This is a genomic window from Phenylobacterium sp., from assembly GCF_030651185.1.
Classification (GTDB): domain Bacteria; phylum Pseudomonadota; class Alphaproteobacteria; order Caulobacterales; family Caulobacteraceae; genus Phenylobacterium.
On the sequence record NZ_JAUSCJ010000005.1, the window covers coordinates 1 to 54,268 of the forward strand.

Consider the following 54,268-nt stretch of genomic DNA (forward strand, 5'->3'; position numbering starts at 1 on the left):
CGACGCTGGCGTGCTTCGCTCCCTGGAGCAACTCCGCTTCTTCCTGGTGGGCTACGGCTGCACCACCTGCATCGGCAACAGCGGGCCCCTTCCGGCCAGCGTCTCGAAGGCGATCGAGGACCACGAGCTGGTCGTTGCAGCGGTCCTCAGCGGGAACCGCAATTTCGAAGGCCGCATCCACGCCGAGGTGCGCGCCAACTACCTGGCCTCGCCGCCCCTCGTCGTCGCCTACGCCCTGGCCGGCTCCATGAACATCGACCTGGCCACCGAGCCCCTGGGCGAAGGCAAGGACGGCAAGCCCGTCTATCTGAAGGACATCTGGCCGACCTCGGAAGAGATCGCCACGCTTCAGCGCAAGCACGTCACCCAGAAGATGTTCGCCACCCGCTATTCGGACGTCTTCAAGGGCGACAAGAACTGGCAGGGCATCAAGGTGGCCGGCGGCCAGACCTACGCCTGGGACATGGGCTCCACCTATGTGCAGAACCCGCCCTACTTCCAGGACATGAAGATGGAGCCGACCCCGGTCACCGACATCGTCGAGGCCCGGGTCCTGTCGGTGTTCGGCGACTCGATCACCACCGACCACATCTCGCCGGCCGGCTCCATCAAGGCGACCTCGCCCGCCGGGGTCTATCTGCGTGAACGCCAGGTTCCGACCACGGAGTTCAACCAGTACGGCGCGCGGCGCGGCAACCACGAGATCATGATGCGCGGCACCTTCGCCAACATCCGGATCCGCAACAAGATCACCCCGGACATCGAAGGCGGGGTCACCAAGCACTTCCCCTCCGGCGACGTCATGGCGATCTACGACGCCGCCATGCGCTACCAGGGCGAAGGTCGTCCGCTGGTGGTGTTCGCCGGCAAGGAATACGGCACCGGCTCGTCGCGCGACTGGGCGGCCAAGGGCACCAAACTCCTGGGCGTCCGCGCGGTGATCGCCGAGAGCTTCGAGCGCATCCACCGCTCGAACCTGGTGGGCATGGGCGTCCTGCCGCTGCAGTTCCTGCAGGAAGGCTGGCAGAAGCTGAACCTGACGGGCGAAGAGATCGTCACCATCCGTGGCCTGACCGAACTCTCGCCGCGCCGCCAGCTGACCATCGAGATGTACCGTCCGTCGGACGGCCGCATCGCGCGCTTCCCGGTCCGCTGCCGGATCGATACGCCCACCGAGCTTGAGTACTTCAAGAACGGCGGCGTGCTGAACTACGTGCTGCGCAACCTCGCGCGCACGGCGGCCTAGGTGTTCTCGACCAGGCGGCGGGCGCAGTCCCGCCGCCTGGTCACACCTTGTTGAAACCCAACCTCCAACGAAGTCCGGTTAAGTGCGCGCCCATGCGTAATGTCGCGCTTTTCAGTCTGCTGGTCGCCGCCCTGCCGCTCTGCGCGCAGGCCAGATCGCCCGTGGTCGTCGAACTCTACACCGCCCAGGGGTGCGCCTCCTGCGGCGAGGCCAACGCCCATGTCGGCCAGCTGGCCGAGAAGCCGGGCGTGCTCGCCCTCACCTTCGCAGTGGACTACTGGGACTATCTGGGCTGGGAAGACACCTTCGCCAAGCCGGCCTTCGCCGAGCGCCAGAAGGCCTATGTGGCCCGCCTGGGCCTGCGCGAACCCTATACGCCGCAAGTCGTCATCGACGGCCGTGCCCAGGTGGGCGGCCTGCAGGACGAAAAGATCGACAAGCTGATCTCTGACGCCGCGCACGCCGGCAAACGCGGGCCCGACACGGCCTTCATCGGCAGGCGCCGGGTGGATGTCGGCTCCGGGACTGTGCCCCGCGGCGGGGCCGAGGTCTGGCTGGTGCGCTATGATCCCCGTCAGCAGGACATCACTGTCCGCACCGGCGACAACCGAGGCCAGACCGTGCCGCATCGCAATGTGGTGGTGGAGATCAAGCGCCTGGGCGCCTGGCGCGGCCGGCCCACAGCCTACCGAATGCCGCAGCCCTCGGCCGAGGGCCTAGCCACCGCGGTCATCGTCCAGGGCCCCCATGGCGGCCGGGTCATCGCCGCGGCCCGGAAGGACTAGCTCCTAACCGGACCTCCAGACATGACGAAGCCCGCACGGTGGAGGGGGAAACCGTGCGGGCTCGTCTTGGGCTCGTTCTTTGGAGAGAGAGCTAAGGTGTCGGCTGGCCGAAGCCCGCGATCCAGGGGGGCTGGGGGGGCTGTTCAGGATCCGGGACCAGCAAGGTTCCGACCAACCGACAGTGACTTTATCGGGGGGGCATCAGGCGGGGACTGGGCCGGATTAAGGTCTTTTCACGGCGCAAGGTTACGGTTGTTTTAGTTTGCCGCCCGGCGTTGCGGCGACGACACGGGCCGCGCCCTCACGCCGCATTTGTCGAACCACGGCGATTGGGTCTAACCTCGTGCCTGCATGGCGTTGGATCCGTCCCACCAAACCCCCTCGACCGCGAGCGTGTTCTTCGAGCGCCGCGAGTTTCAGCGCATCCTCAACCTCTATGGCCGCATGGTCTCCGCCGGTGAATGGCGCGACTACGCCATCGACGCCCAGGCCGAGGCCTGCTCCTTCTCGGTGTTCCGCAAGGCCACCGAGGCGCCGCTCTACCGCATCGAGAAGCGCCCGGCCCTGGCCCAGCGCCAGGGGGCCTGGTCGGTGATCGGCCAGGGCGGGGTGATCCTCAAGCGCGGCCACGACCTGGAACAGGTGCTGAGGGTCTTCGACAAGGGCCGCTTCAAGGTGGTGGACTAAGGCTGTCCATCCCTCACCGTTCCTCCCGGCGAAGGCCGGGATGAGCGGAATTGCAGGCAAACAAAAACCCCGGCGGTTTCCCGCCGGGGCTTCGTGGATCAGGTCTGCGTCGCGCTTAGCGGCGGTTGCCGAGCAGGGCGAGCAGAAACTGGAACATGTTGATGAAGTCCAGGTACAGGCTGAGCGCGCCGAAGTTGGTGGCCACGCTCATGGCCGACTGGTTCCCGCCCAGTTCGTGATAGGTCATCTTCAGGCGCTGGGTGTCATACGCCGTGAGGCCGGCGAAGATCAGCAGGCCGATCACGTTGATCAGCAGGCTCATCATCGAGTTCTGCAGGAACATGTTGATGAGCATGGCGCCCAGCAGGCCCCAGACGCCCATGATCAGGAAGCTGCCCATTCCGGTCAGGTTCTTCTTGGTGGTGTAACCCACCAGGGACAGGGCGCCGAAGGCCGTGGCGGTCAGCAGGAAGGTCGAGGCGATGGAGGCGCCGGTGTAGCGCAGCACCAGCACACCCATGGAGGCGCCGATCAGGCTGACGATCGCCCAGTAGGTGATGCCGGCCATCTTCGGCGTGACGTTCTTGGTGAAGGAGCTGAACAGGATCACCGCCAGCGGGGCGAAGGCCACCACCATGCCCAGGATCGAGTAGCCCACGCGGCCATTGGCGACCGTGAACATCAGATCGCGGACCGGTGCGAAGGACCCCGTCAGGAAGGCCAGGCCGGCGGACACCACGAGGCCCAAGGCCACCTTGTTGTAGACGCCGAGCATGAAACTGCGAAGTCCCGCGTCCACCGACATGTCGGCGCGATCCGCGGGGATCGTGCGAGCAGCGCCGCGGTTGAAGTCGCTCATCTGAGCATAGCCCTTTGTTTGCAACGCCCCAGATGGGCGCACCTCTGAATATCGTGTTCCAAGGCCTTAAACGCAAGAAGGCGCCCGATTACGATTGCGTCAGGGCGATCTTGCCTCCCGGCAAAGGCGTTCTAGGTTGCGGTCATGATCCGCCTGTTCGCCGCCGTCGCCGTCTCGCCCGAGCTGGGAGAGGGACTGCAAGCCCGCCAGAACGGCCTGGCCGGCGCCAACTGGCGGCCGCTGGAGGCTTTCCACATCACCCTGCGGTTCTTCGGCGAGGTGCGCGAGGACGTGGCCGACGACCTGCACCTGGAGTTGGAGCACATCGCGGCGTCGCCCATGAACCTGGAACTGGAGGGCGTGGGGTCCTTCGGCGAGGGGCCCGACCTCCACGCGGTCTGGGCCGGAGTGAAGGAAAGCCCGGCCCTGCGCCGCTTGGCCAAGGCCTGCGAGACCGCAGCCCGGCGCGCGGGCCTCAAGGCTGAGGCCCGCGCCTACCGGCCTCACGTGACCCTGGCCTATCTGAGGCGCCCCGATCCGCTGGAGGTCGCGGCCTGGCTCAGCGCCAACGCCCTGCTGAAGTCTCCGCCCTTCGAGGTGAAGAGCTTCGGCCTCTATTCGAGCCTCCTGCTCAGCGGTGGCTCGCGCTACCAGCTGGAGCAGATCTACAAGCTGCGGTGATCTTTTCCTCCCCCGCGCAGCGGGGGAGGGGGACCGACGAAGCCGGTGGAGGGGGCAAGACTGGGCTCAGAGCCTGAGGCCGCCCCTTCCACCACCCTTCGGGCGGTCCCCTTCCCCGTAAACGGGGCAGGAAAGGCTCGCGTCAGGCCTTCACCGCGTAGTCCTTGAGGATGCCCAGGGGCACGATGGCCAGCGTTTCCTCGTGGGTGGCCTCCAGCACCAGGTGCGGGGCGGCGCCGGCGTCCAGCGCCTCTTTCCAGCGCGGCGCGCAGAGGCACCAGCGGTCTCCGGGCTTCAGGCCGGCGAAGCCATAGTCGGGGACCGGGGTCGAGAGGTCGTTGCCCATGGATTTGGAGTAGGCCAGGAAATCCGCCGTCATCACCGCGCAGACGGTGTGGATGCCGGTGTCGGCCGGTCCCGTCTCGCAGCAGCCGTTGCGGAAGAAGCCGGTGACCGGATCGAGCGAGCAGGGGATCAACTCCCCACCCAGCACGTTTTTTGCATCCTCGTCATATCGAATGGTCATGGCACCACCCTAGCGCCTAAGAGAAGCCGTCGCCCATGCAAAACGGAGCCCGCCCGTGATCGCCGCCCGGCCGCGCCGCAGCGCCCTCTACATGCCCGCCGCCAATGCCCGGGCCATCGAGAAGGCCCGCGACCTGGCCTGTGACGTGGTGATCCTGGACCTGGAGGACGCCGTCGCCCCGGACGCCAAGGCGTTGGCCCGCCAGCAGGCAGTCGACGCCGTCAAGGCGGGGGGATTCGGTCGCCGCGAGGTGGTGATCCGGGTGAACGGCCTCGACACCCCATGGGGCGCTGAGGATTTGGCCGCTGCGTCCGCCGCCAATCCCGCCGCCATCCTGGCGCCCAAGGTCTCCAGCGCCGCCGATGTCGCCGCCTATGACGCCGCGCTCAGCGGCGACACCCGCCTGTGGGTGATGATCGAGACCTGCGCCTCGCTGTTCGCCCTGGACGCCATCGCCGCCTGCGCCGGATCGAGCCGCCTCGAGGCGCTGGTCATCGGAACCAACGACCTGGCCAAGGAGATGCGCTGCCGGCTCACCGTCGACCGCGCCCCCCTGGCCGGCCCGCTCTCCCTCAGCGTCGCCGCCGCCCGGGCGCATGGCCTGACCATCCTGGACGGGGTCTATAACGGCATCGAGGACGAGGACGGTCTGGCCCGCCAGTGCGCGCAAGGCGCGGAGTTCGGCTTCGATGGCAAGACCCTGATTCATCCAAAACAGATCGAGGCCGCAAACCAGGCCTTTTCTCCGGCCCCGGACGAGGTGCATTGGGCGCGCACAATTGTCGACGCCTTCGATTTGCCGGAAAACGCCTCTAGGGGCGTGCTTCGAGTCGAGGGACGCATGGTGGAGCGGTTGCATCTGGCCGAGGCGCAGCGTCTGATCGCTGTGGCCGAGGCGATCGCCGCGGCGTGAGGCAGGATTTGGAAACCCGGGTGTCGAGAGTCTGGCGCGTCGCTGCGGCCTCCATGGTCCTGAGCCTGAGCGCGTCCATTGCCGCGGCCCAGGAGGTCGACCCGATCGGCGCCCTGCTGGAGCAAAGCCAGACGCCCCCGACCCCGGCCGCCGAGGCCATCCCGATCTCGCCGCCGCCCCAGGCGCCCGCCGCGCCTGTCAGCACGTCACCGCCGCCCTATACCCCGCCGCCGGTCTACAATCCTCCGGCCGCCGTCCAGGCGCCATTGCCCTACACCCCGCCGGCCTACAGCCCGCCGGTCTACACGCCGCCGCCCTATGCGCCGCCCGCCTATGTCCCGCCCCGCCCGCGCCGGCCGCAGCTCACCGCGCCGGTCCATATCGACGAGATCGGCAAGACCCCAGAGGCGCCGCCCACCGCCACCGACCTCAGCTATGAGGCGCGCATGCGCTCGTCCTTCAATTCCGCCCAGGGGATGCAGGGGCCGCTGGACGGCGCCTGGAGCCTGAAGGCCGGGGGTTCGGAACTCTATGATCTGCAGCTGGTGGACAGCGGCTCGGGCAATCTGGAGGGCGCCTGGCGCGACCCCCGCCGCCGCGGCGCCACCGACGCCTCGGGCTTCATCGACACCATCAGCCGGATCGGCGGCCAGCTCATCATCCGCCTCACCCCGCGCCCCGGCGCAGAGCCCACGGTGATTACCCTGAACCCGGATTCCAGCGGCGGCTGGTCCGGAGACCTCACCGAACGCGGCGATCGCCGGTCCGTGACGATGCGGCGGAACTAGAGACCCAGGGCGCGGCGGGTGACGTCGATCGCGTAGTCCAGTTCGTCTGCCAGGTAGGGTTCGGCCGAGCTGTGCCCCCAGACCGGGCCCGGCCAGGCCGGATCATCGCGCCTGCGCCCCACCACGTGGACGTGGAACTGCGGGGTGACGTTGCCCAAGGCCCCGACATTCAGCTTCTCCGGCGGCGCCCCCAGGGCTTCGCCCAGCACCCGCAGGGCGCGGCCAGCGTGGACGATCTCGTCCATCAGCTGCGCCCGCTCCATCGCCATCAGGTCCTCGATTTCCCGCAGGGCTTGGCCCTTGGGAATCAGCACCAGCCAGGGATAGCGGGCGTCGTCCTGCAGCCGCACATGGCACAGCGTCAGGTCCCCCAGGGCGTGGGACGTGGCGATAAAGGCGGGATCGATCTGGAGCATGGCGGGCAGGATGACCACGCGGCCGCGCCGCCGCAAAGGGTCTAAACTCCGCGTGCGGCATTGCAGCAAGGCGGTGGTTTGAGCTACGGGGACCCCCGACCTGGCGCACCTGCCGTCCCGCAACAGCTATCGGAGCAGTCCATGACCACCAAGACCCCCATCCGCGTGGCGGTCACCGGCGCGGCCGGCAACATCGGCTACGCCCTCCTCTTCCGCATCGCCTCGGGCGAAATGTTCGGCAAGGACCAGCCGCTGATCCTGCAGCTGCTGGAAATCCCGGTGGAAGGGCCGCAGAAGGCCCTGAAGGGCGTGGCCATGGAACTCGAGGACTGCGCCTTCCCGCTGCTGAAGGACATGGTCCTGACCGGCGAGGCCGACGTGGCGTTCAAGGACGTGAACTGGGCGCTGCTGGTAGGCTCCAAGCCCCGTGGCCCGGGCATGGAACGCGCCGACCTGCTGAAGGACAATGGCAAGATATTCATCGCCCAGGGCCAGTCCATCGACAAGGTGGCCGCTGACGACGCCCGGGTGGCCGTGGTGGGCAACCCCTGCAACACCAACGTGATGATCGCCGCCAGCCAGGCCAAGCGCCTGCCGAAGGATCGCTTCACCGCCATGGTGCGCCTGGACGAGAACCGTGGCCGCGCTCAGCTCGCCAAGAAGGCCGGCGTCGACATCGGCCAGGTCTCCGACCTATTCATCTACGGCAACCACAGCCCGACCATGTTCGCCGACTTCACCCACGCCAAGATCGGCGGCAAGGACGCGGCCTCCGTGATCGGCGACGAAGCCTGGCTGAAGAACGACTTCCTGCCGGCGGTGGGCAAGCGCGGCGCGGCGATCATCGAAGCCCGCGGCGTCTCCTCGGCGGCCTCGGCCGCCAACGCCCTGGTCGACCACGTCCACGACCTGGTGACGCCAGGCAAGATCCACTCTGTGGCTGTCGAGAGCCAGGGCCGCTACGGCTTCGCCGACGGGGTCTGGGCCGGCATGCCGGTGAAGACCACCGCCACCGGCTACGACGTCATCACCTCCTACGAGATGGACGACTTCGCCAAGAGCAAGATCGCCCTGACCAACGAAGAGCTGGTGGGTGAACGCGACACCGTGAAAGACATGATCGGCTAAGCCGGATCAGGAGACCGGCTGGGCCCCCGCGCCGGCCGTTTCGAGATGAGCTTCATGAACCCCGCTCGGCGCAGGCCGGGCGGGGTTTTCGTTGGCCGCCAGTTCAAGGGTGCGCTGCTCGTAGAGGCTTGCCAGGGCCTCCGGCGAGGTCTTGGCGGCGGCCTCGCGGGCGGCCAGCCAGCGGGCCTGGCTCCGAGCCAGCAGGGGATAGGCGGCGCCCGAACTCAGGGCGGCCTTGTAGGCCCGGGCCATGCGGCGGTCGGCCTCGGCCAGGGCCGGGTCCACGCAGACCATCTGGTCGGCGAGGGTGCGGGCGCTGGCGCACTCGAAGCTGGGGACCTCCACATGGGCCGCGTCGATAACGTCGCCGGTCGGTGCGGCGGGCGCCGGGACGCCGACGTCCATCAGGCTGGCGGCCGGGGCGATGACCTCGTTGGACCGGGTCAGCACGATGCGCATCTGTTGCGGAGCCGTGGCCGCGGCCACCGCGCGGGGCGTGGCCTGGCGCAGGGCCGAGGCGGCCGCGCGGCGGTCGACATCGGCCCGCAGCCAGAGACCCAGCCCCATGCCCATCACGCAGGCCAGGCTGACGGCGGCCGAGATGTGGACCGGATTGATCAGCAGGTGGGGGTGGGGGGCTTCGGCCTGGAGCGGGCGGAAGATGATGGGGCCGTTGTGGAGCTCGACGTCGCGGTGGGGAAGGAAGCTGCGGGGGAAAAACATGGTGAACGTCCTGGCGTATTCTTGGTCCGCCGCGGTCGCCTCGGATTGCCTCCGATGTGCGCCCGCCCTCTCGGACCGACGCTATTACCCATATTGGGGACTCGATGAATTGTGGCTGAACGGCGCCGTCTATTTCGCGTCTGGATAGAATATTCGATCAACCCAGGCGCGATGCCTCATCGGCCGTAGCCAGCGACCTCCTCCAGTTCCTGGATCCGCTGGTCGTACAGGTCGGCGACCTCCTCGGGCGCATGGCGGGCGGCGTCCTCGCGGGCGTCCAGCCAGCGCTGCTGCTGGCGGCGCAGACGGTGCAGGGGAATTCCGGCGTCGAGGGCGCGGCGCCAGGCGCCGGACAGCCGGCGGTCCTGAGCGGCCAGGGCGGCGTCGCCGCAGACTAGCTCCTCGGCGGCGCTGGCGCTGTCGGCGCAGTCGAAGCTCGGCCCCTGCACCCCAGGCTGGACAGGCGGCGCGATCTCCCTGGGGGGAGAGATCTCGGTCTCTAGCGCGGGGATCGACGGGCGGGGAGCCTTCAGGCCGGGCGGCAGCAGCTCAAGCTTGCCGCCCTTGACGGCGGGCAGGGGCTCGTCGCGATCGATCTCGATCTGCATCTGCTCCACCGGCTTCATGGAGCCCGGCTCGCGGGTGTCCGGCGCCAATTGCGGCCGCGCCAGCAGGCCGACCGCCAGGCCCAGGACGCAGGCGCCGCCGACCCCGGCCAGCACCATGGGACGGGTCAACAGCGACCTCGCGGGCGGAGCGGCGGCGACAGGAGAGTCGGGCGGCGAGCCGCCGGGGGTTTCGATGTTCATGGCGCGTGTCCTTGGTCGTAGCCTCCGCAATCCCCGAGGCGGCGCTATCGTTGCGGGCGGCCCCTGAACCGCGACTGAACCAGCATTGCGAAGCTCGCCTGCCGACCGCTATGTCGGCCTCACAAAGGAGGCGTCCATGACCGCCATCGGCCCGACCCTGGAAACCGAACGCCTGATCCTGCGTCCGCCCTGCGCAGAGGACTTCGCGCCCTGGTGCGCCTTCATGGCCGACGAGGATGCCGCGCGGCACATCGGCGGGCTGCAGACGCCTTCGGTGGTGTGGCGGGCCCTGTGCTCGGTGGCCGGCGCCTGGACCATCAGCGGGTTCTCGATGTTCAGCGTCGTCGAGAAGGCCACCGGCGACTGGGTCGGCCGGCTGGGTCCCTGGTATCCCGAGGGCTGGCCGGGGACCGAGGTCGGCTGGGGCATCGTGCGCGACCGCTGGGGCAAGGGCTATGCGACCGAGGGGGCCATCGCTGCCACCGACTGGGCCTTCGACCACTTCGACTGGCATGAGGTGGTCCACACGATCGACCCGGCCAACACCGCGTCGGCCGCGGTGGCGAAACGGCTGGGGTCGACGATCCTGCGTCAGGCCGCGATGCCCGCGCCCTATGAGCATCTCACCGTCGATGTCTGGGGCCAGAGCCGCGACCAGTGGATGGCGGCGCGCGCGGCCCGCTAGATCCAGCCGGCGTCGCGGATCAGCTTGGCGTAGGTCCGGCTGACCGGGACCTCCGAGCCGTCCTTCAGCGTCAGGGTCGCGCGCCCATCGCCCCTGCGGGCGTCGGCCACGGCGTCACGCGCCACCCACCAGGACCGGTGCACCTGGGCGCCCTCGATCCCCTCCAGCTCGGCCACGGCGTCGGCCAGCCGCATCAGGATCAGGTCCTGGCCCTTGGAGGTGTGCAGGCGAAGATAGTGGTCCTCGGCTTCCACCGCCCAGACCTCGGCGCCCCGCAGCTTCAGCGGCAGGCGCTCCAGGAACTTCACCGGCGCGGGGGCGGCGGCGGCGGCTGGCGCGGCCCGCCGGTGGGACATGAACACCGCCAGCGCCGTCATCAGCAGGGACATGATTGCGGTTATCAGCGCGTATTGCGGCAATTCGCGCAGCTGCGCGGCGTCATGCGCGCCGAGGTTGGTCACACTCCAGGCCACCAAGGTCATCGGCGGGGTCATCATCGCGGCGCCCATCACCACCTGATAGGGCGGGCCGCGCCGGGCCAGCGGGATCCGCCCCGCCAGCTGGAAGCTCAGCATGCCCAGGGTGGCGCCGGCCAGGGCGATGGTCACCATGAAGGCGGTGCGTGGCAGAAAGCCGATGTGTTCGCTGCCGAAGGCTCCGACGAAGCTCATGAAGGCGCCGACGATGGCGGCGATGACCAGGGTGCGCCGCGCACCCGTCCAGGTCAGGGGCTCCATCGGCGATGCGCGAACGGCGCCGGGCGGCGACTGGCGCAGGCGATCTGTCATTCGACGCATCGTCCTTTGCGCATGGGCCGTCCGGGTCTCCAAACCACAGCAGCGGGCCACGAGGGCCCTGAAGCGGAGATAACGGATGTCGCTGGTTTCTCAAACGTCGGCTCATGAAGGGCCCGGCCGGATTCAACGACTCCGCAGGCTCGCCCTGCCGATCGCCGGCATCGGGCTGGCGGTGGTGCTCGTTCCCCTCGCCGGCGGCCTCCTGCGCGCCGCGAGCCTCGGCCGGCTTCATGGCCCGGACTGGGCCCTGCTGGCCGCCCAGCCCCGGGTGATCCAGCTGCATCTGGGGGCCGCGGTGGTGGCCCTGGTGATCGGCGCCATGCTGATGCTGATGCGCAAGGGGGTCACCTTCCACCGGACCGCGGGCTGGCTTTGGGTCGGCGCCATGTCCATCGTGGCCGGATCGTCGATCTTCATCACCGGCGTGAATGGCGACCGCTGGTCGTTCATCCACCTGATCACCGGCTGGACCCTCATCGCCCTGCCGCTGGCGGTCATCGCCGCCCGCCGTCACGACGTGCAGCGGCACCGCCGCGCCATGATGGGCATGTTCTACGGCGGCCTGATCATCGCCGGCGCCTTGACCTTCATTCCCGGCCGAACCTTGTGGAACGTCTTCTTCGCTTGACGCTCCGGCGCCCCGCGGAGCGTGTTCCGCAACAGGGAACACGCCCGTCGGACAATTGGACGCGAACGTTATTTTTCTGACCGTGGCGCGGTTGCAACGGTCCGGAACGGCGCTTATACCCCGGCTTCTCGCCGCACTGGGCGAGCCCAAACAGCGCGTCTCGCGACCTCATGAATATACACGAGCATCAAGCCAAAGCCGTCCTCTCCGAGTTCGGCGTGGCGGTCCCGCGTGGCTATCCGGCCTTCACCGTTGAGGAGGCCGTCAAGGCGGCCGAAACCCTCGGGGGACCGGTCTTCGTGGTGAAGTCCCAGATCCATGCCGGCGGCCGCGGCAAGGGCAAGTTCGAGGGCCTCGGCCCCGACGCCAAGGGCGGGGTCCGGGTGGTCAAGAGCGTCGAGGAGGTCCGCGCCAACGCGACCGAGATGCTCGGCCGGGTGCTGGTGACCCATCAGACGGGTCCCAAGGGCAAGCAGGTCAACCGTCTCTACATCGAAGAGGGCGCTGCGATCGCCAAGGAATTCTACCTGTCCCTGCTGGTGGACCGCGACACGAGCCGGATTTCGGTCGTCGCCTCCACCGAAGGCGGCATGGACATCGAGGACGTGGCCCACTCGACGCCTGAAAAGATTGTGAGCTTCTCCATCGACCCGGCCACCGGGGTCTGGAACCACCATGGCCTGAAGCTCTCCAAGGCGCTCGGCCTGAAGGGCGACCTCTCCAAGCAAGCCTCCAAGCTGCTGCGCCAGCTCTATGCGGCGTTCGTGGCCAAGGACATGGCCATGCTGGAGATCAACCCGCTGATCGTCACCGCCGACGACCAGCTGCGCGTGCTCGACGCCAAGGTCTCCTTCGACAGCAACGCCCTCTACCGCCATCCCGATGTCGTCGCCCTGCGCGACGAGAGCGAAGAGGACCCCAAGGAAATCGAGGCCTCCAAGTTCGACCTCAGCTACATCGCCCTCGACGGCGAGATCGGCTGCATGGTCAACGGCGCGGGCCTGGCCATGGCCACCATGGACATCATCAAGCTCTATGGCGCAGAGCCCGCCAACTTCCTGGACGTCGGCGGCGGCGCCGACGAAGCCAAGGTGACGGCGGCCTTCAAGATCATCATGGCCGACCCGAACGTGAAGGGCATCCTGGTGAACATCTTCGGCGGCATCGCCCGTTGCGACGTCCTGGCCCAGGGCGTGGTGGCGGCGGTCAAGCAGGTGGGCCTGTCGGTTCCCCTGGTGGTCCGCCTGGAAGGCACCAACGCCGAGCTCGGCAAGAAGATCATCAACGAGAGCGGCCTGAACGTCATCGCCGCCAACGACCTTTCGGATGGCGCCGAGAAGATCGTCGCCGCCGTGCGTGGAGCCGCCTGATGTCCATCCTCATCGGCAAAGAGACGCGCGTTATCTGCCAGGGCATCACCGGCGCCCAGGGCACCTTCCACTCCGAGCAGGCCATCGCTTTCGGCACCAAGATGGTCGGCGGCGTCACCCCCGGTAAGGGTGGCTCCACCCACATCGGCCTGCCGGTCTTCGACACCGTCGATGAAGCCGTCCGCGCCACCGGCGCCGACGCCAGCGTGATCTACGTGCCCCCGGCCTTCGCCGCGGATTCCATCCTGGAAGCCATCGAGGCCGAAGTCCCCCTGGTGATCTGCATCACCGAGGGCATCCCGGTGCTGGACATGGTGCAGGTCAAGCGCGCCCTGATCGGCTCAAAAACCAGGCTGATCGGGCCCAACTGCCCCGGCGTCCTGACCCCGGAAGCCTGCAAGATTGGCATCATGCCGGCCAATATCTTCAAGAAGGGCTCGGTGGGTGTTGTCTCGCGCTCGGGCACGCTTACTTACGAAGCCGTGTTCCAGACCACCCAGGTGGGCCTGGGCCAATCCACGGCGGTGGGTATCGGCGGCGACCCGGTGAAGGGCACCGAGTTCATCGACATGCTCGACATGTTCCTGAAGGATCCGGAGACGGAATCGATCATCATGATCGGCGAAATCGGCGGCTCCGCGGAAGAAGACGCGGCTGAGTTCATTAAGAATTCAGCAATCAAGAAGCCTATGGTCGGCTTCATCGCGGGACGCACCGCGCCGCCCGGGCGGCGCATGGGTCACGCGGGCGCGATCATCTCCGGCGGCAAGGGCGGCGCCGAGGATAAGATCGCCGCGATGGAGGCTGCGGGCATCCGCGTGTCACCGTCGCCGGCGAAACTGGGCGAAACCCTCCTTGAGGTTCTCAAGGGCAGATAGCCATTCCTGCCGAAGTGGGGGCCGGTTCGGCGTCCGGAATGGTCTCGACGAAGGTCTTGGGCGAACCCAGAATTCGCTCAAGACGCGAAAATCAAGCGTAGGGCGGACCGCGCTCGGCTCCTTTCATGAAGCTCCGCGGCCCCCCGGGAAAGCGGACGAAATGGCGGACGACGCAGGTCTGATCAACGAGGTGCTCGCCGAGACCTCCTTCCTGTATGGCGGCAACACCGCCTTCGTGGAGGACCTCTACGCGCGATGGGCCGTTGACCCGAATTCCGTCGAGCCCTCGTGGCGCGCCTTCTTCGCCTCTCTCCAGGACCGCGCCGACGAGGTGAAGGCCGCGGCGGTCAAGCCCGGCTGGACCCACCGCGCCGCGCCCGCCGCCCGTCCTGAATGGCTCTCGGCCATCGACGGCCTCTGGCCGGCGGTGGAGGCCAAAGTCGGCGCCAAGGTCGCCGAGCGCGCCGCGCCGGCCGCCAGCCCTGAATCGGTCCGCGCCGCGACGCTGGATTCCCTGCGCGCCATCATGATGATCCGCGCCTACCGGATGCGCGGCCATCTGCGGGCCAATCTCGACCCGCTGGGCATCGCCATTCCCGAGGGCGACGCCACCGAACTCGACCCCGCCTCCTACGGCTTCACCGAGGCCGACTACGACCGCTCGATCTTCCTGGACTTCGTGCTGGGCCTGGAGACCGGGACCATCCGCGAGATCCTGGCGATCCTGCGCCGCACCTACTGCAACGACATCGGCGTGCAGTACATGCACATCTCCGACCCGGCCCAGAAGGCCTGGCTGCAGGAGCGCATCGAGGGCCGGGATAAGGAAATAAGCTTCACCAAGGAGGGCAAGGTCGCCATCCTGAAGAAGCTGATTGAGGCCGAGGGCTTCGAGAAGTTCCTGCACAAGCGCTTCCCCGGCACCAAGCGGTTCGGCCTGGACGGCGGCGAGGCCATGGTCCCGGCGCTGGAGCAGATCATCAAGCGCGGCGGCGCGCTCGGCGTGAAGGACATCGTCATCGGCATGCCCCACCGGGGCCGGCTGAACGTGCTCGCCGCGGTGATGGCAAAGCCCTACCAGGTGATCTTCCACGAGTTCCAGGGCGGCTCCAGCCTGCCCTCGGACGTGGAAGGCTCCGGCGATGTGAAGTACCACATGGGCGCCTCCTCGGACCGCGCCTTCGACGGCAATTCCGTCCACCTGTCGCTGACCGCCAACCCCTCCCACCTGGAGATCGTCAACCCGGTGGTGCTGGGCAAGGCCCGCGCCAAGCAGGCCAGCCTGCTGCGTGAGAACCCCGATTCCGGCCGCACCCACGTCCTGCCCCTGCTGCTGCACGGGGATGCGGCCTTCGCCGGCCAGGGCGTGATCGCCGAATGCTTCACCATCTCGGGCGTGAAGGGCTACCGCACCGGCGGAACGATCCACTTCATCGTCAACAACCAGATCGGTTTCACCACGGCCCCGGCCTTCAGCCGCTCCTCGCCGTATCCGTCCGACGTCGCCCTGATGGTGGAGGCGCCGATCTTCCACGTGAACGGGGATGACCCCGAGGCCGTGACCTATGTCGCCAAGGTGGCCACCGAGTTCCGCCAGCAGTTCGGCAAGGACGTGGTCATCGACATGTTCTGCTACCGCCGGTTCGGTCACAACGAGGGTGACGACCCGACGATGACCTCGCCCTTGATGTACGCCAAGATCAAGGACCACCCCTCGACCCGCGAACTCTATTCCCGCCAGCTGATCGGCGAGGGTGTGATCACCGAGGACGACGTCACGGGTTGGATGAAGGCGTTCGACGACTTCCTCGACCAGGAGATGGAGTCGGGCAAGACCTACAAGGCCAACAAGGCCGACTGGCTGGACGGCAAGTGGGCGGGCCTGGCCCTGCCCGAGGGCGACGACCGCCGCGGCGACACCAGCGTGCCGCTGCAGAAGCTGCTCGACCTGGGCGGCCGGATGACCGCCATCCCGGCCGACCTGGACATCCACAAGACCGTCAAGCGCGCCATCGACAACCGCCGCGCCGCCATCGAGACCGGTGAAGGCCTCGACTGGGGCAATGCCGAGCATCTGGCCCTGGCCACCTTGCTGGATGACGGCTTCCCCGTCCGCCTGGCCGGCCAGGACAGCGTGCGCGGCACCTTCGTGCAGCGCCACTGCGACCTGATCGACCAGACTACCGAGGCCCACTACCAGCCGCTCTCCAACCTGCGCCCCGGCCAGGCCCACTTCGAGGTTATCGACAGCGCCCTGTCCGAAGAGGCGGTGCTGGGCTTCGAGTACGGCTTCTCCCTGGCCGACCCCAAGACGCTGGTCCTGTGGGAGGCTCAGTTCGGCGACTTCGCCAACGGCGCCCAGGTGGTGATCGACCAGTTCATCTCGTCGGGCGAACGGAAATGGCTCCGTATGAGTGGGCTGGTCCTGCTCCTGCCCCACGGCTACGAGGGCCAGGGCCCGGAACACTCCTCGGCCCGTCTCGAGCGTTTCCTGCAGCTCTGCGCCGAGGACAACCTCCAGGTCGTCAACTGCTCGACGCCGGCCAACTACTTCCACGTGCTGCGACGCCAGATGCGCCGGGAGTTCCGCAAGCCCCTGGTGGTGATGACGCCCAAGTCGCTGCTGCGCCACAAGAAGGCGACCTCGCGCCTGGTGGACATGGCCGAGGGCTCGTCCTTCCACCGGGTGCTGCACGACGACGCCGAGCGCGGGATCAACACCGCCACCAAGCTGGTGGAGCCCGACAAGATCCGCCGCGTCGTGCTGTGCTCGGGCAAGGTCTATTACGACCTGCTGGACGCGCGTGAGGAGAAGGGCGTCGACGACGTCTACCTGATGCGCCTGGAGCAGTTCTATCCCTGGCCGGTGAAGTCGCTGTCCACCGAACTGTCGCGGTTCCCCAACGCCGAACTGGTCTGGTGTCAGGAAGAGCCGAAGAACATGGGCGGCTGGACCTTTGTCGATCCGTGGCTGGAACTGACCCTCGACCGCCTGAAGATCAAGGCCAAGCGCGCCCGCTATGTCGGCCGCCCCGCCTCGGCCTCCACCGCCGCCGGCCAGATGAGCCGGCACATGAAGGAGCTTCAGACGTTCCTTGCTGAAGCCTTCGCCTAAACCGCCCGCCCGAAAGAACAGGAAGAACCTCCCCCATGGCCGACATCATGACGCCCACGCTTGGCGAATCCGTCACCGAGGCGACAGTGGCGCGCTGGGCCAAGAAGCCCGGGGACGCAGTCCGCAAGGATGAGATCCTCGTCGAACTGGAAACCGACAAGGTCAGCCTGGAAGTCGCCGCCCCCGCCGACGGGGTCCTTGCCTCCATCAGCGCCGAGGAAGGCGCCACGGTCGAACCCGGCGCGGTCCTGGGTCACGTGACCGAGGGCGCGGTCGCCGCCGCCCCGGCCAAGGCGGCCGCCCCCAAGGCTGAAGCTCCCAAGGCTGCTGCTGCGCCCGCTCCCGTCCCCGCGCCCAAGCCGGCTCCCTCCGCCGCCGCTGCGGCGCCCCTCGCCCCCTCCGCCCAACGCATCGTGGCGGAGAACAACCTCGACGCCGGCGCGATCGCCGGCTCCGGCAAGGATGGCCGGGTGACCAAGGGCGACGCTCTGGCCGCCCTCGAGGCCCGCGCCAATGCCCCGGCCCCGGTGGCCGTCGCCGCCGCGCCGCGCGAGATCCACGCGCGTGAGGAGCGGGTCCGCATGACCCGCCTGCGCCAGACCATCGCGCGCCGGCTGAAGGAAGCCCAGAACGCCGCGGCCATGCTGACGACCTTCAACGAGGTCGACATGACCAACGTCATGGCGCTGCGCACCAAGTACAAGGACGTCTTCGAGAAGACCCACGCGGTGAAGCTCGGCTTCATGAGCTTCTTCGTGGCCGCCGTGGTCCACGGCCTGAAGCAGGTCCCGGAGGTCAATGCCGAGATCGAAGGCCAGGATATCATCTACAAGAACCACTACGACATCGGCGTCGCCGTCGGCACCGAGCGCGGCCTGGTGGTGCCCGTGGTCCGCGACGCTGACGCGCTGTCGCTGGCCGGCGTAGAAAAGGCCATTGGCGCCCTCGGCAAGAAGGCCCGCGACGGGGCCCTGGCCATGGACGACCTGCAGGGCGGCACCTTCACTATCTCCAACGGCGGGGTCTATGGCTCGCTGATGTCGACGCCGATCCTGAATGCGCCGCAGTCGGGGATTCTCGGCATGCACAAGATTCAGGACCGTCCCATGGCCATCGGCGGCCAGGTGGTGATCCGGCCGATGATGTACCTGGCGCTCAGCTACGACCACCGCGTGGTGGACGGCCAGGGCGCGGTGACCTTCCTGGTCCACGTCAAGGACGCCATCGAAAACCCGGAACGCCTGCTGCTGGATATCTAAGGGCGCGCGCCTCCATATCCGTCCCGGCACCCCTCAATTCGGAAGACCAGGCTCATGGCCCAATACGACGTCGTCATCATCGGGGGCGGTCCCGCCGGCTACAATGGCGCCATCCGCGCGGGCCAGCTTGGCCTGTCGGTGGCCGTGGTGGAGAAGCGCGAGACCCTGGGCGGCACCTGCCTGAACGTTGGCTGCATGCCGTCCAAGGCCCTGCTGCACGCCTCGGAGATGTTCGAGTTGGCCAACAAGGACTTCGCCACCCTCGGCATCGAGGTGACGCCGACTCTTAACCTGCCTCAGATGATGAAGCAGAAGGCCGAGAGCGTGACGGCCCTGACCAAGGGCATCGAGTTCCTGTTCAAGAAGAACAAGGCCGACTGGATCAAGGGCATGGGTCGGATCGCCGGCCCCGGCAAGGTCGAGGTCACCGGCCCCGACGGCTCGGTCACCGTGCTGGAGACCAAGAACATCGTGATCGCCACCGGCTCGGAGCCCTCGGGCCTGCCCGGCGTCGTGGTGGACAACAAGCGCATCGTGGATTCCACCGGCGCCCTGTCGCTGCCCGAAGTGCCGGGGAGCCTGATCGTCATCGGCGCCGGCATCATCGGCCTGGAGCTGGGCTCTGTCTGGCGCCGCCTGGGCGCCCAGGTCACCGTCGTCGAGTTCCTCGACCGCATCACGCCGGGCATGGACGCCGAGACCGCCAAGACCTTCCAGCGCTCGCTGACCAAGCAGGGCATGGCCTTCAAGCTCGGCGCCAAGGTCACCGGCGCCAAGGCGTCAAAGACCGGCGTCACCCTGACCGTCGAGCCGGTGGCCGGTGGCGAGATCGAGACCCTGACCGCCGACTACGTGCTACTGGCCATCGGCCGGCGTCCCTATACCGACGGCCTGGGCCTGGAGACCGTCGGCATCGTCCCCGACAAGCGCGGCTTCATCGAGACCGACCACTTCAAGACCTCGGCGCCCGGTGTCTGGGCGATCGGCGACGCCATCCATGGCCCGATGCTGGCCCACAAGGCCGAGGAGGACTCCGTGGCGGTGATTGAGCTCATCGCCGGCAAGTACGCCCACGTGGACTACAATCTGGTTCCCAGCGTGGTTTACACCTACCCGGAGGTCGCCTGGGTCGGGAAGACCGAGGAGCAGCTGAAGGAGGCCGGGGTCGCCTACAAGGCCGGCAAGTTCCCCTTCACCGCCAACAGCCGCGCCAAGATCAACCATGAGACCGAGGGCTTCGCCAAGGTGCTGGCCGACGCCACGACCGACGAGATTCTCGGCGTCCACATCATCGGCCCCCAGGCCGGCGAGCTGATCGGCGAATACTGCGTGGCCATGGCCTTCCGCGCCGCCAGCGAGGACATCGCCCGCACCGTCCACCCCCACCCGACCCGCTCCGAGGCCGGCCGTCAGGCCGCCATGGGCGTCGAGGGCTGGACGATGCAGGCCTAGATCACGATGGATTGGGATCTCTCGATCCCAAATCCATGAACGTGATCGACCTTCTTAAATTCGAGCGGGATACGGACGGAAAACCGGTGTCCACTTTTCCTGATCCCGCTCGAGTGCAGGTCCGCCGGGTCCGCCCGGAGGAGCTGCCCATCGCCGCGGCCATCTACCAGAAGGTCCTGCGCGGGACCTTCACCTGGCTGCCGGCCGGCCGCCACAACGCCCAGGTCTTCCTGCGCGACGCGGTCGACGAGGATGTCTACGTGGCGGTCCTGGACCACCGCATCGAGGGCGTCGCGGCCCTCTACCGCCCCGACAGCTTCCTGCACTCGCTCTATGTCGCGCGGCGCGGCGCCGGGATCGGCAAGGCCCTGCTGGACCACGCGGCGGGCGAGGCGCCAGGACCCCTGTCTCTGAAGTGCCAGACCGCCAACACCCGCGCCCAGGCCTTCTACCGCCGCGAGGGCTTCGGGATCACCGACCAGGGCGACGACGGCGTGCCCTGGGTGCGGATGGCGCGCTATTAACTTAAGGCTGCACCGGCGCCGTGGTAGCCTCCCGGGCCTGAGGGAGTAACGCCCATGTCCGTCCTGCTGCTCGCCGCCGTTCTCGCCGCCCAGCCCGCGCCCGGAAGCGCCAACGCCTGTCCCAACTATTTCCGGCCCACGCCGGCCAAGGTCGAGACCCTGAAGCCGACGAAGCTCGCCGACCTGCCCAAGGCCGCCCTGATCGCGCCGGTGATGCGCATGGTGCAGGGCTGCCCGGTCCCCACCGTGGTCCGCGACGTGGCCGAGGGTGATGGGCGCTTCGCCAAGCCCTGAGCCCTTGCGGCGCGGCTGAAAACCCGGTCCCCTGAGCAACGAAGCTTAGGGACAGGAAACCGATGGAACTCGTGCTCATCCGCCATGGCCTGCCGGTGCGCAGCGCCGAGAGCGCCGACCCGCCGCTGCACGACGAGGGCCACGACCAGTCCCGTAAGGTGGCGCAGTGGCTGGCGGGCGAGACCTTAGACGCCGTCTATTCCAGCCCCATGCTGCGCGCCATCGAGACCGCAGGCCCCCTGCTCGCCCACAGCGGCCACGCGCTGCGCCACCACGACGGCATCGCCGAGTTCGACCGTGACTCAGGCGCCTACGTCCCCATGGAGGAGCTGAAACGCGAGGACTACGCCGCCTGGAAGGCCATGGCCGACGGCGACCATGGCGTGGACATCGGCGTCTTCCAGCAGGCCGTCGTCGGCGCCCTGGAGGAGATCATCGAGGGCCATCCCGGCCAGCGGGTGGCGGTCTTCTGCCACGGCGGGGTGATCAATGTCTGGACCGCCCACGTGCTGGGCATGGCCCCGCGCCTGTTCTTCGAGCCCCGCTACACCAGCATCCACCGCTACATGTGCGCCCGCAGCGGCCAGCGGAACATCCTCAGCCTGAATGAGACGGCGCACCTTCGCTAAGCGTGCGGGTGGGCCGAGTTGTAGGCGCTCAGCAACGCCGCGGCGTCCACGTCGGTATAGCGCTGGGTCGTCGACAGCGAGGCGTGGCCCAGCAGTTCCTGGATGGAGCGCAGATCGGCGCCGGCTCCCAGCAGGTGGGTGGCGAAGGAGTGGCGGAGCGCATGTGGCGTGGCGCTGGCGGGCAGCCCGAGGCGGCCCCGCAGCCCCTGCACCGTGGCCTGGACGTGGCGCGGACTGAGCGCCCCGCCCCGCTTGGCGCGGAACAGCGGTTCGCCCGGCGGCAGGACGAAGGGCACGGCCGCCAGATAGGCGTCCACAGCCTCGCGCACGGCGGGCAGCACCGGCACGATCCGGGTCTTCGAGCCCTTGCCGACGATGCGGAGCGAGTCCCCCAGCGGGGCGTCCGACCGCTTCAGCGACAGCCCCTCGGAGATCCGCAGGCCGCAGCCATAGAGCAGGGTCAGCACCGCCTCGTCGCGGGCCACTTCCCAGTCCTCGCGGTCGGGATCCATGGAGGGTTCTGCGATTAGGCCCCGGGCCTGGTCCTCGGTGACCGGACGCGGCGCCGACGGCTTGACCCGTGGCCCGCGCACCAGGGCCAGGTTCGGGTTGGGGGTGTCATGGCGGCGGTCGAGATAGCGGTGGAAGGTGCGGATCGCCGACAGGGATTGCGACAGCGACCGGGGCGACAGCGGATGGTCGCCGGACCGCAGGTGCGCCAGCCAGGCGCGGATCTCGCCGGCGGTCAGCTCACCGCAGGCCGCAAGCGTCAGGGTCTCGCCCCGATAGCCCTCTTGAAAGCTGATGTAGCGCCCGGCGGCGAAGCCATAGGCCTCCACCGTGCGCGGCGAGGCGCGGCGTTCCTGGGCCAGGTGGATCAGCCACTCCGCCAGGACCGCGCGGGCTGTGGTCACAGGACCGGCCATCGCTCCGCCGTGCGTTCGACCACCCGGGCCAGGAAGGCCACCAGCTCGGCCCCCATGTCCTCGGTGAAGCCGTGCGCATCGGACGAGCCGAAGGCCAGCAGGCCGGTGCGGGCCGGCTCCCAGATCGCCATGCGGACCATGGCCATGGACTTGATCTGCGGCGCCCGCTCGCCGAACAGGCCCAGAGCCGTGGGCTGGAAGCCCATCAGGGCCACGCGCTGGTGGCCGATCACCAGGTCGATCTGACCCTCCGCCATCACCCGCCAGCCGGCCGGGGTTCGGTCGGGACCTTCCAGGGCGACGACGCCCGCCGCCAGGCCGAAGCGCAGCTGCGCCAGCTCGTCCACCCGGCGGGCCAGGTCGGCATGGTTACGGGAGTCCAGGAGGTCGACGACCGCGCCATGGGTCTGGGCCTGGGCCGCGAAATTGGCGCGCGCCGTGGCCTCCAGGTGCTTGCGGGCCTTGGACTCTTTCTTGTGCGCCTCATGCACGCGGGCGAGCGCGGCGGGGCCAAAGTCCACCACATTGGCGGCGTCGGGCTTGAGGCCCAGCTCCGCCATCAGGGCGGTGTCGGACAGCAGGAAGTCGCGATTGCCCGAGAGGAAGCGGCGTACCTCATCGGGGCCCAGCGTCTGATCCTTCAGCCCGACCCCGAGATCCATGCATCCGCCCCTGTGGTTCTACAGAATGGACTGACCCGTTTTGGCCCAGTCGCTCATGAACTGTTCAAGACCCTTCTCGGTTAACGGGTGCTTGAAGAGGTCCAAGAAAACCCCAGGCGGTATCGTCGCGCAGTCGGCGCCGGACAGGGCCGCGGCGGTGACGTGGGCCGGATTGCGGATCGAGGCGGCCAGGATCTCGGTGTCGAAATCATAGTTGTCGTAGATGGCGCGGATCTCGCGGATCAGGTCCATCCCGTCCATGCCGTAGTCGTCCAGCCGTCCGATGAAGGGCGAGATGTAGGTGGCGCCGGCCTTGGCGGCCAGCATGGCCTGGGCGGCGGAGAAGCACAGCGTCACATTGGTGGCGATGCCCTGCACGGCGAACTCGGCCGTGGCGATCAGGCCCTCGCGGGTCAGGGGCAGCTTGACCACCACATTGGTGGCGATGGCGGCCAGCTTGGCGCCTTCCTTCAGCATGCCGGCCACGTCGGTGGCGGCCACCTCGGCGCTGACGGGGCCCTCGACGAGATCGCAAATCTCGGCGATGACCTCCAGCATGGGCCGGCCGGACTTGGCGATCAGGGTCGGATTGGTGGTGACGCCGTCCACCAGGCCCGTGGCGGCCAGGTCCTTCAGGACGGCGGTGTCCGTGGTGTCGAGAAAGAGCTGCATGACGGGCCTCTGCGCGGGAAAGATCGGGGCCTCCTTAGCCGTTGTGCTCCGGCGCGGCCAGCCTATGTGCGTCTGGGCATGACCCGCCGCATCGCCTCCATCCTCCTGCCCATGCCCCTGCCCGAGGCCTTCGACTACGAGGAGCCGGAGGGCATGGACCTTGCGGTGGGCGACCAGGTGGCCGCCCCGCTGGGGCCCCGCCTGCTGCGCGGCGTGGTGACCGCCCTGCGCGACGGGACCGGCGGCAACCGTCCGCTGAAGGTGGTGGAGAGCAGGCTCGACGATCCGCCCCTGCCGGCCCGCGCGCTGGAATTCATCCAGTGGGCCGCCCGCTACTCCGTGGATTCCCCCGGCTCCCCCCTGGCCATCACCCTGCGGGGCGCGCGCGCCCAGAAGGCCCGGCCTGAGAAGATCGTGGAGGCCACCGGTGTTGCGCCCGCCCGCGCCACCCCGGCCCGGACCAAGGTGCTGCAGACGGTCGCGGCCCAGCGCCTGTCGCCGCCCGACCTCGCCCGCGCCACCGGTGTCTCCTCCGGTGTCATCAAGGGGCTGCTGGACGAGGGCGTGCTCGCCGTACGCCTGATCGAGGCCCCGGTCGCCTTCGACCCGCCGGACCTGTCGCGCGAGGGTCATCCCCTCAACCCCAGCCAGGACGCCGCCGCCAAGGCGCTGGTCTCGATGATCGGGGAAGGCGGCTTCAAGGTCGCCCTGCTGGACGGGATCACCGGCTCGGGCAAGACCGAGGTCTATCTGGAGGCCGTCGCCGCCGCCCTGGCCGCCGACCCGGACGCCCAGGTGCTGATCCTGCTGCCGGAGATCGCGCTGACCCAGGCGGTAATCGCCCGGGTCGCCGCCCGCTTCGGCGCCGCGCCGGCCGAATGGCACTCCGACATCACCCCGCCCGCCCGGCGACGGGTCTGGGAAGCCGTCGCCACCCGCCAGTGCCGCATCGTCATCGGCGCCCGCTCGGCCCTGTTCCTGCCCTTCGCCAAGCTGGCCCTCATCGTGGTCGATGAGGAGCACGACGCCTCCTACAAGCAGGAGGAGGGCTTCATCTACCAGGCCCGCGACATGGCCGTCGCCCGTGGCAAGATCGAGGAGGCCGCCGTCATCCTGGCCTCGGCCACACCGTCCCTGGAATCGCTTCGCAACGCCGAGACCGGCCGCTATCGCTGGCTGCGGCTGACCTCCCGCCACGGGGTCGCCGTCCTCCCCGACATCACCCTCGTCGACATGCGCCAGACCCCGCCCGACTCCGGCCGCTGGCTGTCACCGCCCCTGGTGGCGGCCATGGGCGAGACCTGGGCGCGCGGCGAGCAGACGCTCTTGTTCCTCAACCGCCGGGGCTACGCGCCGCTGGTGCTCTGCAAGGCCTGCGGCGAGCGGATGACCTCGCCGGACACCGACAGCTGGCTGGTGGAGCACCGCTATTCCGGCCGCCTGGTCTGCCACCTGACCGGCTTCTCCATGCCCAAGCCCCTGGCCTGCCCCCACTGCGGCGCCAAGGACAGCCTGGTCTCCATCGGGCCGGGGGTGGAGCGGGTTGAGGAGGAGGCCAAGGCCCTCTTCCCCGACGCCCGGGTGGCCATCTTCTCCTCCGACACCGTCTGGGACGCCCGCGAAGCCAAGCGGCTGATCCAGGCCATGGAGGAGGGGCAGATCGACATCCTGGTGGCCACCCAGGCCGCCGCCAAGGGCCACAACTTCCCGGGTCTGACCCTGGTGGGGGTGGTGGACGCCGACCTTGGTTTGCGCGGCGGGGATTTGCGGGCGGCCGAGCGCACCTACCAGCTGCTGGCCCAGGCCACCGGGCGCGCCGGCCGCAAGGACCGCCCCGGCCGCGCCATTTTGCAGACCTATGCCCCCGAGCACCCGGTCATGCAGGCCCTGAAGGCCCAGGACCGCGACGCCTTCACCACCGCCGAGCTGGAGGAGCGCGAGATCGCCGGCCTGCCGCCCTATGGCCGGCTGGCGGCCCTGATCGTCTCAGGCCCGGACGCCGTGCAACTGGAGGCCTTCGTGGAAAAGATGGCCCAGACGGCCCCAAATGCCGAGGGCGTCGCCGTCTACGGCCCCGCCGACGCCCCGCTGGGCCTGATCCGCGGCCGCCGCCGCAAACGCTTCCTGATCCGCGCCGACCGCACCGTGGACCTGTCGGCCTACCTCGCCGCCTGGCGCGCCAGGTTCCGCCCCCCCGGCATGATCCGGGTGGCGATCGACGTGGACCCGTACAGTTTCCTATGAGGCGAGGGTCAGGACCACGAGATTAGGCTACCGATCCCCAGATTGAACATCATGTGGAGCAGCGTGAGCGCTAGAGGCAGGACGAGTTCCTGATTTCTCGGCGGCTCAGGTGATTTGGCGACCAGCCACATCAGGACGAGGGCAGACGATATGTGCAGAGCCGTCGCGGGCACACGGAAAATGATACCCTTTATGAGCGGGAGCTGCTTCTCAATCACCCAAGGGAGTACAAGCAGGAGTTCTGTTGCGATGCAGACGAACGAGTACGTCCAAAGGCGGCGATTGGCGCGTTCGCGATCACTATGCCAAAGGGCCGCTCGATAAATGCTCCATCGGGCCATCTCCTCGGCAGCAGGCCCCACCAGTATCGCGATCAGGAACGTCGGCAGGTGTTTTGGCCCGCCCGCCGCGGCAACGAACAGCGACAGCACGACCAGCGCGCCAATCTGACAGCCAGCCACTAAGCCGTAGATGAGCGCCACATGTCGTTGGTCGATCCATCCCAACATCCTTGCCAGACTGGGCGCCACCTAAACCTTCCCCGTCTCCGCCGCGATATCCCCGCCGGGTTCCGCCGCCTTGGCCGCCGCGACGGGCCGCTCGCGCAGGGTCGCCACCGGGATGAACAGCATCAGGATGAAGCCCGCGATCAGCGAGCACAGGGCGAAGATCATCCCGTGGACGATGGCGACGGAGAAGCTGGTGCGGATGGTGCGTTCCAGGGCCACCTGCTTGGGGTCGGCGGCGCGGGCCGCGGCCTGCTCGGGGTGCAGGTTGCGCTCCATGGCCATCTTCTGCAGGTCCGAGAGCTCGAGGTGGCGCACCACGGCGCCGGGCTCGGCCGGCGCGTGCTTAGCCAGTTCGCTGGCCAGGCCCGAGGTCAGCAGGGCGCCGAACAGGGCCACCCCCATGGTGGAGCCGATCTGGCGCACGAACTGGCCCGAACTGGTGGCCACCCCGATCTGGTGGAAGGGCAACGCGTTCTGAACCGCCAGGCCAAACAGGCTCTGGCCGGGGCCCAGGCCGATCCCGACGATCAGCAGCCGCCAGGCCAGGTCGAGGACCGTGGTGTCGGGCCCGATGAAGCACATCAGGAACACGCCGAGGATCAGCACCGCCCCGCCGCCGATCATGAACGGCTTGTAGAGGCCCGTCTTGGTCACCAGCTGGCCGTTGATGGTCGATGAGGCGATCATGCCCCCCATCAGGGCCAGCATGGTCAGGCCGCTGGTGGTGGCGGGGACGCCCTGGCCCACCTGCATGTAGAGCGGCAGGAAGCTGGTCACCCCCATGAAGGCCATGGAATAGACGAAGGCCGCGCCGTTGGCGGTGGTGAAGGTGGTGTTCCTGAACAGATCCAGCGGGATGATCGGGTCCCGCACCTGCTTTTCCACGAACACGAAGGCGGTCAGCGCCGCGATGGCGAAGCCCAGCATGCCGAGGATCAGGGGCGAGGCCCAGGCGTACTCCCGTCCGCCCCAGGTGATGGCCAGCAGCAGGGGCACGAAGCCCGCGATGATCAGGGCCGCGCCGGCCCAGTCGATGCGTCCGGTTCCCCGGATCGGCAGGGTCGGCATCTTCACCAGGATCATGGCGACGGCGGCGAGCGCGAAGGGGATGTTGCAGTAGAAGACCCAGCGCCAGCCGGCGATGACGTGGCCGAACAGGGTCACGGTCCCGTGGTCGGTGAAGAAGCCGCCCACCACCGGGCCGAACACGCTGGCGATCCCGAACACCGACCCGAACAGGCCGGAGAACTTGGCCCGCTCCCGGGGCGCGAACAGGTCGGCGATGATGGCGAAGGCGGTGGTGAACAGCGCCCCGCCGCCCAGGCCCTGGACCGCGCGGAAGATGATCAGCTGGGTCATGCCGCCCCCCAGCAGGGGCAGGTCTCCGAACTCGCCGGCCAGGCCCGCCAGCCAGGAGCCGGCCAGGAAGATGCCGATCCCGATCAGCAGGATCGGCTTGCGCCCATAGAGGTCCCCCAGCTTGCCCCAGATCGGCACCATGACCGTCGAGGCCAGCAGGTAGGCGGTGGTGGCCCAGGCGTAGAGGTGGAGGCCCGACAGCTCGGCGATGATGCGGGGCATGGCCGTGCCGACGATCGTCTGGCTCATGGCCGACAGCAGGAAGACGATCATCACGGAGATGAGCGTCAGCCGACGCTCGTCGTCGCTATAGACGTGCGGTTCGTTCACGGGTCGTGTCCCGACGGCGAAGGGGCCGCCCCTAATGCTCTAATCTTATCGTTCGTAAAGTCCGGGGGCGGACGGAAATATCGCCGCCCCCGTCCCGGCTTTACTTCAGGCTATCAGACTTTTCGGACGCGGCACTCAAGGGTTCGGCCTTGCGGCGCTGGGCGTTGCGTGAGGCCATGTTCAGCCCCTCCACCAGGCCGGAGAAGGCCATGGCCGCATAGATGTAGCCCTTGGGCACGTGCACCCCGAAGCCGTCGGCGATCAGGGTGGCGCCGATCATCAGCAGGAAGCCAAGCGCCAGCATCACCACGGTGGGGTTGTCGTCGATGAACTTAGCCAGGGGATCGGCGGCCAGCAGCATCACCGCCACGGCGATCACCACGGCGATCACCATGATCGGCAGGTGGTCGGTCATCCCCACCGCCGTCAGGATCGAGTCGATCGAGAAGACGATGTCCAGCAGCAGGATTTGCACGATCGCGGCGCTGAAGTTCATGGTCACACCCGCCGTCACGACGCCGTCCTTGTCGAGGAGGTTGGGGCTGGGTGACGGGTCCATGGTGTGGTGGACCTCGGTGGTGGCCTTCCAGACCAGGAACATGCCCCCGGCGATGAGGATCAGGTCGCGCCAGGAGAAGGCCAGCTCGAACATGGCGTGGCCGTCCTCGCCGATCGGGCCCTTCCAGGGCAGCTCGAAGACCGGCGCGGTGAGGCCGACGATGAAGGCGATGGTCGAGAGCAGGGCCAGCCGCATGATCAGGGCCAGGCCGATGCCCAGCCGGCGGGCCTTGGTCTGCTGATGGGCGGGCAGCTTGTTCGACAGGATGGAGATGAAGACCAGGTTGTCGATGCCGAGAACCACCTCCATGACGACGAGGGTGATCAAGGCGGCCCAGGCGGCCGGATCGGCGGCCAGGGTCAAAAGGCTGTCCATGGGGGTCCTCGGAGGGTGGTTGTCGGCTTGTTCTACCCGATCTCCAGCGTCCGCCTACTGCGAATGGTTCTCAAAATCGTACGGAGCCCAGTGAGTCGCCGCCGTCCCGCGGCCGGCGGCGCCGTTTTTCGAGGCGCCAGCGGGTCGATGCCTGAAATGTGAGCCGCCGCAGGGCCGGACGCCTCTTCTTGCCGGCGGGCGGCGGAACCGACGCCGAGGTCTTGGGACGCCGCCCGTTCGTCTGTTTCGGATTGTTTCACGCCACCCAAGACAAGGCATTCAGTGGAACGTTGAAAGTATCCATGAATGACGTGCTCCTGGTTCCGCAGCTTAACAACAGGAATATCGCACCTGACGCGTGCTTAGTTTCCTTTGCGTTAAGGGTTTAAATTCGCTTCCGCGACGATAATCTCGACAGTCGACCGCCCTCTCATCACGTGAATCTGTGGATGGTTCGGTGGGAGACTCGGCGACCTTCCGCCGCACGGGACGAAAAGCTCTTTGCTTTCGCGCCGAGGGTGAGTATCCCTAATGACAGTTCGCGTGGGGAGTTCCTCTTAACATGTCGAAACGGACCAGAACCGTCCTCGGTTCCCTGGCCGCCGCGGCGGTTATGACGCTCGCGCCCGTTGGCGCGGTGGCCGACACCTACTGGCAGTGCGTGCCCTTCGCGCGCCTGATTTCCGGCGTGCAGATCTTCGGTGACGCCTGGACCTGGTGGAAGCAGGCGGCCGGTAAGTACGAGACGGGCTTCTCCCCTCAGGCCGGCGCGGTCCTCTGCTTCAAGCCCAACGGCAAGATGCAACTGGGCCACGTCGCCGTGGTCAGCCAGGTGCTCACCGACCGGGTGATCCAGATCACCCACGCCAACTGGTCGCGAATCGGCGGGACCCGCGGGCAGGTCGAGAAGGACGTCACCGTCATCGACGTCTCCCCGGCCGGCGACTGGTCTCAGGTCAAGGTCTGGTACGATCCGGTCCGCGATCTCGGCTCCACCACCTATCCCACCTACGGCTTCATCTATCAGGACGACAAGGCCCAGCGCGTGGCCAGTTCGGGTCTGAACGCCGCGGGCAACACCGCCATCGCCATGGCACAGGGCGCCGCCAACCAGATGGCCTCGGCCGTCCGTCCCGGCGCGGGTCCGTTCTCCATGCTGAGCCAGGCGGCCGACTCCACCGACAAGATCGCCGCCCTGATCATGGCCGCGACCCAAGGTCCGCCCGAAGCCAAATAGGCTGATGCTGAACCTGATCCGCAGCGGCGCTTCGGCCTCCACGACCGAGACGCCCGGCGACGACTGGGTGCTGCCGGCCGACACCATCTGGATCGACCTGCTCAATCCCACCCGCGAGGAGGAGCTGGCGGTCGAGCGCGTGCTGGCCGTCGACCTCCCCACGCGGGAGGAGATGGCCCAGATCGAGCCCTCGTCACGGCTCTATCAGGAAGCCAAGGCCACCTTCCTCACCGCCACCCTGCTGGCCCACAGTCAGGGCGACCATCCGACGTCGGCGCCCGCGACCTTTGTCCTGGCCCGCGGCGTGCTGGTGACCATCCGCTATGTGGAGTTCAAGGCCTTCGCGGTCTTCGCCGTCCGCGCCGCCGAGAACCCCGACCTGACCAACGGCTCGGAGGTGATGCTGGAGCTGCTGGACGCCATCGTCGAACGCCTGGCCCACGTGCTGGAGAGCAGCTCCGTGGCGGTGCAGGAGAGTTCCAACGCCATCTTCGACCGCCCCCGGGGCGGGGCGTTCGAGCCCCTGCTGACGGGTCTGGCCCGCACCCAGTCGGTGGTGGCCATGGTCCGCACCAGCCTGGTGAGCCTCGGCCGCCTGGCCAGCTTCGCCGGCCTGGCCCCGGAGATCGCCGCCGCCGCCGCCGGCCGCGCCCACCTCACCTCGCTGCAGCATGACATCGGCTCGCTGACCGAGCACGCGGGCTCCCTGGCCTCGCAGATCGCCTTCCTGCTCGACGCGGCGCTCGGCCTGATCAACATCGAGCAGAACGGCATCATCAAGTTCTTCTCGGTGGTTTCCGTGGCCCTGATGCCGCCGACCCTGGTGGCCTCGATCTACGGCATGAACTTCCACCACATGCCCGAGCTCTCCTGGACCTTCGGCTATCCCATGGCGCTGGGGGTCATGCTGATCGCTGGCCTCGGCCCGTTCCTCTGGTTCAAGAAAAAGCGCTGGCTCTAGCCCCGGAGGGGCGATTTCCTGCGGAAAGCGCCACTGTGGCGGATTGACGCAACGGTTCCTTAAACGCGACGCGCGAGGATCGGGGATTCAGGAATTTCCGCGTCTCCATGTCCTCCGCTGTCCTTGTTCTCCGTCCGCTCGACATTGATGGCCTGCGCCTGGCGCTGGACAAGCACAGGCGATTCCTCGAGGGCCGGTCCGGAGGCCGTCGCGCCAATCTCGCCTATGTGGACCTCACCAACCGCCAGCTCGACGGCATGGACCTGCGCGACGCCGACCTCACCGGGGCGCGCCTGAACGGGGCCTCCCTGGCCGGCGCCAAGCTGGCCGGAGCGGTGCTGTTCGGCGCCGACCTGCGCGACACCGACCTGCGCCGCGCCGACCTTTCCAAGGCTGATCTGCGGGGCGCCTGCCTGCGCGGGGCCAACCTCGCCCATGCCGACCTCTCGGGCTGCGACCTGCGCGAGGGCCGTATCGCCCTGCAGGACAAGGCCGAGGGCTTCCGTATCCTGCAGCACGAGGAGCGGCCGGGCGAACTGACCTTCGCGGTGCTCTCGGGCGCGAACCTGGCCGGCGCCCATATGAGCGGGCTGTCGGCCATGGCCGCCGATTTCACCGACGCTGACCTGTCGGGCGCGACGCTGGGCGGCGCCAAGCTGATCAAGGCGGTGATGGACGGCGCCAACCTCACCGGGGCGGACCTGGCTGGCGCCGACCTCAGCGGGGCCTCGCTGAAGCGCGCCATCCTGGTTCGCTGCGATCTCGGCCTGTCCAACATCACCAGCACCGACCTCACCGGGGTGCTGAAGGCGCCGCCCGCGGCGGTCTATATCGACGACAAGCCGCTGGAGGTGGTCCTGGCCGCCCACGAGGCCTTCTGCGATTCCGCGGGCAAGAGCGGCCGGCATGTCCGGCTGCCGGACACCGACTTCCGTTCGGTTCCGGGCGGCCTGAAGGGCCGAAGGCTCAGCGGGCTCTCGGCGCCGGGCGCCATCTTCTTCGGCATGGACCTGCAGGGGGTCCAGCTCCAGGGGGCCGATCTCTCGGGTTGTGATCTGCGCGGCGCCAACCTGAAGATGGCCGACCTGCGCGGCGCCCGCCTCTCCGACGCCCTGCTCACCCGGGCCAACCTGCGCGGCGCCAAGCTGGGTCCGCTCTCCATCGCCGACGGCCGCATGCTGCGTACCGACCTGTCGCGCGCCGTCCTGCGCGGCGCCGACCTCACGGGCGCCTCGGCCCCCCGCGCCCGCTTCCTCGAAGCCGACCTCGCCGGCGCCAAGCTCGAAGGCTGCAACCTCAAGGGCGCCGAGCTAGAGGCTTAGAAACCTGCTCATCCCGGCCTTCGCCGGGATGAGCAGATTAGATTACATCCCGTGCTTCAGCGGCTGCAGGTCCTGGAACACCGGCTCGCGCTTCTCGGCCTTGGCGGTGAAGGCCTCGCCCATGTGGGCGCCGGAGAACATGCCGGTCTGCCAGACGGCGATATAGTCCAGGCCGTCCTTCAGGGTGTGGTCGCGGGCGTAGTTGATCATCACCTTGGAGCCGGTCACCGCCAGGGGCGCCTTGCCGGCGATCAGGCGGGCGGTCACTAGGGCGTGGTCGATACAGGCCTCATGGGTGGGGAACACCTCGTTGACCCAGCCGATCTCCTTGGCCTTCTGCGCCGGCATCCGGCGGCCCGTATAGGCCATCTCCCGCACCCACCCCTCGGGGATCAGCTTGCACAGGCGCGGGAAGGTGCCGACGTCGGCGGTCATGCCGATATTGATTTCTTGAATACAGAAGAAGGCGTCCTCCGTGGCGTAGCGGATGTCGCAGGCGCTGGTCATGTCGACGGCCCCGCCGATGCAGCCCCCCTGGATCGCCACGATCACCGGGATCCGCGCATCGTCCAGGCAACCGAAACAGTCCTGCAGCCACGCGATATGATGCCGCTGCTGCTCGGCGTTGATGTGTCGGTCCTGGTTCTGGTTGGCCGAGGTCGATCCCCCGCCGCCGAACACCGCCAGGTCCATGCCGGCCGAGAAGTGCTTGCCCGTGGAGCTGATCACGATGCAGCGGGCCCGCGCATTGTGGTCGATGTCCTTCACGATCACCGGCAGCTCGTTCCAGAACTCCCGGCTCATGGAGTTCATCGCCTCGGGGCGCTTGAGCTGGATATGGGCGACCCCGTCCTCGATGGTGACGGCGAAGCAGGCGAAGTCGGCGGTGGTGACATCGGTCATGGCGTTTCCTCTCGTTGGAAACATCATCGTCCCGTGACGCGGGGAAAGGGAAGGGGCTTACCCGTACCGCATCTTCCCGAGCGCCGCGGCCACGTCGGCCAGCAGGTCGCCGCCCTTCAGCCCCGCCTTCCACTTCTCATAGGCCATGACGTTCTCGATGCGGCTGTCGACGAAGGCCATGGCGGCGTCCTTGCCGCTGGCCAGGCGCAGAGCCAGCCCGGAGATCAGGATGCCCGAGAGGATCGCCCGCTTGGAATAGTGGTTCTCGTCGGTCGCGGTGTCGCCGGCCCAGCGCCAGAGCCCGTCGGCGCTTTCCCACAGCAGCTTCACCGCAAGGGGAATCCGGGTCGGCAGGGCCAGATACCCCGCCCAGCGCCGCACGGCGGCCTCGTCGTCGGCGGCCGCGTCCAGCCGCGCCTCGACGCCGGCCCGGATCCGCGCGCGGATCTTCAGGGCCTTGGGATCGGTGTCGGCCAGCCGCGCCAGCGCCGCGGCGTCGTGGCGGCGCGACAGCAGGGCCGCCAGGTCGGCGGGGCCATGGGGAAGCAGCAATTCGGTCTCGGCCACGGACAGGCCGCAGGCCTTGCCCGCCGCGCGGACCATCGGCCAGGTCCAGCCGTGCGCCCCGGCAAGGTTAAGGGCTGCGTCCAGAATCTGTTGTTCGGTGGCCTCAGCCCAGTCGGTTTCGTGCGCCATCACCTATAATAACGCGCTCTTGAGGCCCTGTCCGCCGTGGACATCGTCTCCCGTCTCTGGTATTTCGCCGCCCTCATCCCGGAGGCTCCTCGCCACTGGGGGCAAGGCATTTGTCCGTTCGCCGCCGCCTGACCCCAGGATTGGCCGAGCGGGAACGGGTAATAGGAGAGATAACTCTGGTTCAGATTTTCGTCCGCGACAACAACGTCGATCAGGCTCTCAAGGCGCTGAAGAAGAAGATGCAGCGCGAGGGCTCGTTCCGCGAAATGAAGCGGCACGTGCATTACGAAAAGCCCTCGGAAAAGCGCGCCCGTCAAAAGGCCGAAGCCGTTCGTCGCGCCCGGAAGCTGGCCCGCAAGCGCGCCCAGCGTGAAGGCCTGATCCCGGCCCCGAAGAAGGCCCCCGGCGCGCGCTAGACGCACACCGGCGCTTGAAGCTTAAGTATTTGAAAGGCCGCGCGGATCACCGCGCGGCCTTTTGCTTTTGCGCGAATTTCCATGCTCACGCTGCGAACTTCGGTCGCGTGGCGCCCTGCTTGCTGGTGAAACCGCGTCCGCACACCTATCTTGGGATCTAGCGGACACTTTCCGGAACGGTCTGGACCAAAATGAACCTGCGCAATCTCGCTATCTGGGGCGTCATCGTCGTCGTCCTGATCGGGCTCTACAGCATGATGACCGGCGGCGGCCACGCCGGCGCCTCGGGTCAGATCACCTACAGCCAACTGCTGTCCAAGGTGGCGTCGGGCGAGGTGAAGAAGGCGACGATCCGCGGCCCCAGCGTCGAGGTGACCGACGCCGCCGGCAAGACCTTCGGCGCCATGACCCCCAACAATCAGGACGACCTGGTCAAGCGGCTGGAAAGCCAAGGCGCGGATATCGAGGTCAAGCAGATGGGCGGCGGCCTGGTGGGCCTGCTGGTCCAGAGCCTGCCGATCCTGCTGCTGGTGGGCGTCTGGATCTTCTTCATGCGCCAGATGCAGGGCGGGGCCCGCGGGGCCATGGGCTTTGGCAAGTCCAAGGCCAAGATGATGACCGAGAACAAGAACCGCATCACCTTCGATGATGTGGCCGGCGTCGACGAGGCCAAGGAAGAGCTGACCGAGATCGTCGAGTTCCTGAAGGACCCGCAGAAGTACCAACGCCTGGGCGGCAAGATCCCCAAGGGCGCCTTGATGGTCGGTCCGCCCGGCACCGGCAAGACCCTGCTCGGCCGCGCCGTCGCCGGCGAGGCGGGCGTGCCCTTCTTCTACATTTCCGGCTCCGACTTTGTGGAGATGTTCGTCGGCGTCGGCGCCAGCCGCGTGCGCGACATGTTCGAACAGGCCAAGAAGAACAGCCCCTGCATCATCTTCATCGACGAGATCGACGCCGTCGGCCGCCATCGTGGCGCCGGCCTGGGCGGCGGCAACGACGAGCGCGAGCAGACCCTCAACCAGCTGCTGGTGGAGATGGACGGCTTCGATCCGTCCGAAGCCATCATCGTCATCGCGTCCACCAACCGTCCCGACGTCCTGGACCCGGCCCTGCTGCGTCCCGGCCGCTTCGACCGCCAGGTGGTGGTCTCCAATCCGGACATCGGCGGTCGCGAACGCATCCTGCGCGTCCATATGAAGAACGTGCCGCTGGCCGCCGACGTCGATGTGAAGACCATCGCCCGCGGCACGCCCGGCTTCTCCGGCGCCGACCTGGCCAACCTGGTCAACGAGGCCGCCCTGATGGCCGCGCGCAAGAACCGCCGCATGGTCCTGCAGCGCGACTTCGAGGACGCCAAGGACAAGGTCATGATGGGCGCCGAGCGCAAGTCCATGGCCATGACCGAGGACGAAAAGCGCCTCACCGCCTATCACGAGGGCGGGCACGCCCTGCTGGCCCTGTCGGTCCCCGCCACCGACCCGGTCCACAAGGCCACCATCATCCCCCGCGGCCGTGCTCTGGGCATGGTCATGCAGCTGCCGGAGCGCGACCAGCTGTCGATGTCCTATGAGCAGATGACCTCGCGCCTGGTCATCCTGATGGGTGGCCGGATGGCCGAGGAGATCATCTTCGGCAAGGAGAAGATCACCTCCGGCGCCTCGTCGGATATCGACCAGGCCACCCGACTGGCCCGGGCCATGGTCACCAAGTGGGGCTTCTCCGACAAGCTGGGCGTGGTCTCCTACGGCGAGAACCAGGACGAGGTCTTCCTCGGCCACTCGGTGTCGCGCACCCAGAGCGTCTCGGAAAAGACCGCCAACCTCATCGACGAGGAGGTCAAGAAACTGGTCCAGACCGCCTTCGACGAGGCGCGCCGCATCCTCACCGAGAAGCTCGATGAGCTGCACACCCTGGCCAAGGCCCTGCTGGAATACGAGACCCTCTCCGGCGACGAGATCATCAACATCCTCAAGGGGGTCGCCCCCAACCGCGACGACAGCGACTCCAAGCGCGTCACCGGCCCCGTCGCCTCGGTCCCCCTCTCGCCCCGGACCGACCCCAAACCGGCCTGAGGCCAACCTGACCTACCCGAAGGGGAGCCCACGGCTCCCCTTCGGCATGTCTTGCGAGGTCGGATGGGTGGTGGTGTCGCGGGGGGCCGTCTGAGCCGCGGCGCAGGGCAGGTTCGCCACGGCGGCCTACAGCCGAGCCATCACATCGGCCAAGATCTCCGGTCCGGTCCGATCCCGCGACGAGGGGGGGGCGGATCGATCGAAAATCAGCGCGTGGATAAGCGGCATCCAGCCATCGCGCAGATCGGCCTTGAGCACGGCCATCGACGGGTCGCCCTCCAGGTTCAGTTTCTCGATGCCCTCGGCCGAGAGGGCGCGGCAGTGGTCGGGCGACGAGATGACCAGATACTCGCGGCAGGACAGCGGCCGGTCGGGATGGATTGAACAGGCTTCGTCGACCAGAAACGGGCAGGCGACGCCCAGTTTGAAATAGTCCCGGCCCGCATTGGCCCGGCGCTCGTCGGGCTCGGTCAGGCCCTCGAACAGGTCGGTCGCCGATACGGTCGCCACGGCGTCGTCAAAGCGCGCCCGCACCTCGCTTTGGCGCGGTTCGGGCATGGCCTCCACCACCCGCGCCAGCGCGCGGGCCTCGGCCGGGGCGATCGGCACCAGCTGACGGCAGCAGGCGCCGCAACCGGCGCGGCAGGAAACCGGCCGCCCCGCTGCCGCGGCCTTGGCCGCCGCTCTTTGGGCCAGCAGGCTGCTGAGGCCTTGGAAGATCGGCAGAACATCCTCGACGGCGACAGGGCCTGCCGGGACGGTCAGTTCGAAGGCCACGGGCTCGCCGCCCAAGACGAGCGTGGCCTTGCCGGTCGCCAGCACGCCCTGATCGGGATCGCCGGCCGACAACCGCACCGGCGGCGTTGTCGGATCTGCAGGGTTGGCGGTCATGTCCAGAGGCCCGGGCGTGACGCTCTAGCGGCCGTTGGTCGTCTTCGGCAGCTGGCACATCTGGATGCCCTGGACGGCGACAACATTGCCGCTCTTCTGCGCGCAGACTTGCCGCGAGGTGACCAGGTCCAGCTTGATGTAGATGTAATCCGACGAGGTCTTGTCAATGTAGCCGTTGGCCTTGATCCCTTCAGGGCTGGGGGATCCGCGGGCCGGCGCGGGAAGGGGCGAGGGCCCCCTCGGCGTTTCCGCCGCCTGGGCGCCAACCACCAGGATGCCGAGGTCGAAGGCCAGGGCCCCTGCCAGGATAAGGGCGGATGTTTTCATGATGACAATCCTTGTGCGGGTAGCGTTAGGCGTCGGTCATCGGGGCAGCGGCGTGGAGGATAGCTGGCAGACCGGGGAGCCTGCGACATCAATGACCTTGCCGTGCTTCAGCTCGCAGCCGGTCTTGGCGACGGCGGACCGGTCGATCGCGTAGCCAGAGATCAGCACGTTCTCCATCTTGATCTTCAGGTATTCCACCGGTTTTTCACCGGCCTTGCGAACTGAGAGACCGGGCGCGGCGTTGGCGCCCTTCGGCGTCTCCGCCGCCTGGGCGCCAACCACCAGGACGCCAAGATCGAAGGCCAAGGCCCCGGCCAGGATGAGCGCTGTCTTGTTCATGATGCGGACTCTCTATCGGTGGGACGGATCGATGGCGGTCTGACGGAGCCGAAGGTCACGACGCCCTGATAGGTCAAGGCCTGGTGGAGCTTAAAAGTGTAGCGGTCGCCGCCCTGACTGCCAATGCCGTTGACCGGGCCGTCACGCCGTCATCCAGGCTTGTAGATCTGGTCGAACACGCCGCCGTCGGCGAAGTGCCTTGCCTGGGCCTTGCCCCAGCCGCCGAACGCCTTGTCGATGGTGACCAGCGGGATGGCCTTGAAGTCGGCGGCATACTTGGCCACCGCCTTGGGGCTGCGCGGGCGGAAGTGGTGCTTGCCGATGATGTCCTGGGCCAGCGGGCTGTAGAGGAAGTTCAGGTAGCCCGTGGCCTGGACCCGGGTCTTGTGGCGGTCGACAGTCTTGTCCACCAGGGCCACCGGCGGCTCGGCCAGGATCGAGATCGACGGATAGACCAAATCGAAGATCGGCCCGAACTCGTCGGTGATGAGGTGGGCCTCGTTCTCCCAGGTCAGCAGCACGTCGCCGATCTTGCGCTGGGCGAAGGTGGTGGTGGAGCCTCGCGCGCCGCTGTCCAGCACCGGAACATTGCGGAACAGCTTGGTCACATAGTCCTGCGCGCCCTTCGCGCCTCCGACCTTCTGGCCATAGGCCCAGCCGGCCAGATAGGCCCAGCGCGCGCCGCCCGAGGTCTTGGGATTGGGGGTGATCACCCCGACGCCCGGCTTGATCAGGTCGCCCCAGTCGCGGATAGCCTTCGGGTTGCCCTTACGGACCAGGAACAGGATGGTCGAGGTGTAGGGGGTCGAGTTGCCGGGCAGGCGCGACTGCCAGTTGGCCGGCAGCAGCTTGGACTTCGCCGCGATCTCGTCGATGTCGCCGGCCAGGGCCAGGGTCAGGACGTCGGCCTGCAGGCCGTCGATCACCGACCGGGCCTGCTTGCCCGAGCCGCCATGGCTCTGGTTTATCGTCAGGGCCTGGCCGGTCTTGCCCTTCCAGTAGCCGACGAAGGCCGCGTTGATCTCGGTGTAGAGCTCCCGGGTCGGATCGTAGCTGACATTGAGCAGGGCCAGCGGCTTGGACTGGGCGGCGCCGATGGCCGGGGCCAGCAGTGTCGCGGCCCCGGCGGAGGCGCCGGCGATCAGGGTTCGGCGGGTCGTGGGGAGTGACATGGGCGGGATTCCTTTGAAAGACGCGCCGCCCCCGTCGCCGGGCGGCGGCGCGATGTCTGCGGCTAGAAGCTGGCCCGGACGGTGAAGTTGACCGTTCGGTCATCGCCAGGCGTGCCGACGACGAGCCCGGAATTTCCGGAAACCACCGTGATGTTCTGGAGGTAGTCCTCGTTGAAGGCGTTCTTCACCGTGACGAAGGCTTCCCAGCCACCCTCGGCCTTGAAGCCGGCGCGCAGGTTGATGATCTGGTAGGCGGAGATCCGCGTGTAGATCGAGTCCGCCGTGTCGGCGAAGTAGGCCGAGCGGAAGCTGGCGTCGACGCCGGCATAGGCGTCACCGGCCAGGCTGCCGAACGACGTCGACCTGCGGTATTCTCCGCCGAAGGCGCCGGCCCAGCGCGACAGGCCGGGAAGCTCCTTGCCTGACAGGTCGCAGGCCGCGGTGGAGGCGCCGATCCGCTCCAGCGGGCAGGGGCCGTTCTTGAAGCTGTCGTACTTGCCGTCGGTCAGGGCGAGGTTGAGGTAGCTGGTGAAGCCGCCGACCGACCGGGTGCTGAGGTCCAGCTCGGCGCCCTTGATCTCCACCCGCTCGACGTTGGCCAGGTAGCCCCGCAGGGCGCCCGGTCCGGAGTCGACGACATTGGCCTGGAAGTCGTTCACCTGCGTGGTGAAGACCGCGAAGTTGGCGGTCACCAGCCGGTCGAACAATTCGCTCTTCAGGCCGAGTTCGAAGGTGCTCACCTGTTCCGGTTCGATCACGGCCGCGGCCAGCGACGGCAGGTTGGCGCTGGTGAGCGGCAGGGCGGTCATGTTGATGCCGCCCGACTTGTAGCCCCGCGAATAGGTCCCGTAGGCATGCAGGTTGGTGTCGAGATCATAGGCCACGGCCAGCTGGCCCGACCAGGATCCGTCATCGGTGCTGGCCGAGAAGGCCTGCGGCCGGGCGATGCCGAGGCGCCGGTTGATCAGGGTCGTGTCGGTGGTGACCGAACCCCCAGAGGTGGTCTGGACGTAGCTGCCGTCCTTCTTCTCCTGCGTGTAGCGCAGGCCGGGTGTGACGCGCAGGCGCTCGGAGATGTTCCAGGTCAGCTGGCCGAAGGCGGCATAGCTGGTGGTGTCGATCGTGGAGTTGTTGAACACCGTATAGCCCTCCAGCAACGAGGCCGGCGAGTTGGTCGCCGGCAGCAGCCAGTAGGCGGCGTCGGACCCGTATTCGGTGACCCCGTGGGTCGTGACGTTCTGCTCGAAATAGTAGAGGCCGGCGGTCCAGTCGAGGGTCCGCGCGCCGTTCGAGGTCAGGCGGAATTCCTGGCTGGTCTGCTTCTGGTGCGAGGGATTGTTGGAGCGGCGGGTGACGTCCAGCGCCGTGTAGTCCCGGTCGTTGCGGGGCTCCCAGTCCCATTCCCGGTGCGCGGAGACCGAGGTCAGGGTCGCCCACCCCAGGTCATAGTCCACGACCGCCGACACGCCGCTCAGCCACTGGTCGGCCTGGATGGCGTCATCGACATCGGCCAGGCGGTCATAGGGATTGGTGCTCGGCGGACGATAGTTCTTGCCGGCCGCCAGGGCCGGGTACTGCTGGTTGGCCGGCTTCAGGGTCGTGCCCACGGTGACATAGAGCTGGGTGCAGCACTCCGGCTGCTGGCTCGAATAGTCGCCGGTCAGACGCACCTTCAGGTTCTCGGTCGGGGTGAACAGCAGCTGCCCGCGGACGCCTTTGCTCTCCAGGGCGTTCTGATCCAGCTTCTGGACGGGATTGTAGAGGTTCCCGTCGCGCCAGGCGCCGACGAACGACAGCCGCCCCGCGACCAGATCCTTGATGATCGGCCCGGTGACGGTCGCCTTGGCCTGGAGGTAATTATAGCTGCCGTAGCTGGCCTCGACCCTGCCGCCGAACGCGTTGCTGGCGTCGACAGTGGTGACGTTGAGGGCGCCGGCGGTGGTGTTCTTGCCAAACAGCGTGCCCTGCGGACCGCGCAGCACCTCCACCTGCTGGATGTCCATGAAGTCCAGGGTCGCGATGGCGGGCCGCGAATTATAGACCTGGTCGACATAGACCCCGACGCCCTGCTCCAGGCCGTCATTGGCCAGGCCGTAGGACGCGCCCAGGCCGCGGATCGTCAGGGCGGTGTTGCGGGCGTTCGGCGACAGGACCTGCAGGGTCGGCACCAGCTGGGTCAGCTGAACGATGCTGCTGGTGCCGGTCTGGTCCAGCTTCGCGGCGGTGGTGACGGAAACCGCGAGGGGAACGTCCTGCAGGTCCTCCTCGCGGCGCCGGGCCGTGACGGTGATCCCGTCGACCTCCGGCGCGGCGTCCGCGGCGTCGCTCGCGGAGTCGGCTGCCGAGGGCGCGCCTGGAGCCGGTGCGGTGTCGGTGGCCGCCAGGCTGACTGTGGCCACGCTGCTCAGCAGCGTGGAGAGCAGAGCGCGTTGGAAAATCCCGTTCATATTCAACCCCAATATCCCCATGGCTGTGGCCTCGACCTCGGTCATAAGCAACCACACCCATGGGTCCAATAGGAATTAAATGAGCTGGCTGTCAGATATTCTAATTCTGCGTGCGACGGAGGCTCGAGGCGCCTGGTCAGGCCAAAGCCCGCAAGCCCTGGCCGCTAGGCCCTCTCCAGCACCTTCACCGTCTCCTGAAGCACGCGCCGGCCCCAGGAACTGAGGTCCTCGCGGGCCAGCTTGGCGCGGGCCGCTTCCAGGGCGGTGGCGCCGTGTCGACGGCGCAGCATCTGCGCCTCGTCCAGCGCTTCCTGCTGGGCGCGGCGCCAGCGTCTGTAAACGCGGACGGGATTGAGGATCATCTGGACCTCACTTGCTCGCCGCCTTGTTAGCACCTGCAACATGACAGAATGAGGGCCCGTCCCCCAAGTTGGGGCGGGAGTCGACGCGGATATCCTCAGGCGCCCCCTAAACAAGCGCCGCCGCGCACCGAGAGGTCAGCGGCGGGGCCCCTCCTTGCACCGCCTGATCCAATTGTCCTGATTGGGGAACCGCCATGCAACGCGCCGTCGTGCTCGCCGCCGCTCTCTTCGCCACCGCTGCTGCGCCCGCCCTGGCCCAGCCCTATGGCGGCGCCCGTCTGCTGCCGGTCCGCAGCGAGGCCCAGCCCCGCCACGGCTATCAGCTCGCCAAGCCCGACCTGGTGGCCACAGCCGCCGGCGTCCGCGCCCACGGGACCATCTGCCGCCGCGCCGGCCATGTCGGCGCCCCGGTCCGGATGATCCGGCTGCAGCACCTCGACCCGACCGGTCGGGTCCTGGGCGCCGTCCAGGTGCGTGTGGACTTCGACTCCCTGCGCAGGTCTGCTAGCTGCAGCGCCTATGACCTCGCCACCGCCTGGACGCTCAGCCCCGCCGACACGGTCCGCGCCACTGCCCTCTAGGGCCATGGCCGCCGTGCGGGTGATGGGGATTGTCAACGCGACGCCCGACAGCTTCTCCGACGGCGGCCTGTTCCTGGACCCCGACGCCGGCCTGGCCCACGCCCTGCGGCTGGTGGGAGAGGGCGCCGACATCCTCGACATCGGCGGCGAGTCCTCCCGGCCGGGCGCGCAACCGGTGGGCCAGGACGAGGAGATCGCCCGGGTCGTCCCGCTGATCACCGGGGTTCGCGCCCGCACCAGCGTTCCCCTCTCCATCGACACCGTGAAGCCCGCCGTGGCCCGCGCGGCCATCGCCGCCGGCGCCTCGATCTGGAACGACATCGCCGCGCTCTCCGCGCCCGGCGCCCCGGAGACCGCCGCCGAACTGGGGTGTGAGGTCATCCTCATGCACATGCAGGGCGAGCCCCGCACCATGCAGGCCGCCCCCCGCTACGACGACGTGGTTGTCGAGGTCTGCGACTTCCTGGTCACGCGAGCCGAAGCCGCCATGTCCGCCGGCGTGGTCCGAGACCGCATCTGGCTCGACCCCGGCATCGGCTTCGGCAAGACCCTCGATCACAACCTCGCCCTGCTGGCCGCCCTGCACCAGGTCGTGGCCCTGGGCTTCCCGGTCCTGCTGGGCGCTAGCCGCAAGAGCTTCCTCAGCAAGCTCGACCCTGTCGCCAAGGATCCCGCCCACCGCCTCGGCGGCTCCCTGGCCGCCGCCCTGGTTGGCGCGTCGGCCGGAGTCGCCGCCGTCCGCGTCCACGACGTCGCCGAGACAGTTCAGGCGCTGCGGGTCTGGGCGGCGATTGAAGGGCGCACCTGAACACCGCTCATCCCGGCCTTCGCCGGGATGAGCGGTGTTTTCACCCCCGCCCGATGAACGGCATCTTCGTCGCCATCACCGTCATGAACTGAACATTGGCCTCCAGCGGCAGGCTGGCCATGAACACCACCGCGTCGGCGACGGCCTTGACGTCCATCATCGGCTCGGGCGCCAAGGTCCCGTCGGCCTGGGGCACGCCCTTGGCCATGGCCGCGGTCATCTCGGTGGCGGCGTTGCCGATGTCGATCTGAGAACACACGATGTCGTGGGCGCGCCCGTCCAGCGAGGTGGACTTGGTCAGGCCGGTGATCGCGTGCTTGGTGGCGGTATAGGCCACCGAGCGGGGCCGGGGACTGTGGGCCGAGATCGAGCCGTTGTTGATGATCCGCCCGCCCTGGGGGTCCTGGGCCTTCATCAGACGGATGGCGCCCTGGGTGCAGAGGAAGGCGCCGGTCAGGTTGATGTCCACCACCCGCTTCCAGTGGGCGAGGCTGAGCTCCTCCATCGGCACGGGCGGCGCGCCCGTTCCGGCGTTGTTGAACAACAGGTCCAACCGGCCGAACTTGGATTTCACCGCCTCGAACAGCGCCAGGACCTGGGCCTCGTCGCTCACATCCGTGGCCATCGTCGTGCACATGTCGGCCTTCGCGCGCCGGGCCGTCTCCTCCAGCGGGTCAAGTCGGCGGCCGGCCAGGAAAACGTGAAACCCAGCGTCCACAAGGGCCAGCGCGCTGGCGCGTCCGATCCCCGAGCCGGCTCCGGTGACGATGGCGGTCTTGATGTCGGTGCTCATGGGGTCAGACCACCCGAGTCTTCCATCCACGACAACCGACGAATCCTGTATTTCCCCTCGGATGGCTGACTCTCGCGGACGCGTCCTGATCATCGCCGGCTCCGACTCCGGCGGCGGGGCCGGAATCCAGGCCGACATCAAGACCGTCACCGCGCTCGGCGGCTACGCCGCCACCGCCATCACCGCCATCACCGTCCAGAACACCCTGGGCGTCCACGGCGTCCACGCCGTCCCGCCCGATGTGGTGGAGGCCCAGGCCCGCGCCATCCTCGACGACATCGGCGCCGACGCCATCAAGACCGGCATGCTGGGTGACGTGGAGATGGTCACCCGCGTCGCCGCGATCCTCGACACGGTAAGGGTTCCCGTCGTCGTGGACCCGGTCATGGTGGCCAAGGGCGGCTCCAACCTGCTGGCCCCCAGCGCCGTCGATGCGGTGCGCAGCCTGATGATCCCCCGCGCCGCCGTCCTCACCCCCAACGCCCCGGAGGCCGAGGCCCTGAGCGGCCTGCCCGTCCACACCACCGACGACCTGCGCCGGGCCGGTGACCGCCTGCTGGCCCTGGGCGCGCGGGCCGTGCTGATGAAGGGCGGCCATGTCGCCGGCGCCACGGTCGTCGATGTCCTGATGACGCCGCAGGGCGAGACCACCTTCGAGGGCGAGCGCCTCGACACCCGCCACACCCACGGCACCGGCTGCACCCTGGCCTCGGCCGTGGCCGCGGGCCTGGCCCAGGGCCTGAGCATCACCGAGGCCGTCGCCCGCGCCTGGGCCTATGTCCACGAGGCCATGCGCCAGGCCCCCGGCTTCGGCGCCGGCCACGGCCCCCTCGACCACGCCTGGCCTTTGCGGGGCAAGGCGTGAGACACCGCGACCAGCTGGAGGCCATCCTGCGGGCCGCTCCCAGCCTGATGGCGGTGATGGAGACCGCCCGCGAGCTGGCCCTGCCCGACTGGCTGATCTTCTCCGGGGCCATCTACCAGCGGGTCCTGAACCACCTGACGGGCCGCGACCCTGACCACGGGATCAAGGACTACGACCTGGCCTACTTCGATCCCGACACCTCCTGGGACGCCGAGGATGCGGTGATCGCCCGGGTGGCGGCGGCCTTCGAGCCGCCGGTCCGCGAGATGGTGGAGGTCCGCAACCAGGCCCGGGTCCACCTGTGGTTCGAGGCCAAGTTCGGCGAACCCTACGCCCCGCTCGGCAGCAGCGCCGAAGCCCTTCCCCGGTTCGCCAGCCCGTTGAACGCCGTGGCCGCGCGGCTGGAGGCCGATGGCTCGATGACGATCGTCGCTCCCTTCGGCCTGGAGGACCTGTTCTCCATGACCTACCGCGCCAATCCGACCCGCCGGGTCGCGGGCTTTGCCCGCACCGCCCAGGCCGCCCAGGATCGCTGGCCTGAGCTGACCATCATTCCTCAGACCTAGCGGTCGCTAGGCCACGGCGGCCACGGTCGCCTCGTGGGCGTCCAGCACCCGCTCGATGGCGCCGAACAGTTCGGCGGCCTCGACGGGCTTCATGACGAAGGCGTTCATGCCCACGGCCAGGCAGACATCGATCTCGCTGCGGGCCGCCGAGGCGGTCAGCGCGATGACCGGGGTCGTCTGGTTGGGACCGGCGGCGGCGCGCAGGGCCCGAGTGCAGTCCAGCCCGCCCATCTTCGGCATGTTGAGGTCCATCAGTACGACGTCGAAGGGCTGCCGCGCCAGGATGGCCAGGGCGTCCTGGCCGTTCTCGGCGGTGACGATGGGGTCCACCGCGCCCTGCAGGATCAGGGTGAAGGCGCGGCGGTTGATCTCGTGGTCGTCGATGATCAGCACGCTGAGGCCGGTCTGTTCCTGAAGCGCCGTGTCGGCGGGGCTCTCGGCCTCGCCCAGGGAGAGGTTGAGGGACAGGCGGAAGGTCGCGCCCTGGCCCGGCGCGCTGTCCGCCACCAGGTCGCCGCCCATCAGGCGGGCCAGCTCGCGGCTGATATTGAGGCCCAGGCCGGTGCCGCCGTGGGTGCGGGCGACGCTGTCGCTGAGCTGGCCATAGGCGGTGAACAGGCCGCCAATCTGCTCCTCGGTCATCCCCGGCCCCGTGTCGATCACCTCCAGGATCAGGGCGAAGGTCCGGTCAGGGCACGGCTCGGCGGCCATCCGCAGGGTGATGGCGCCGGACTCGGTGAACTTCAGGGCGTTGGAGAGCAGGTTGTTGAGCACCTGGCGGATGCGGGTTGGATCGCCCTCGACCCAGGCCGGCAGGCTGTGGGCGCCCTCCAGGCGGAAGGCCAGGTTCCCGCGGCGGGCCACCGGGGCCCAGAACCGCACGGTTTCCAGCATCAGGCGGCGCAGGTCGAAGGCGGTGATCTCCACCCCCATGCGGCCGGCTTCGATCTTGGACATGTCCAGCAGATCGTCCAGCAGGGTGCGCATCATCCGCGCGGACGAGGAGATCAGTTCGAGATTGGAGTCGCGCACCTTGGCGCTGCGGGCGCTCTTGGCCTCCACGGCGCCGGCCAGGATCGCGCTGATCGGGGTGCGCAACTCATGGCTGACCATGGCGACGAAGGCCGACTTGGCGGCGTCGGCGGCCTCGGCGAGGGCGCGGGCCTCGCTCTCGGCGGTCAGCGCCCGGGCGGCGGCGCGCCAGATCATGTGGGTGAAGATGACGATCAGCGCCGCCGCGGCGGCGATCGATACCGCCTGGTGCGGCTTCGCGCCCAGCCACAGCGCCACGACGGGCGTCGCCGCGAGATAGAGGGCGAAGGGCGTGGAGCTTGCCAGGAAGGCCAGTCGCGACTTCTGGCTGGTGAGCGCGCTGTTCAGTTGTCCCCCGCAGAGCAGGCAGATCCAGCAGCAGAGGCCGAAGGCGCCGTCATTGAGCGGTCCAGCCAGGGCGAAGACGCCGAAGACCACGCTGTTGGTGACGAGCAGGGCCACCGCGGCCCAGGGCGGCGGCGTCCGGCGGGCCAGGACGAAGTACTCGAAGGCCTGAAGTCCGGCATAGATGCAGAACCAGGCCATGGCCCAGGCCCAGCCGGTGATGGCGCCGAACCCGAGCGTCAGGCCGAGGGCTAGACCCGCGCGCATACGCGCCTGGGACCGGCGCGCGGCGATGACCTCCATCAGGTCGGACGACTGGGTCGCGGCCGACGGCGACATGCGGAGTTCCGGTGAAGCTTGAGCCTCTCACAGAACATCGTTTGGGATAATTCCGAGCAAACTCGGGACCCACGGCGGCGCGACCTCTCGCCGCGCCGCCTCCAGTCTAGCGACGGCCGTAGCCGGCGCCGTAGCGGTTGGAGTCATTGGCCTCGATCCGGATACGGGCCGAGAGGGTGTCGAAGCGGCGGTCCAGGTCGGCCCGCTCCCAGTTCGAAAGACCGTTTGCGCGATATCGGTTTTCAAGCCGCGCAATGGTTTGGAAGTCGGCCCGCAGACGATAGGCCTCGGCCCGCGAGATCTTGCCGGTCCGAACGCCTTGGTCGATCCTGCGATCCAGATTGGCCTGGCGTTGGTTGATGTTCATCCAGCCATCGCCGCGGCGGTCGTCACGGTCATGGCGCTCGAAGCGGATGCGGTTCGACAGGGCGTCGAAACGGCGGTCCAGATCGGTCCGTTCCCAGGTCGACAGGCCGTCGCGGCGATAAGTCGTCTCCAGACCGGCCACGGCCCGGAAATCGCTGCGCAGGGTCAGGGCTTCCTGCCGGGTGAGGTCGCCGCTGCGCACGCCGGCGTCGATGCGGGCGTCGAGCGAGGCTTGGCGTTGGTTGATCGACATCCAGCCCTGGGCCGAGGCGGCGCCGGCCGAAAGGGCCAGGACGGAGGCGGCGGCGAGCATGGTGAGAGTCTTCATGAGATGGTCTCCTTGGTCTTTTCTTGTCGTCTGTCCCCTGACGGGGGTGTGAAACGGCTTGGGGGCCAGCGGGTTCTGGCTAGGCTTGGGCGAGCCGCCCCCGGCGGGGGATCCGGGGGCGCTCAAATCCTTGCGTCACAGGTGGCTGGGCTTAACGGCGATAGCCGCCGGCATAGTGGCCGGCGTCGCGGTCACGGTCGCGCATCTGCGCGGTGACCTGGGCCCCGACCCGGTCAAGGCGGCGGTCGAGGTCCTGGCGTTCCCAGTTCTGTAGGCCGTTCCCACGATAGCGAGCTTCGAGCCGGGCGATCTGGCGGACTTGGGCGCGCAGTTGGGTGGCTTCGCGCTGGGTCAGCTTGTGGCTGCGAACGCCTTGGTTGATGCGCTGTTCGATCTGCGCCTGGTGGGCGTTGATGTTGTTGGGGCCATTGGGCGCGGCGGCGGCGGGGAGGGCGGCGGCGGTCAGGGCAGAGGCCGCGACCAGGGTCAGGAGAATCTTCTTCATGGGGTTGGTCCTTTGATCTGCCGCCCCGTGTGGCGACGTTGACCCTATAAGACCACGCGGGCCATGACCCTGATCTGAGCGCTGACGTTGGGTTGTGTTCATCGCATTGCAAGGTTGTAGCGCCCTTGACCGCCAACCAAAACGGCCCCGCCGGGTAGGGCGGGGCCGTTCAAGGTCAGGACCTGGGAGCCTTAGCGCCGATAGTCGCCGTAGCCATTCCCGTAGTCGCGGTCATTGCGCTCGTAGCGCAGCTGGACCCGGATGGAGTCGAAGCGGCGGTCGAGGTCGGCGCGTTCCCAGCGGCTCACGACGCCGTCGGCGCGGTAGCGCCAGGAAAGACGCTCAGTCACGCGGACTTGCTCGCGGAGGCGGAACGCTTCGCGTCGGCTGATCTGGTGGCTGCGCTCGGCACGGTCGATGCGGAACTTCAACATGTCGGCGCGATCACCGCCGCGGTCACCGCCGCGATCATCCCAGTGCTCGCCGCCCCGGTCATTCCGGTGATCGCCGCGATCATAGCCGCCATAGGGCTGGGCGGCGGCGGGTGCGGCGGCGGCGGCCAGGGCGGAAGCTGCCGCGATCGAGATCAGAATCTTTTTCATCTTCCATCCTCCTTGGATGTCCCGCGGCGCCGGGCGGCGTCGCTTGAGGAGGAGAAGAACATTTCCAACCTGAAACCGAACTGAGCTCGCCGTTGTCTGGCGTTCAGGTTCGCCGCTCGGGAAATCAGGCGACGGCGCTCTGTGCGGCGGCCGAGGCGGCGTTCTGGGCGGCGTCGTTCAGGGCGCGGCTGATGGCCTCGTAGAGCTTGGCGATCTCGATGGGCTTGGCCACATGCCCATCCATGCCGGCCGCCAGGTATTCTTCCACCTGGTGCGACAGGGCGTTGGCGGTCAGGGCCACGATGGGGGTGCGCGGGCGGCCCTGCTCGCGCTCGGCGGCGCGGATGGCGCGGGCGGAGTCGATGCCGTCCATGACCGGCATCTGGATATCCATCAGGATCAGGTCGTAGGCGCCGTCCCGCCAGGCCTCGAAGGCCAGCTTGCCATCGGCGACGATGTCGATCTCCAGGCCCAGCGAGCCCATGACCGCCGCCAGCACCTGCTGGTTGGTGGGATTGTCCTCGGCGGCCAGAAGGCGCAGGGCGCCGTCCTCGGCGCCGTCGCTCTGGGGGGCGGGGGCGAGGGCGGGTTCGACGGCGACGCCGCGCTCCAGGGGCAGTTCGACGGTGAAGGTCGAGCCCTGGCCTTCGCGGCTGTCGACCCAGATCGCGCCGCCCATCATCTGGGTCAGTTCGCGGCAGATGGCCAGGCCCAGGCCCGTGCCGCCGAAGCGGCGGGTGGCGGAATTGTCGGCCTGGACGAACTTCTCGAACAGGGTCGCCTGCTTCTCGGCGGCGATGCCGAGGCCGGTGTCCCGGACGGTCAGCCGCAGAGCGCCATTGTCGGGGTTGACCCCGAAGGCGGCGGCGACTTCGCCGCCTTGCGTGAACTTCACGGCGTTGGACAGCAGGTTACCGACGATCTGACCCAGGCGGTCGGCATCCCCGCGCCAGGCGCCCTGGGCGGTGGCTTCGACCTCCAGCTTGAAATCGAGGCCCTTGTTCTGGGCCATCAGCGCGAAGCTTTCACGGGCCGGCGCAACGGCCGATTCCAGGTCGAAGTCGTCCACCAGCAGGGTCAGTTTGCCGGCCTCGATCTTCGAGAGGTCCAGGACGTCGTTCAGCACGGCCAGCAGCAGGCCGCCCGACTGGCGGATGACCTCCAGGCGCTCGCGTTGGACATCCTCCATCTCGCCCATGGACATGACTTCGGCCATAGCCAGGACGCCGTTCAGCGGCGTGCGGATCTCGTGGCTCATATTGGCCAGGAACTGGGACTTTAGAGTATTGGCGGCGTTGGCGGCGTCGCGGGCCTCCACGAGTTCCTGCAGAGTCTGCTGCAGGGCCTGCTCACGCGCGTCCAGCTTGGCCAGAAGGTGGTTGAAACTGGCGGTCAGGCTGCGGAAGAGAGCGTCTTGAGCCTCCACCTGGACGGGAGCGAAGCTGCCGCTGGCGGCCACGTCATGCATGGCGTCCGACAGCTTCTGGACGGGTGCGATCACCCTATGGGCGAGCCCGCGCGCCAGGAACAGGGCCACGCCGACCCCACCGAAGAACAGGGCCCCGGTCAGGGCGATGAACTGGGGCAACAGAGCGTCGAGGGCCGGAGGCGTCACGTCCACCACCAGTTCGCCCACACGCAGGCCTTGTATCTTCACCGGCGCGTGAATGACATCTGTCCCACCGGCGACGCCCTTGGCGCGCTGATAGGTGGCGACCACCTGACCAGACGAATCCAGCAGGCGGGCGCTGGTCACGGACTGGGCCTGGGAGAGGGCGGTGATCGCCGCGCGGGCGGCCTGCGCGTCCCTCTGCGACAAGGCGGGGCCCGCGGCGCTCGCGGCGATCTCGGACAGGGCCACGTGATTGATGTGGCTCTGCTCGCGGGCGACCGCCCATTGCTGCAGCATGAAGGTGAGGCAGGCGGCGATCAGAACCACCATCGTGGTGATCAGCGCGATACCCGCCACGCGGGCATGGAAGGTCGCGTTGTGAGCCGAGCCCGTCACACGAAGATTTTGGGTCATGAGCTTCCGCAGTCCCGTCCAGCATTCGGGAATACGGCAATTCTCCTAACGCTTCGCTTCCAGGCACTCGCCTGTCGGGAGAATTCGTGTCCTTCCCGACACAGTCTCAACTTGTGCGCGTAGTTGTCGCAGTTAACAAAGTATGAATCCCATGGACGGAGCTTAACCTCTGGTTTACCTCTACTACCGTTGAGTTAATTCTCTTGGAGAGGGGCTCCCCCATGGAAAAGGCCTTTGTTGCGCAACGCGTCGCGACCAAGTTGTTCACGACAGAAGCCGCGGTTGACGCGGCCATGATCGAAGCTACCGAACTGATGGCGGACATGCTGAAGGCCCGCACCGACGTGGGCACCTCGCTGGTGTTCGCTGACGACGTGCAGGTGAAGATGGTGGAAGCCATCAAGGCCCTGGGCGAGGCTCGCACCGCCATGGTCGGCGTGCACCACGAACTGACCGAAGCCAAGCTGCGCCTCGGCATCCGCACCAGCCTCGGCGGGATCGAAAACAAGCCGAACTTCATGCGCAAGGCCGACAAGACGGCGATGCGCGACGTCGGCTAAGCCGGACTTGGTTGCAATAGTTTAACTGGTTGTGCGCCCCTACTCAGCGTAGGGGCGCATAATCATGCCAAACTCACTACTCGTTATCGGCCTCTGGCTCACGGTTCTTGCGGCCTGCGTCTTCGCCCTCGTCAAAGGCGGACCGGCCGAACGCTTTGGCGGCGCCCTTACCCTGGCCATCTCCCTCAGTTTCCTCACGGTGAACGCGCTCTTGCCCGAGCAGGCGCGGCCGATCCCCCATCTGGTTCTCGACGGCGTGCTGGCCGTGGGCTTCCTGTTCCTGGCGGTGCGTTACGCCAGCCTGTGGATCGGAGCGGTGATGCTGTTGCAGGGCATTCAATTCAGCCTGCACGCCTACTTCTTCGTCACCAAGTTGACCCCGGGCGTCACCTACGCCGTGGTCAACAACGCCGTCACGATCGGCACCATCGTCGGCCTGCTCTGCGGAACGGTGGTGGCGTCACGCCGCGAGCGCCTTTCCAAGTCGGTGGGCGTCGCCCGGCTGCCCCAGGGTTCCTGACCTAGGCCGGCGGTTTCTCGCGGGGCTCCAGGGTCGCAAGCGCCACACCGCCGAGGATCAGGGCGAGCGCCAGGAAGGCCGTCCAGCTCGGCCGCTCGGCCAGGAAGATCACCCCCACCGCCGTCGCCCACAGGGGCGCCATGTAGATGGCCATGGACAGGAACAGCGGCCCCCTGCGCTGGATCAGATAGACATAGCCGATGGTGGCCAGGGCTGTGGGGAACACGCCCTGGGCGGTCACCGCCAGCACCGAGGACATCGGCGGCCAGGCCGGGAAGGGCCCGGTGAACACCGCGGCCACGGTGGCGAACCCCGCCCCCCAGGCGCACATCATCAGGGCTCCGACACTGGAGGGCACCGGCGGCGCGCGTTTGGTGACGACGTTGGAGACGGCATAGAGGGCGGCGCCGGTCAGCGCCCCGATCAGGGCCAGGGCCTCCAGGGAGAGGCCCCCGGTCAGGCGCGGACCCACCAGCACCAGCAGGCCGGCAAAGCCCAGGCCGACGCCGCCCGCCTTGCGCGCGGTCAGCCGCTCACCCGACACGAAGGCGTGGGCCAGCAGGGCGGTGAAGATCGGTGAGGCGCCGTTGCAGATGGCGTTGATCGCCGAGGGCAGGCGCTCGGCGGCGAGCGCGAAGAGGGCGAAGGGCGCGGCCATCCCTACCAGGCCGTTGAAGGCGTAGAAGCGCCAGGCGCGGTCGCGCCAGCCGGGAAGCCCCTGGCGCTGGATCGCCAGAACGACGCCCAGGGTCGCCACCGCGATCCATAGCCGCAGAGCGGTGTTCCAGAACGGCGGGATGTGGGCGACGGCGATCTTCAGCGCTGCAAAGGCCGACCCCCAGGTGACCACCAGGGCCGCCAATACCAGCCAGTGTATAGGTTTGGGACGGGTCATCGAGGTTCGGGGCAGGCTCCGGCGGGCCTCGCCGCAGGAGCAGGAATCACGACTGAGCGCGAAGGCCAAGCCTGTGTGTCGTCAGCGCCGCTCAATCTCCCTTTCGGAAAATTACGCTTGCCCTCTTCCACAAACCGGAGTTTTTGCGCGGCGGGCCACGCCCCCCCAACGGGGCGCCGCTCATCTGTAAGGATGGGAGACATCGCTATGAATACCCTCGCCAAGCCGGCCATGCGTCCGGCCCGCCCCGAATTCTCATCCGGCCCGTGCGCCAAGCGCCCCGGATGGAATCCGCAAAATCTCCAGAACGCCGTCCTCGGACGCTCGCACCGCTCCAAGCCGGGCAAGGCGCGCCTGAAGGAAGCCATCGACCGCACCCGCCAGGTGCTGCAGGTGCCGGACGACTATCTGATCGGCATCGTCGCCGGCTCGGACACCGGCGCCGTGGAAATGGCCCTGTGGTCGATGCTCGGCCCCAAGACGGTGCAACTGCTGGCCTTTGAGAGCTTCGGCAAGGACTGGGTCACCGATGTGGTCAAGCAGCTGAAGCTGCCGGCCGAGGTGCTGGACGCTCCCTATGGCGAGCTGCCCGACCTGACCAAGGTGCGCAAGGACGCCGACTTGGTCTTCACCTGGAACGGCACCACCTCCGGCGTCCGGGTTCCCAACGCCGACTTCATCGCCGCCGACCGTGAAGGCATCACCATCTGCGACGCCACCAGCGCCGCCTTCGCCCAGGATCTCGACTGGGCCAAACTCGATGTGGTGACCTTCTCCTGGCAGAAGGCGCTCGGGGGCGAGGGCGCCCATGGCGTCCTGATCCTCGGCCCCCGCGCCGTGGCCCGCCTGGAAAGCTACACGCCCGCCTGGCCCATGCCCAAGCTGTTCCGCATGACCAAGGGCGGCAAGGTCAGCCTCGACATCTTTGAGGGCGCCACCATCAACACCCCCTCCATGCTCTGCGTGGAAGACGCCATCGACGCCCTGAAGTGGGGCGAGGGCATCGGCGGCCTGGCCGAGATGCAGCGCCGCGCCGACGCCAATCTGGGCGCCCTCGCGGAATGGGTCGCCAAGACCCCCTGGGTGGAGTTCCTGGCCGCCGATCCGGCGACCCGGTCCAACACCTCGGTGTGTCTGAAGGTGGTCGATCCCGCCGTCACCGCC

The 54,268-nt window shown here is 68.1% G+C and carries 57 protein-coding genes (1 of these 57 cut by a window edge); 30 read left to right on the plus strand and 27 right to left on the minus strand.

Translation table 11 applies throughout. The features are described 5' to 3' along the window. The 3 genes from Q7J39_RS01010 to Q7J39_RS01020 form a co-directional block, all read left to right on the plus strand. Positions 1-1,246, plus strand: a 1,246-nt coding sequence (locus tag Q7J39_RS01010; protein ID WP_304819492.1) for an aconitase family protein, incomplete at its 5' end; no start/stop codon positions are given. A gap of 92 nt (positions 1,247-1,338) precedes the next feature. Further along, the gene (locus Q7J39_RS01015) at positions 1,339-2,031 is read left to right on the plus strand and encodes a thioredoxin family protein (RefSeq protein WP_304819494.1); all 693 of its coding nucleotides are present in this window, start codon (positions 1,339-1,341) and stop codon (positions 2,029-2,031) included. A 351-nt stretch (positions 2,032-2,382) separates the two neighbouring features. Continuing rightward, positions 2,383-2,718: a DUF2794 domain-containing protein gene (locus Q7J39_RS01020; RefSeq protein WP_304819496.1), complete on the plus strand. Its 336-nt coding sequence runs from the start codon at positions 2,383-2,385 to the stop codon at positions 2,716-2,718. 115 nt (positions 2,719-2,833) lie between these two features. On the opposite strand, the gene Q7J39_RS01025 is transcribed toward Q7J39_RS01020, so the two are convergent. Further along, positions 2,834-3,577, minus strand: coding sequence for a Bax inhibitor-1/YccA family protein (locus tag Q7J39_RS01025; protein WP_304819498.1), 744 nt, complete (start codon positions 3,575-3,577; stop codon positions 2,834-2,836). Between the two features lie 144 nt (positions 3,578-3,721). Between Q7J39_RS01025 and thpR the strand changes: the two genes are divergently transcribed. Continuing rightward, entirely contained in the window at positions 3,722-4,258 is a 537-nt protein-coding gene (gene thpR / locus Q7J39_RS01030; protein WP_304819500.1) for an RNA 2',3'-cyclic phosphodiesterase, read from the plus strand. A 142-nt stretch (positions 4,259-4,400) separates the two neighbouring features. Here the strand turns inward: thpR and Q7J39_RS01035 are convergent, their stop codons facing one another. Beyond that, the gene (locus Q7J39_RS01035) at positions 4,401-4,784 is read right to left on the minus strand and encodes a DUF2237 family protein (RefSeq protein ID WP_304819502.1); all 384 of its coding nucleotides are present in this window, start codon (positions 4,782-4,784) and stop codon (positions 4,401-4,403) included. 55 nt (positions 4,785-4,839) lie between these two features. Between Q7J39_RS01035 and Q7J39_RS01040 the strand changes: the two genes are divergently transcribed. Continuing rightward, positions 4,840-5,697 carry a CoA ester lyase gene (locus Q7J39_RS01040; protein ID WP_304819503.1) on the plus strand — a complete coding sequence of 286 codons (858 nt, stop codon included), beginning with the start codon at positions 4,840-4,842 and terminating at the stop codon, positions 5,695-5,697. Positions 5,698-5,717: 20 nt separating this feature from the next. Continuing rightward, complete coding sequence (locus Q7J39_RS01045; RefSeq protein ID WP_304819505.1) at positions 5,718-6,485, plus strand: hypothetical protein; 768 nt, start codon at positions 5,718-5,720, stop codon at positions 6,483-6,485. Here Q7J39_RS01045 and Q7J39_RS01050 read toward each other — a convergent pair. Further along, positions 6,482-6,901: an HIT domain-containing protein gene (locus Q7J39_RS01050; RefSeq protein ID WP_304819603.1), complete on the minus strand. Its 420-nt coding sequence runs from the start codon at positions 6,899-6,901 to the stop codon at positions 6,482-6,484. The genes Q7J39_RS01045 and Q7J39_RS01050 overlap by 4 nt on opposite strands. Before the next feature lie 141 nt (positions 6,902-7,042). On the opposite strand from Q7J39_RS01050, the gene Q7J39_RS01055 reads away from it, so the two are divergent. Beyond that, a complete protein-coding gene (locus Q7J39_RS01055; protein WP_304819507.1) occupies positions 7,043-8,029 on the plus strand; it encodes a malate dehydrogenase in 987 nt (328 codons plus the stop codon). Between the two features lie 6 nt (positions 8,030-8,035). Here the strand turns inward: Q7J39_RS01055 and Q7J39_RS01060 are convergent, their stop codons facing one another. Continuing rightward, a complete protein-coding gene (locus Q7J39_RS01060; protein ID WP_304819509.1) occupies positions 8,036-8,752 on the minus strand; it encodes a lysozyme inhibitor LprI family protein in 717 nt (238 codons plus the stop codon). Between the two features lie 176 nt (positions 8,753-8,928). After that, positions 8,929-9,561 carry a lysozyme inhibitor LprI family protein gene (locus Q7J39_RS01065; RefSeq protein ID WP_304819511.1) on the minus strand — a complete coding sequence of 211 codons (633 nt, stop codon included), beginning with the start codon at positions 9,559-9,561 and terminating at the stop codon, positions 8,929-8,931. A gap of 136 nt (positions 9,562-9,697) precedes the next feature. Here Q7J39_RS01065 and Q7J39_RS01070 point away from each other — a divergent pair, with 136 nt between their 5' ends. Beyond that, positions 9,698-10,246 carry a GNAT family N-acetyltransferase gene (locus Q7J39_RS01070; protein WP_304819513.1) on the plus strand — a complete coding sequence of 183 codons (549 nt, stop codon included), beginning with the start codon at positions 9,698-9,700 and terminating at the stop codon, positions 10,244-10,246. On the opposite strand, the gene Q7J39_RS01075 is transcribed toward Q7J39_RS01070, so the two are convergent. Beyond that, a complete protein-coding gene (locus Q7J39_RS01075) occupies positions 10,243-11,034 on the minus strand; it encodes a LytTR family transcriptional regulator DNA-binding domain-containing protein (protein WP_304819515.1) in 792 nt (263 codons plus the stop codon). The genes Q7J39_RS01070 and Q7J39_RS01075 overlap by 4 nt on opposite strands. A gap of 85 nt (positions 11,035-11,119) precedes the next feature. Here Q7J39_RS01075 and Q7J39_RS01080 point away from each other — a divergent pair, with 85 nt between their 5' ends. The 9 genes from Q7J39_RS01080 (at position 11,120) to Q7J39_RS01120 (ending at position 21,192) form a co-directional block, all read left to right on the plus strand. Continuing rightward, the gene (locus tag Q7J39_RS01080) at positions 11,120-11,671 is read left to right on the plus strand and encodes a DUF2306 domain-containing protein (RefSeq protein WP_304819517.1); all 552 of its coding nucleotides are present in this window, start codon (positions 11,120-11,122) and stop codon (positions 11,669-11,671) included. A gap of 170 nt (positions 11,672-11,841) precedes the next feature. Next, positions 11,842-13,041: an ADP-forming succinate--CoA ligase subunit beta gene (gene sucC / locus Q7J39_RS01085; RefSeq protein WP_304819519.1), complete on the plus strand. Its 1,200-nt coding sequence runs from the start codon at positions 11,842-11,844 to the stop codon at positions 13,039-13,041. Continuing rightward, complete coding sequence (gene sucD, locus Q7J39_RS01090) at positions 13,041-13,919, plus strand: succinate--CoA ligase subunit alpha (protein WP_304819521.1); 879 nt, start codon at positions 13,041-13,043, stop codon at positions 13,917-13,919. The genes sucC and sucD overlap by 1 nt, the downstream gene beginning before the upstream one ends. A 160-nt stretch (positions 13,920-14,079) precedes the next feature. After that, the gene (locus Q7J39_RS01095) at positions 14,080-17,034 is read left to right on the plus strand and encodes a 2-oxoglutarate dehydrogenase E1 component (protein WP_304819523.1); all 2,955 of its coding nucleotides are present in this window, start codon (positions 14,080-14,082) and stop codon (positions 17,032-17,034) included. Between the two features lie 35 nt (positions 17,035-17,069). Then, positions 17,070-18,293 carry a 2-oxoglutarate dehydrogenase complex dihydrolipoyllysine-residue succinyltransferase gene (odhB, locus tag Q7J39_RS01100; RefSeq protein ID WP_304819525.1) on the plus strand — a complete coding sequence of 408 codons (1,224 nt, stop codon included), beginning with the start codon at positions 17,070-17,072 and terminating at the stop codon, positions 18,291-18,293. Positions 18,294-18,347: 54 nt separating this feature from the next. Next, positions 18,348-19,745, plus strand: a complete 1,398-nt coding sequence (lpdA, locus tag Q7J39_RS01105; RefSeq protein ID WP_304819527.1) for a dihydrolipoyl dehydrogenase — start codon at positions 18,348-18,350, stop codon at positions 19,743-19,745. A gap of 86 nt (positions 19,746-19,831) precedes the next feature. Continuing rightward, positions 19,832-20,269 (plus strand): GNAT family N-acetyltransferase, encoded by a 438-nt coding sequence (locus Q7J39_RS01110; RefSeq protein ID WP_304819529.1) that lies wholly within the window; start codon positions 19,832-19,834, stop codon positions 20,267-20,269. Positions 20,270-20,323: 54 nt separating this feature from the next. Further along, on the plus strand, positions 20,324-20,563 hold the full coding sequence (locus Q7J39_RS01115) for a hypothetical protein (protein ID WP_304819531.1): 240 nt from the start codon (positions 20,324-20,326) through the stop codon (positions 20,561-20,563). Between the two features lie 62 nt (positions 20,564-20,625). Then, on the plus strand, positions 20,626-21,192 hold the full coding sequence (locus Q7J39_RS01120) for a histidine phosphatase family protein (RefSeq protein ID WP_304819533.1): 567 nt from the start codon (positions 20,626-20,628) through the stop codon (positions 21,190-21,192). Here the strand turns inward: Q7J39_RS01120 and Q7J39_RS01125 are convergent. Genes Q7J39_RS01125 through fsa form a run of 3 tightly spaced genes read right to left on the minus strand, consistent with a single transcriptional unit; the run spans position 21,189 to position 23,452 of the window. After that, a complete protein-coding gene (locus Q7J39_RS01125; protein ID WP_304819535.1) occupies positions 21,189-22,118 on the minus strand; it encodes a tyrosine recombinase XerC in 930 nt (309 codons plus the stop codon). The genes Q7J39_RS01120 and Q7J39_RS01125 overlap by 4 nt on opposite strands. Beyond that, positions 22,103-22,780: a DUF484 family protein gene (locus Q7J39_RS01130; protein WP_304819537.1), complete on the minus strand. Its 678-nt coding sequence runs from the start codon at positions 22,778-22,780 to the stop codon at positions 22,103-22,105. Before Q7J39_RS01130 ends, Q7J39_RS01125 begins: the two co-directional genes overlap by 16 nt. Positions 22,781-22,798: 18 nt before the next feature. Further along, a complete protein-coding gene (fsa, locus tag Q7J39_RS01135) occupies positions 22,799-23,452 on the minus strand; it encodes a fructose-6-phosphate aldolase (RefSeq protein ID WP_304819539.1) in 654 nt (217 codons plus the stop codon). 78 nt (positions 23,453-23,530) lie between these two features. On the opposite strand from fsa, the gene Q7J39_RS01140 reads away from it, so the two are divergent. Further along, positions 23,531-25,696: a primosomal protein N' gene (locus tag Q7J39_RS01140; protein ID WP_304819542.1), complete on the plus strand. Its 2,166-nt coding sequence runs from the start codon at positions 23,531-23,533 to the stop codon at positions 25,694-25,696. A gap of 8 nt (positions 25,697-25,704) precedes the next feature. Here Q7J39_RS01140 and Q7J39_RS01145 read toward each other — a convergent pair whose 3' ends face one another. The 3 genes from Q7J39_RS01145 to Q7J39_RS01155 all read right to left on the minus strand — a co-directional run bounded on the left by Q7J39_RS01145 (position 25,705) and on the right by Q7J39_RS01155 (position 28,828). Beyond that, positions 25,705-26,226 (minus strand): hypothetical protein, encoded by a 522-nt coding sequence (locus Q7J39_RS01145; RefSeq protein WP_304819544.1) that lies wholly within the window; start codon positions 26,224-26,226, stop codon positions 25,705-25,707. After that, on the minus strand, positions 26,227-27,894 hold the full coding sequence (locus tag Q7J39_RS01150) for an MDR family MFS transporter (protein ID WP_304819546.1): 1,668 nt from the start codon (positions 27,892-27,894) through the stop codon (positions 26,227-26,229). A gap of 100 nt (positions 27,895-27,994) precedes the next feature. Further along, on the minus strand, positions 27,995-28,828 hold the full coding sequence (locus Q7J39_RS01155; protein ID WP_304819548.1) for a TerC family protein: 834 nt from the start codon (positions 28,826-28,828) through the stop codon (positions 27,995-27,997). Between the two features lie 562 nt (positions 28,829-29,390). Between Q7J39_RS01155 and Q7J39_RS01160 the strand changes: the two genes are divergently transcribed. The 3 genes from Q7J39_RS01160 to Q7J39_RS01170 all read left to right on the plus strand — a co-directional run bounded on the left by Q7J39_RS01160 (position 29,391) and on the right by Q7J39_RS01170 (position 32,348). Beyond that, the gene (locus Q7J39_RS01160) at positions 29,391-30,065 is read left to right on the plus strand and encodes a CHAP domain-containing protein (RefSeq protein ID WP_304819550.1); all 675 of its coding nucleotides are present in this window, start codon (positions 29,391-29,393) and stop codon (positions 30,063-30,065) included. A gap of 4 nt (positions 30,066-30,069) precedes the next feature. Beyond that, a complete protein-coding gene (locus Q7J39_RS01165) occupies positions 30,070-31,026 on the plus strand; it encodes a magnesium transporter CorA family protein (protein WP_304819551.1) in 957 nt (318 codons plus the stop codon). Between the two features lie 107 nt (positions 31,027-31,133). Continuing rightward, positions 31,134-32,348 carry a pentapeptide repeat-containing protein gene (locus tag Q7J39_RS01170; RefSeq protein WP_304819553.1) on the plus strand — a complete coding sequence of 405 codons (1,215 nt, stop codon included), beginning with the start codon at positions 31,134-31,136 and terminating at the stop codon, positions 32,346-32,348. Between the two features lie 42 nt (positions 32,349-32,390). Here the strand turns inward: Q7J39_RS01170 and Q7J39_RS01175 are convergent, their stop codons facing one another. Then, positions 32,391-33,251, minus strand: a complete 861-nt coding sequence (locus Q7J39_RS01175; RefSeq protein WP_304819555.1) for a crotonase/enoyl-CoA hydratase family protein — start codon at positions 33,249-33,251, stop codon at positions 32,391-32,393. Positions 33,252-33,308: 57 nt separating this feature from the next. Further along, a complete protein-coding gene (locus tag Q7J39_RS01180; protein WP_304819557.1) occupies positions 33,309-33,947 on the minus strand; it encodes a COQ9 family protein in 639 nt (212 codons plus the stop codon). Positions 33,948-34,123: 176 nt separating this feature from the next. Here Q7J39_RS01180 and rpsU point away from each other — a divergent pair, with 176 nt between their 5' ends. Next, positions 34,124-34,363, plus strand: a complete 240-nt coding sequence (gene rpsU / locus Q7J39_RS01185; RefSeq protein WP_215342650.1) for a 30S ribosomal protein S21 — start codon at positions 34,124-34,126, stop codon at positions 34,361-34,363. A 191-nt stretch (positions 34,364-34,554) separates the two neighbouring features. Next, complete coding sequence (ftsH, locus tag Q7J39_RS01190) at positions 34,555-36,435, plus strand: ATP-dependent zinc metalloprotease FtsH (RefSeq protein WP_304819559.1); 1,881 nt, start codon at positions 34,555-34,557, stop codon at positions 36,433-36,435. Positions 36,436-36,561: 126 nt separating this feature from the next. Here ftsH and Q7J39_RS01195 read toward each other — a convergent pair whose 3' ends face one another. The 6 genes from Q7J39_RS01195 to Q7J39_RS01220 all read right to left on the minus strand — a co-directional run bounded on the left by Q7J39_RS01195 (position 36,562) and on the right by Q7J39_RS01220 (position 41,973). After that, positions 36,562-37,326 (minus strand): YkgJ family cysteine cluster protein, encoded by a 765-nt coding sequence (locus Q7J39_RS01195; RefSeq protein ID WP_304819562.1) that lies wholly within the window; start codon positions 37,324-37,326, stop codon positions 36,562-36,564. Between the two features lie 24 nt (positions 37,327-37,350). Continuing rightward, positions 37,351-37,653: a hypothetical protein gene (locus tag Q7J39_RS01200; protein ID WP_304819564.1), complete on the minus strand. Its 303-nt coding sequence runs from the start codon at positions 37,651-37,653 to the stop codon at positions 37,351-37,353. Positions 37,654-37,689: 36 nt separating this feature from the next. Continuing rightward, positions 37,690-37,992, minus strand: a complete 303-nt coding sequence (locus Q7J39_RS01205; RefSeq protein WP_304819567.1) for a hypothetical protein — start codon at positions 37,990-37,992, stop codon at positions 37,690-37,692. 149 nt (positions 37,993-38,141) lie between these two features. After that, positions 38,142-39,164: a sulfate ABC transporter substrate-binding protein gene (locus Q7J39_RS01210; protein WP_304819569.1), complete on the minus strand. Its 1,023-nt coding sequence runs from the start codon at positions 39,162-39,164 to the stop codon at positions 38,142-38,144. Between the two features lie 62 nt (positions 39,165-39,226). Beyond that, complete coding sequence (locus Q7J39_RS01215) at positions 39,227-41,611, minus strand: TonB-dependent receptor (protein ID WP_304819571.1); 2,385 nt, start codon at positions 41,609-41,611, stop codon at positions 39,227-39,229. A 164-nt stretch (positions 41,612-41,775) separates the two neighbouring features. Beyond that, positions 41,776-41,973 (minus strand): hypothetical protein, encoded by a 198-nt coding sequence (locus Q7J39_RS01220; RefSeq protein WP_304819573.1) that lies wholly within the window; start codon positions 41,971-41,973, stop codon positions 41,776-41,778. Positions 41,974-42,167: 194 nt separating this feature from the next. On the opposite strand from Q7J39_RS01220, the gene Q7J39_RS01225 reads away from it, so the two are divergent. Next, on the plus strand, positions 42,168-42,554 hold the full coding sequence (locus Q7J39_RS01225; RefSeq protein ID WP_304819575.1) for a hypothetical protein: 387 nt from the start codon (positions 42,168-42,170) through the stop codon (positions 42,552-42,554). A gap of 4 nt (positions 42,555-42,558) precedes the next feature. Further along, positions 42,559-43,362: a dihydropteroate synthase gene (folP, locus tag Q7J39_RS01230; protein WP_304819577.1), complete on the plus strand. Its 804-nt coding sequence runs from the start codon at positions 42,559-42,561 to the stop codon at positions 43,360-43,362. Positions 43,363-43,402: 40 nt separating this feature from the next. Here folP and Q7J39_RS01235 read toward each other — a convergent pair whose 3' ends face one another. Beyond that, positions 43,403-44,155 (minus strand): SDR family oxidoreductase, encoded by a 753-nt coding sequence (locus tag Q7J39_RS01235; protein ID WP_304819579.1) that lies wholly within the window; start codon positions 44,153-44,155, stop codon positions 43,403-43,405. 61 nt (positions 44,156-44,216) lie between these two features. On the opposite strand from Q7J39_RS01235, the gene thiD reads away from it, so the two are divergent. Both thiD and Q7J39_RS01245 read left to right on the plus strand, forming a co-directional pair. Further along, complete coding sequence (gene thiD, locus Q7J39_RS01240; protein WP_304819581.1) at positions 44,217-45,020, plus strand: bifunctional hydroxymethylpyrimidine kinase/phosphomethylpyrimidine kinase; 804 nt, start codon at positions 44,217-44,219, stop codon at positions 45,018-45,020. Positions 45,021-45,067: 47 nt separating this feature from the next. Further along, positions 45,068-45,586, plus strand: coding sequence for a nucleotidyltransferase family protein (locus Q7J39_RS01245; RefSeq protein ID WP_304819605.1), 519 nt, complete (start codon positions 45,068-45,070; stop codon positions 45,584-45,586). Between the two features lie 6 nt (positions 45,587-45,592). Here the strand turns inward: Q7J39_RS01245 and Q7J39_RS01250 are convergent, their stop codons facing one another. The 5 genes from Q7J39_RS01250 to Q7J39_RS01275 all read right to left on the minus strand — a co-directional run bounded on the left by Q7J39_RS01250 (position 45,593) and on the right by Q7J39_RS01275 (position 51,129). Next, positions 45,593-47,302 (minus strand): ATP-binding protein, encoded by a 1,710-nt coding sequence (locus Q7J39_RS01250; RefSeq protein WP_304819583.1) that lies wholly within the window; start codon positions 47,300-47,302, stop codon positions 45,593-45,595. 106 nt (positions 47,303-47,408) lie between these two features. Further along, positions 47,409-47,996, minus strand: a complete 588-nt coding sequence (locus tag Q7J39_RS20845; RefSeq protein ID WP_370689973.1) for a hypothetical protein — start codon at positions 47,994-47,996, stop codon at positions 47,409-47,411. 151 nt (positions 47,997-48,147) lie between these two features. Continuing rightward, complete coding sequence (locus Q7J39_RS01265; RefSeq protein ID WP_304819585.1) at positions 48,148-48,501, minus strand: hypothetical protein; 354 nt, start codon at positions 48,499-48,501, stop codon at positions 48,148-48,150. A gap of 191 nt (positions 48,502-48,692) precedes the next feature. Further along, complete coding sequence (locus Q7J39_RS01270) at positions 48,693-49,103, minus strand: hypothetical protein (RefSeq protein WP_304819587.1); 411 nt, start codon at positions 49,101-49,103, stop codon at positions 48,693-48,695. Between the two features lie 124 nt (positions 49,104-49,227). Beyond that, positions 49,228-51,129 carry an ATP-binding protein gene (locus Q7J39_RS01275; RefSeq protein ID WP_304819589.1) on the minus strand — a complete coding sequence of 634 codons (1,902 nt, stop codon included), beginning with the start codon at positions 51,127-51,129 and terminating at the stop codon, positions 49,228-49,230. 293 nt (positions 51,130-51,422) lie between these two features. Between Q7J39_RS01275 and Q7J39_RS01280 the strand changes: the two genes are divergently transcribed. Both Q7J39_RS01280 and Q7J39_RS01285 read left to right on the plus strand, forming a co-directional pair. Beyond that, positions 51,423-51,689, plus strand: a complete 267-nt coding sequence (locus tag Q7J39_RS01280; RefSeq protein ID WP_370689974.1) for a hypothetical protein — start codon at positions 51,423-51,425, stop codon at positions 51,687-51,689. Between the two features lie 64 nt (positions 51,690-51,753). Continuing rightward, a complete protein-coding gene (locus Q7J39_RS01285) occupies positions 51,754-52,209 on the plus strand; it encodes a hypothetical protein (RefSeq protein WP_304819593.1) in 456 nt (151 codons plus the stop codon). Between the two features lies 1 nt (position 52,210). On the opposite strand, the gene Q7J39_RS01290 is transcribed toward Q7J39_RS01285, so the two are convergent. Further along, positions 52,211-53,104: a DMT family transporter gene (locus Q7J39_RS01290; protein WP_304819595.1), complete on the minus strand. Its 894-nt coding sequence runs from the start codon at positions 53,102-53,104 to the stop codon at positions 52,211-52,213. A 207-nt stretch (positions 53,105-53,311) separates the two neighbouring features. Here Q7J39_RS01290 and Q7J39_RS01295 point away from each other — a divergent pair, with 207 nt between their 5' ends. Further along, on the plus strand, positions 53,312-54,268 hold the 5' portion of the coding sequence (locus Q7J39_RS01295) for a phosphoserine transaminase (protein ID WP_304819597.1). It continues 213 nt past the right edge of the window; the window shows 957 of its 1,170 coding nt (coding positions 1-957); it begins with the start codon at positions 53,312-53,314; its stop codon lies beyond the right edge, outside the window.

Excerpts from the sequence above, each read along its gene's own strand:
- Q7J39_RS01015 (WP_304819494.1), top strand. The coding sequence starts at position 1,339 with ATGCGTAATGTCGCGCTTTTCAGTCTGCTGGTCGCCGCCCTGCCGCTC.
- Q7J39_RS01020 (WP_304819496.1), top strand. The coding sequence starts at position 2,383 with ATGGCGTTGGATCCGTCCCACCAAACCCCCTCGACCGCGAGCGTGTTC.
- Q7J39_RS01025 (WP_304819498.1), bottom strand. The coding sequence starts at position 3,577 with ATGAGCGACTTCAACCGCGGCGCTGCTCGCACGATCCCCGCGGATCGC.
- thpR (WP_304819500.1), top strand. The coding sequence starts at position 3,722 with ATGATCCGCCTGTTCGCCGCCGTCGCCGTCTCGCCCGAGCTGGGAGAG.
- Q7J39_RS01035 (WP_304819502.1), bottom strand. The coding sequence starts at position 4,784 with ATGACCATTCGATATGACGAGGATGCAAAAAACGTGCTGGGTGGGGAG.
- Q7J39_RS01050 (WP_304819603.1), bottom strand. The coding sequence starts at position 6,901 with ATGCTCCAGATCGATCCCGCCTTTATCGCCACGTCCCACGCCCTGGGG.
- Q7J39_RS01055 (WP_304819507.1), top strand. The coding sequence starts at position 7,043 with ATGACCACCAAGACCCCCATCCGCGTGGCGGTCACCGGCGCGGCCGGC.
- Q7J39_RS01060 (WP_304819509.1), bottom strand. The coding sequence starts at position 8,752 with ATGTTTTTCCCCCGCAGCTTCCTTCCCCACCGCGACGTCGAGCTCCAC.
- Q7J39_RS01065 (WP_304819511.1), bottom strand. The coding sequence starts at position 9,561 with ATGAACATCGAAACCCCCGGCGGCTCGCCGCCCGACTCTCCTGTCGCC.
- Q7J39_RS01070 (WP_304819513.1), top strand. The coding sequence starts at position 9,698 with ATGACCGCCATCGGCCCGACCCTGGAAACCGAACGCCTGATCCTGCGT.
- Q7J39_RS01075 (WP_304819515.1), bottom strand. The coding sequence starts at position 11,034 with ATGACAGATCGCCTGCGCCAGTCGCCGCCCGGCGCCGTTCGCGCATCG.
- Q7J39_RS01080 (WP_304819517.1), top strand. The coding sequence starts at position 11,120 with ATGTCGCTGGTTTCTCAAACGTCGGCTCATGAAGGGCCCGGCCGGATT.
- sucC (WP_304819519.1), top strand. The coding sequence starts at position 11,842 with ATGAATATACACGAGCATCAAGCCAAAGCCGTCCTCTCCGAGTTCGGC.
- sucD (WP_304819521.1), top strand. The coding sequence starts at position 13,041 with ATGTCCATCCTCATCGGCAAAGAGACGCGCGTTATCTGCCAGGGCATC.
- Q7J39_RS01095 (WP_304819523.1), top strand. The coding sequence starts at position 14,080 with ATGGCGGACGACGCAGGTCTGATCAACGAGGTGCTCGCCGAGACCTCC.
- odhB (WP_304819525.1), top strand. The coding sequence starts at position 17,070 with ATGGCCGACATCATGACGCCCACGCTTGGCGAATCCGTCACCGAGGCG.
- lpdA (WP_304819527.1), top strand. The coding sequence starts at position 18,348 with ATGGCCCAATACGACGTCGTCATCATCGGGGGCGGTCCCGCCGGCTAC.
- Q7J39_RS01115 (WP_304819531.1), top strand. The coding sequence starts at position 20,324 with ATGTCCGTCCTGCTGCTCGCCGCCGTTCTCGCCGCCCAGCCCGCGCCC.
- Q7J39_RS01120 (WP_304819533.1), top strand. The coding sequence starts at position 20,626 with ATGGAACTCGTGCTCATCCGCCATGGCCTGCCGGTGCGCAGCGCCGAG.
- Q7J39_RS01125 (WP_304819535.1), bottom strand. The coding sequence starts at position 22,118 with ATGGCCGGTCCTGTGACCACAGCCCGCGCGGTCCTGGCGGAGTGGCTG.
- Q7J39_RS01130 (WP_304819537.1), bottom strand. The coding sequence starts at position 22,780 with ATGGATCTCGGGGTCGGGCTGAAGGATCAGACGCTGGGCCCCGATGAG.
- fsa (WP_304819539.1), bottom strand. The coding sequence starts at position 23,452 with ATGCAGCTCTTTCTCGACACCACGGACACCGCCGTCCTGAAGGACCTG.
- Q7J39_RS01140 (WP_304819542.1), top strand. The coding sequence starts at position 23,531 with ATGACCCGCCGCATCGCCTCCATCCTCCTGCCCATGCCCCTGCCCGAG.
- Q7J39_RS01155 (WP_304819548.1), bottom strand. The coding sequence starts at position 28,828 with ATGGACAGCCTTTTGACCCTGGCCGCCGATCCGGCCGCCTGGGCCGCC.
- Q7J39_RS01160 (WP_304819550.1), top strand. The coding sequence starts at position 29,391 with ATGTCGAAACGGACCAGAACCGTCCTCGGTTCCCTGGCCGCCGCGGCG.
- Q7J39_RS01165 (WP_304819551.1), top strand. The coding sequence starts at position 30,070 with ATGCTGAACCTGATCCGCAGCGGCGCTTCGGCCTCCACGACCGAGACG.
- Q7J39_RS01170 (WP_304819553.1), top strand. The coding sequence starts at position 31,134 with ATGTCCTCCGCTGTCCTTGTTCTCCGTCCGCTCGACATTGATGGCCTG.
- Q7J39_RS01175 (WP_304819555.1), bottom strand. The coding sequence starts at position 33,251 with ATGACCGATGTCACCACCGCCGACTTCGCCTGCTTCGCCGTCACCATC.
- Q7J39_RS01180 (WP_304819557.1), bottom strand. The coding sequence starts at position 33,947 with ATGGCGCACGAAACCGACTGGGCTGAGGCCACCGAACAACAGATTCTG.
- ftsH (WP_304819559.1), top strand. The coding sequence starts at position 34,555 with ATGAACCTGCGCAATCTCGCTATCTGGGGCGTCATCGTCGTCGTCCTG.
- Q7J39_RS01195 (WP_304819562.1), bottom strand. The coding sequence starts at position 37,326 with ATGACCGCCAACCCTGCAGATCCGACAACGCCGCCGGTGCGGTTGTCG.
- Q7J39_RS01200 (WP_304819564.1), bottom strand. The coding sequence starts at position 37,653 with ATGAAAACATCCGCCCTTATCCTGGCAGGGGCCCTGGCCTTCGACCTC.
- Q7J39_RS01205 (WP_304819567.1), bottom strand. The coding sequence starts at position 37,992 with ATGAACAAGACAGCGCTCATCCTGGCCGGGGCCTTGGCCTTCGATCTT.
- Q7J39_RS01210 (WP_304819569.1), bottom strand. The coding sequence starts at position 39,164 with ATGTCACTCCCCACGACCCGCCGAACCCTGATCGCCGGCGCCTCCGCC.
- Q7J39_RS01215 (WP_304819571.1), bottom strand. The coding sequence starts at position 41,611 with ATGAACGGGATTTTCCAACGCGCTCTGCTCTCCACGCTGCTGAGCAGC.
- Q7J39_RS01220 (WP_304819573.1), bottom strand. The coding sequence starts at position 41,973 with ATGATCCTCAATCCCGTCCGCGTTTACAGACGCTGGCGCCGCGCCCAG.
- Q7J39_RS01225 (WP_304819575.1), top strand. The coding sequence starts at position 42,168 with ATGCAACGCGCCGTCGTGCTCGCCGCCGCTCTCTTCGCCACCGCTGCT.
- folP (WP_304819577.1), top strand. The coding sequence starts at position 42,559 with ATGGCCGCCGTGCGGGTGATGGGGATTGTCAACGCGACGCCCGACAGC.
- Q7J39_RS01235 (WP_304819579.1), bottom strand. The coding sequence starts at position 44,155 with ATGAGCACCGACATCAAGACCGCCATCGTCACCGGAGCCGGCTCGGGG.
- thiD (WP_304819581.1), top strand. The coding sequence starts at position 44,217 with ATGGCTGACTCTCGCGGACGCGTCCTGATCATCGCCGGCTCCGACTCC.
- Q7J39_RS01245 (WP_304819605.1), top strand. The coding sequence starts at position 45,068 with ATGGCGGTGATGGAGACCGCCCGCGAGCTGGCCCTGCCCGACTGGCTG.
- Q7J39_RS01250 (WP_304819583.1), bottom strand. The coding sequence starts at position 47,302 with ATGTCGCCGTCGGCCGCGACCCAGTCGTCCGACCTGATGGAGGTCATC.
- Q7J39_RS20845 (WP_370689973.1), bottom strand. The coding sequence starts at position 47,996 with ATGAAGACTCTCACCATGCTCGCCGCCGCCTCCGTCCTGGCCCTTTCG.
- Q7J39_RS01265 (WP_304819585.1), bottom strand. The coding sequence starts at position 48,501 with ATGAAGAAGATTCTCCTGACCCTGGTCGCGGCCTCTGCCCTGACCGCC.
- Q7J39_RS01270 (WP_304819587.1), bottom strand. The coding sequence starts at position 49,103 with ATGAAAAAGATTCTGATCTCGATCGCGGCAGCTTCCGCCCTGGCCGCC.
- Q7J39_RS01275 (WP_304819589.1), bottom strand. The coding sequence starts at position 51,129 with ATGACCCAAAATCTTCGTGTGACGGGCTCGGCTCACAACGCGACCTTC.
- Q7J39_RS01280 (WP_370689974.1), top strand. The coding sequence starts at position 51,423 with ATGATCGAAGCTACCGAACTGATGGCGGACATGCTGAAGGCCCGCACC.
- Q7J39_RS01285 (WP_304819593.1), top strand. The coding sequence starts at position 51,754 with ATGCCAAACTCACTACTCGTTATCGGCCTCTGGCTCACGGTTCTTGCG.
- Q7J39_RS01290 (WP_304819595.1), bottom strand. The coding sequence starts at position 53,104 with ATGACCCGTCCCAAACCTATACACTGGCTGGTATTGGCGGCCCTGGTG.